Source organism: Micromonospora sp. NPDC049645 (genome assembly GCF_040675155.1).
Classification (GTDB): domain Bacteria; phylum Actinomycetota; class Actinomycetes; order Mycobacteriales; family Micromonosporaceae; genus Micromonospora.
Window position 1 is genome coordinate 115343 of record NZ_JBFAOI010000007.1, and the last position, 56693, is coordinate 172035.

Sequence of the window (56693 nt, forward strand, 5' to 3'; positions counted from 1 at the left end):
GTTCGTCGGCCAGGGCCGTCGCCAGCTCCCGGGGCGGGACGCCCACCTTCTTGCTCAACTGCAGCGCGAGCGTCGAGGCGTAGTCGCCGTGCTCGGGGTTGCGCGGTCGCTCCACCACCGTGCTCGCCGGCAGCGCGGCGCGGTCGAGCCCACGCTGCTCGAAGACGGCGTGGGCGGCGGCAAGGACGACCGAGGCTAGTTCTGCAGGAGTCACCCAACCATGTTATCGGGGGTAGACTCGGGCACTCGGCGGCTCCCCTGCGCGTCATCCGGCCCGCCACTCCCCTGACCGACCGACTTGACGAGGCACGATGAGCATCAGCACCCCGGGTGGCCCTGAGCGCCGCCCGACCGTGGTCAGCACCGGCAAGAAGCCGGCCGCGGGCCGGCCGCCGTCCGGCGCCAAGGCCGGTTCCGGAAAGCCGACGGGCTCCCCCCGGGCCGGTGGCAAGGGTCCGCGCAAGCCGGTCACCCCGGTCAAGGTGAGCCAGGGCCGCGCCTGGGGCCCGATCGCGCTCTTCGTCGCGGTGGGCGTGCTGGTCGCCGGCATCATCGGGTACGGCGCCTGGGCGTCGTTCCAGGGCTCCAAGCCGTGGGACAAGCGGGCCGACGCCATCGACGGCATCGTCAACATCCGCAAGACCGACAAGGCGAGCCTCGAGTACGAGTCGCACAAGTCGGGCCCGCTGACCTACAAGTACTCGCCGCCGGTGGGTGGGGTGCACAACGCCGCCTGGCAGAACTGCATGGGCGACGTCTACGACGCCCCGATCGCCAGCGAGCACGCGGTGCACAGCCTGGAGCACGGCGCGGTGTGGATCACCTACCGCCCGGACCTGCCGAAGGACCAGGTCGACAAGCTCGCCGGCAAGGTGCGCGGTGTCGAGAAGATGCTGATGAGCCCGTACGAGGGTCTGGACAAGCCGATCTCGCTACAGGCGTGGGGCTACCAGCTCAAGGTCGACAACGCCGACGACTCGCGGATCGACGAGTTCATCAAGGACCTGCGGGTGAACGCCTCCGTCGAGGGCCCGACGGCGCTGTGCAACACCGGCATCACCGCCACCGGCACCACGCCGCGTGAGCTCCAGCAGCAGCAGCCCACCCAGTAAGGACGGCAATGACCGCTCCGGCGACCACCGACAGCGAGTACGACGACGACATCCCGGCCGCCCCGGACGAGGGCGGCCGGGCCCCGGCGTCGCGTTACGGCGTGCTGGCGCTTGCCGTCATGCTGGTGGTGGGGCTCCTTCTCGGGTACGCGGGCGGTCTGCTCACCCCGCGGCTCACCCGTCCCGGTGACGCCTCGGTCGAGGCGGGCTTCGCCCGGGACATGACGACCCACCACGCGCAGGCGGTGGAGATGAGCCTGATCGCGTACCGGTCGGCGACCCTCCCCGAGGTGCGGCAGATCGCCGTCGACATCGCCACCGGGCAGCAGGGCGAGATCGGCGCGATGCAGACCTGGCTGCGCGAGTGGGATCTGAGCCCGACCGGGTCGAAGCCGCCGATGTCGTGGATGTCCGACGGGGCTGCCGTCAAGGACGGCCTGATGCCGGGCATGGCCACGCCGGCGCAGATGACCGCCCTGCGCAACGCACAGGGCATCGAGGTCGACCGGCAGTTCCTGACCCTGATGTACGCCCACCACCTGGGCGGCATCCACATGATCGACGCGGCCCTCGACGAGACGGACAACGCCGAGGTCGTGCGGGTGGCACAGATCATGAAGAACACCCAGCAGACCGAGCTGAACAATCTCCGGCAACTCCAGGCGCAGGCCAAGGGCTGACCGGCTCGCAGGTAGGCACCCGGCCCGCGTCACCGTCACACCTCGACGGGGGCGCGGGCCGTACCACGTCCCCACAACGCCTCCGCTGCCCGGCGCCCTGCCGATGATCGACTCAGTTTTCAGGAAACCGGGCGGTCGACGTGGCCGGGATGCCGCGACTTTCAGGAAGGCGAGTCGATCAAGGCCGCCTGAAGCGCGTCGTGCACCGAACACCCCGCGATGCGCCCTTTGGGCGTTTTGCGCGGCACAGGCGATTCCGTTGCTTAGAGAGTTTTCTCCCCACATATCGTGACCAGTTGCGATTCGGGCTCGTTGCCCAAGACGTGGGGGTTGCACTCAGAGACGCACGGCGTTCGGTCACCAGTTGGTGCCGACGCCACACCATCGGTGGTGACGGGGCGGTGGCAGCCGTCCGTCGCGGACAGCGGCAGGGCGAGCCGGGAATGCTCAGCCGCGAACAGGAACTCGAACTGATCGACACACTGCGGGGCGTCCACCCCGACGAGTTCGGCCTGGACGAGGAGTTGTGGACGCGGCAGAGCCTCACCACGCTCATCCAGCGACGATTCGACCTGCCGTTGGACGCCGGAGCGGTCGGGGCGTACCTGCGGGCCTGGGGGTTGGGTCCGCGGGAGCCGCGCGAGCGGGCCTGCGGTCTCTGCGTCAGCGCGGTCGAGCGTTGGGTCCGCAGCGAGTACCCGGCGATCACCCGGGCCGCCCAGGAGCACCTCGCCGAGGTCTACTGGATCGGTCGGGTCCGGCTGCGCGGCACGATGCCGGCCGCCGACGTGATCTCCGCCGTCTCGTCCCGTGGGCGGGTCCGCTTCATGATCACCACGCCGACGGTGGACCCGCCGCTCCCCCGCGACTTCGTGCTGCGGCTCAGCGGCGAGGAACAGCGCACCGTCCACCTGATCGTGGACGGCTCCTGGCCCCGCAACGAATGGCCGCGCCGGCTTCCCCGGCGGATCGTCCTGCACCCGCTGCCCAGCTGCGGGCGGACGGTGGCCGCCTGAGCACGGGTGAGCCGATCCGACCCGATCGGCTCACCCGATACCGATTCGGCGTACGCAGGGGAGGTTTGCTAGTCTTCTCCAGTCGCTGAGCCCCCGTAGCTCAGGGGATAGAGCACCGCCCTCCGGAGGCGGGGGCGCAGGTTCGAATCCTGCCGGGGGCACACTTGCTCAGAAAGACCACCACGAGAGGCTCCTGACCGAATCCCGGTCAGGAGCCTTCATCGTGTCGGCCGAACATCCGCCGGCAGGACGGCAGCTGGCACCAGGGGCGCGACGATCGCCGGTTGCCGGTGCCGCCCACGGCTCGGGTGCTGCCACCAGGTGCCGGAGCGCCCGTCGGCTCGTACGAGAAGCAGCAGCCCGAGCAGCAGCCACACGACCGTCGCGCAGCGGTTGGCGGTGAGCGCGGGCAACCCGGTCGACGCACCGATTAGTACCAGGATCAACGCGCCGGTGAACGGCGACTCGGGGCGGTTGTTCCGGGCGACCAGCCACCCGATCGCCAGCGCGGCCAGGACGGCGGTGTGCAGGACGACACCGATGACACCGGCGACGACGAGAGCCTCCACCCAGCCGTTGTCGTAGGCGACGCGCAACCCGCCGAAACCCATCCCGGACACCGGGGACAGCGTGGCCATCACGTCCACCGCCTGCTGCACGCTCGACTGGCCACCGATCCGACCGGCGGTGTAGAGGCCGAGTTGGTCGCCGCCGCCACCGCTGCCGGGCAACAGTCGCTGGGCGAACCCCTGCCCGTCCCACTGATCCAGGTACGCGTCGGCGGCGAACCAGGCGGCGACGCTGGCCACGGCGGCGGCCGACAGTCGTCGCCGCCGACCGGAGGCCAGGATGACGTAGGCGATCCCGATCGGCGCTCCGACCAGCAGGAAGATCTTCGAGACGGACAGGACTCCGCCGACGCTGAGCAGCAGCAGGGTGACCGCCAGCTTGCCGACCTGCCGCTGGTAGAGGTACAGGGCGGCGAGGACGGCCATCGAATACAGCAACCCCGCCTCGGCCGGCTGGTTGAAGATCCCCGAGTAGCGGCCCAGCTGCTCGGCACGGTCCGCGACGCTCTCCCCTTCGCCGAACCCTCGGAACTGGGCCAGCAGATCGCTCTCCACACCGGCCGCCGACCACACGGAGACGACGGCGTTGGCGACCATCGCCAGGACGGTCACCGTGCACACCGCACGCAGCATCCGGGCCGGGTCCGCGCCGGCCCCCACGAGCATCGCGACGACCGCGACGACCACGAGCGGCAGGACGATGTTGTCGATCCCCGCTACGACGTCGCCGGCCTCGTACAACGTGTGGTTCTGCGGCGGGATGACCACTCCGATCGTGGCGACCGCGACCAGGCTGAGGTGCGCCCCCAGGGCCCAGACAGCGGCGCCGGTGAAACGGGGGCGCAGCCACAACCCGGCCAGGCAGAGCACCGCGGCGGCACCGTAGACAGCGACCTGCTCGGTCCGCAGGCCCGGTGCCAGGTACGGGCCGAACACGGCCACGGTGAGTACGGTGACGACGCGGCGTCCCCAGGTGGTGGCGTTTGACGAGTTGACGGGGACGGCGTTCACACCCGGTTAACGAGCACCGGGCAGCCGGCGTCGCGCGTGGTCGTGGCCGACCCGATGGCGAACAGCGCTCGCCCGACCGCAGGTGGCCCGACGGTCGGCCGGCGACGTCAGCTGCCGACGTACGCCGCCAGGTGCTCGCCGGTGAGGGTGGTGCGGGCGGCGACGAGCTCCGCGGGTGTGCCCTCGAAGACGATCCGACCACCGTCGTGCCCAGCACCGGGGCCGAGGTCGATGATCCAGTCGGCATGGGCCATGACCGCCTGGTGATGCTCGATGACGATCACCGACTTGCCGGCGTCGACCAGGCGGTCGAGCAGCCCGAGCAGTTGCTCGACATCGGCCAGGTGCAGGCCGGTGGTCGGCTCGTCGAGGACGTAGACGCCGCCCTTCTCGGCCATGTGGGTGGCCAGCTTGAGTCGTTGCCGCTCCCCGCCGGAGAGGGTGGTGAGCGGTTGCCCCAGGCTGAGGTAGCCGAGCCCGACGTCGGCGAGCCGGTCGAGGATGGCGTGGGCCGCCGGGGTACGCGCCTCGCCGGCGCCGAAGAACTTCTCGGCTTCCGTCACCGACATCGCGAGCACCTCGCTGACGTCGCGACCGCCGAACCGGTATTCCAGCACCGACGCCTGGAACCGCTTGCCCTCGCAGTCCTCGCACGGGGCGGCGACGCCGGACATCATCCCCAGGTCGGTGTAGATGACACCAGCGCCGTTGCAGCTCGGGCATGCGCCCTCGGAGTTGGCGCTGAACAACGCGGGCTTCACGCCGTTGGCCTTCGCGAACGCCTTGCGGATCGGGTCGAGCAACCCGGTGTAGGTGGCCGGGTTGCTGCGCCGCGAACCCCGGATCGCGCCCTGGTCGATCGAGACCACACCAGCGCCGGCCGGGATCGAGGAGTGCACGAGCGAACTCTTGCCGGAGCCGGCCACGCCGGTCACGACGACGAGCACCCCGAGGGGTACGTCGACGTCGACGTTCTGGAGGTTGTTGGCCGTCGCGCCCCGGATCTCCAGCCTGCCGGTGGGCGTCCGTACCGTCTCCTTGAGAGCGGCCCGGTCGTCGAAGTGGCGGCCGGTGATGGTGCCGCTGGCCCGCAGGCCCGCCACGGTGCCCTGGTAGCAGACCGTGCCGCCGTCCGTGCCGGCCCCCGGCCCGAGGTCGACGACGTGGTCGGCGATGGCGATGGCCTCCGGTTTGTGCTCCACGACCAGCACGGTGTTGCCCTTGTCGCGCAGCTGGAGCAGCAGCTCGTTCATCCGCTGGATGTCGTGCGGGTGCAGCCCGATCGTCGGCTCGTCGAAGACGTAGGTGACGTCGGTGAGCGACGAGCCGAGGTGTCGGATCATCTTGGTGCGCTGCGCCTCGCCGCCGGAGAGCGTGCCCGACGGCCGGTCCAGCGAGAGGTAACCCAGCCCGATCTCCTCGAACGAGTCGAGGAGGTGTTGCAGGCCCGCCAGCAGCGGGGCCACCGACGGCTCCTCGATCCCGCGTACCCAGGCGGCCAGGTCGCTGATCTGCATCGCGCACGCGTCCGCGATGTTCTTTCCCTTGATCTTCGACGACCGGGCCTCCTTGCTGAGCCGGGTGCCGGCACAGTCGGGGCAGGTCGTGAAGGTCACCGCGCGCTCCACGAAGGCGCGGATGTGCGGCTGCAACGCGTCGATGTCCTTGGCCAGGAAGGACTTCTGGATCGACGGGATCAGGCCCGCGTACGTCAGGTTGATGCCGTCGATTTTGATCTTGGTTGGCTCCCGGTGCAGCAGGTCGTGCAGCTCCCGCTTGGTGAACTTCGCGATCGGCTTGTCCGGGTCGAAGTAGCCGCAGCCCCGGAAGATCCGGCCGTACCAGCCCTCCATGCTGTAACCCGGAATGGTGATCGCGCCCTCGTTGAGCGAGCGGCTGTCGTCGTACAGCGCCGTCAGGTCGATGTCGGTCACCGCGCCCATTCCCTCGCAGCGCGGACACATGCCACCGAGACGGTTGAAGGTCGCCCGCTCCGTCTTCGTCTTACCGGCGCCGCGGTCGACCGTGATCGCACCGGTCGCCTTCACCGACGGGACATTGAAGGAGTACGCGTTGGGCGAACCGATCTGCGGCTGCCCGAGCCTGCTGAACAGGATGCGCAGCATCGCGTTGGCGTCGGTGGCCGTGCCGACGGTGGAGCGGGAGTTGGCGCCCATCCGCTCCTGGTCCACGATGATCGCCGTGGTCAGGCCGTCCAGCAGGTCGACCTCGGGACGCGCCAGCGTCGGCATGAAACCCTGCACGAACGCGCTGTACGTCTCGTTGATCATCCGCTGCGACTCGGCCGCGATGGTGCCGAACACCAGCGAGCTCTTGCCGGAGCCGGAGACACCGGTGAACACGGTCAGCCGCCGCTTCGGGATCTCGACGGTGACGTCCCTGAGGTTGTTCACCCGCGCGCCCTGCACCCGGATCAGGTCGTGGCTGTCGGCCACGTGCGGCGCGGACGGCTGGCTGGCCGTGCTCATCGTGACTCCATCTGTCAGGCGCGCAGGACTCAGCGCACTTCCTGGATGCGGATCATATTGCCCGCGGGATCCCGGAACGCACAGTCGCGTACGCCGTACGGCTGCTCGGTCGGCTCCTGGACGACCTCGGCGTCGCTGGCCTCCAGCTTCGCGAAGGTGCCGTCCAGGTCGGTGGTGGCCAGGTTGACGCCGAAGTAGCTGCCCTTGGCCATCAGCTCGAGGATGGTCTGGCGTTCGTCGTCGGTGAGGCCGGGGTTGGCGGCCGGCGGGTGCAGGACGATGGCGGTGCTGGGCTGGCCGACCGGGCCGACCGTGATCCACCGCATCCCCTCGTACCCGACGTCGAGGCGGACCTCGAAGCCGAGGATGTCGCGGTAGAAGACGAGCGAGGCCTCCGGATCGGTGTGCGGCAGGAAACTGGAATGAATGGTGATGTCCATGCTGGTCACGCTAGTTGCGCCGCGGCGACCCGCGCTTCTCGATTCCTGACCGGTCGGGTCACCTGCTTCGCCACGCACGACGGAATCCCCGCCGTCGCCTGCGCCGCCTGCCGCCGGTAGACACTCGGCGGCACGCCGACCAGCTCGGTGAAGCGGGTGCTGAAGGTGCCCAGCGACGAACAACCGACCGCGAAACAGACGTCGGTGACGCTCAGGTCGCCACGGCGCAGCAGGGCCATCGCCCGCTCGATCCGTCGGGTCATGAGGTAGCTGTAGGGGGATTCGCCATAGGCGAGGCGGAACTCGCGGCTGAGGTGGCCGGCCGACATGTGCGCGCCACGCGCCAACGCCTCGACGTCCAGCGGAGACGCGTATTCCCGGTCGATCCGGTCGCGGACCCGGCGCAGCCGGGCCAGGTCGCCCAGCCGCTGAGTCGTGTCGGATTTGCTGCTCACCTGGGAAATCGTGCCACAACCCACCGACATTCGGCCGCTCCCCGGGCGCGGGCGGGGGCCGACGAGTCGGTCGGTCGGCTTCCCTCTCGCCGAGCGCGGGCCGGGGCCGACGAGTCGGTCAGTCGGCCTCGCGGCGGGCGCGGGCCCGACGCTTCCCCTCGTGCATGGCCTGCACCCGGGCCACCGGAATGGCCCGGCCCTCGGCGACCAGGTCGGCGGGGAGCGGTTGCGGGGACGGCATCAACGCGGCCCAGGGGTCGCCGTCGGCGAGCAGCGCCGGGGCGGTCCGGATGGTGAAGTCGGCGGGGGTCACCCCGGTCAACTCGGCCCAGTCGACCGGGAAGGAGACCGGCATCCCGGGGCGCAGCCGGGGGCTGTACGCGGCGGCCACGGTCGCCCCGCCCGCCCGGGTGGCATCCACGAAGACCCGGCCACCCCGGTCCTCCTTGATGTACGCCGTGGTGGCAAGCGCCGGGTCGAGCCGTTCGGCGCGGACGGCGAGCGCCCGGGTGGCGGCGGCCACCTCCTCGGCCGTGGGCTCGTCGGTCAGCGGAACGAAGACGTGCACGCCCTTGGCGCCGCTGGTCTTGACCGCACCGGCCAGGCCGGCGTCGGCGAGCGCCTGGCGGACCAGCAGGGCCGCGTCGACCGCCGCGCGGAACCCGTCGCCGTCGGGCGGGTCCAGGTCGAGGACCAGGTGGGTCGGGCGGTGCGGGTCCGCGACGGTGTGCAGCGTCGGGTGGTACTCCACCGCCCGCTGGTTGGCGAACCAGAGCAGGGTGCGCCGGTCGTCGCAGAGGGCGTACGAGATCTCCCGGTGCGACGCCTCCGCCCAGACCGGCGCCCGGCGAACCCAGTCCGGGGTGTAGCGGGGCAGGTTCTTCTGCATGAACGGCGGCTGGCCGGGACGGACCCTGATCACCGACAGCGGTCGGCCCCGCAACTGCGGGAGGATCCGGTCCCCGACCGCGTCGAGGTAGTCGACCAGGTCACGCTTGGTCGCGTCGTCGCGGTCGGAGAGCGGCTGGTCCAGGTTGGTCAGGGCCACGCCGTCCCGGGTCTCGTCAGCCTCGCTCACCCGACCACCCTCCCGGCCCGGCTGCCGTCGGTCAACCGGACGCGGCGCTTCGGTACGAATCAGTTCCGGCACCCACCGTGGCCGGACCGGTCGGATCGGTTGGACCGGTCGGACCGGCCGGATCGACCGGATCGGTGGCCGGCGACGGCTCGGCCGGGCGTCGGGGCAGGGCGGTCAGCGCCACCAGCCACGCGGCGACCACGAGACCGGCGGCCACGGCGAACGCGGTGCGGTAGCCGCCGGCGAGCGCGGCCGTCTCGGCCCACCCGGCGGCCCGTAGCCCGTCGCTGCGGGCGGCGGCCAGGGTGGCCAGCGCGGCCAGGCCGACCGCGCCGCCGACCTGTTGGGTGGTGTTGGCCAGGCCGGAGGCGAGCCCGGCGTCCGTGTCGGTGGCGCCGGCCATGGCCAGGGTGGTGACCGCCGGCAGGGTCAGACCACCGGCCACCCCGAAGACCAGCATCGCGGGGAGTACGTCCACGACGTAGCCGCCGTCGGCGGGCAGTCGGGCGAGCAGGAGGAAGCCGACGGTCGCCAGGGCGAGCCCGCCCAGCAGCACGGTCCGGGCGCCCCAGTGGGCGATCAGCCGACCGGCCAGGCCGAGCGAGACCATGGCGATCACGACCGGGGTAGGCAGGAAGGCCCAGCCGGTCGCGGCGGCGTCCAGCCCCAGCACCAGTTGCAGCTCCACGGCGAGCAGAAACTGGAACCCGAAGTACGCGCAGACCATGAGGAACTGCACCGCGTTCGCCGCGACCAGACCGGGCACGCGCAGCACCCGGGCCGGCACCAGCGGGGTCGCCGCCACCCGTTGGCGCAGCGCGAACCCGCCGAGCAGCAGCGCCGCGAGGGCCACCGCGCCGAGGGTCCGCACGCTGGTCCAACCGTGCTCACCCGTTCCGACGATGCCCAGCACGGCGGCCATCAGACCGGCGGTGGCGAGCAGCGCGCCGGGCAGATCCAGCCCGGCCCGCAGGCCGATCCCCCGGTCGGCCGGGAGCCGGCGCAGGGCCGCGACGAGGATGGCCACCCCGATCGGCGCGTTGACCAGGAAGATCGCCCGCCATCCGGCGGCCTGGGTGAGCACCCCGCCGGCGACCGTGCCGACCGACGCACCGGCCGCGCCGGTGAAGCTGAAGACGGCGATGGCGCGGGCCCGCTCGGCCGGGTCGGGGTAGAGCCGGACGATCATGCCGAGGCTGACCGCCATCGCCAGCGCCCCGCCGACGCCCTGCCCGAACCGCGCGGCCACCAGCAGGGCCGGCCCGGTGGCGAACGCGCAGGCCAACGAGGCCAGTGTGAACAGTGCGACGCCGGCCAGGAAGACCCGCCGCCGGCCGAGTAGGTCGCCGAGACGGCCGGCGAGCAACAGCAGCCCGCCGAACGCGACCAGGTAGGCGTTGACCACCCAGGCCAGGCCGGCGGCGGTGAAGCCCAGGTCGTTCTGCACGGCGGGCAGCGCCACCGCGACGACGGTGCCATCCAGGATGATCATCAGGCTGCCGGCGCAGAGCACCAGCAGCGCCGGCCAGCGGGACGGAACGACACGCTCCACGAGACTCCTCCTTGGTGCACGGTTTGTTACCGAGGTCATCGTCTGTGACCATGAACCGGGGCGGAAGGAGGCACTTTGATGTCCCAGAGGAACAGCGATGTGTCCGCGCTGGTCGAGGCCGAGCTGACCTGCGCGGCCGAGAACGTGCCGTTCGCCCCGGGCCAGGCTCGGGCGTGCACCGTCCGTGAGGTGCTCGACCGGGTCGGCGGCAAGTGGAGCATCGGCATCCTGGTGGCCGCCTCGAACGGGCCGGTGCGCTTCACCGAGTTGGAGCGGCACATCGAGGGCATCAGCCGACGGATGCTCACGCTGACGCTGCGCAACCTGGAACGGGACGGCCTGCTGGACCGCACGGTCTACCCGACCGTCCCGCCGAAGGTCGAATACACCGCCACCCCGATCGCGCTCGAGCTGTACGAGTCGTTGGTGGCGCTGACGAACTGGGCCGAGCGGCACCGCCGGGCCATCGCCGAGGCGCGGACCAGGTACGACACCCAGCACGCCGGGTAAACCGACCCCCGGTGTGGCGAACGCCACCGCTTCCGTCTGACCGATCGGTCAGGGTCTGACCGATCGGTCAGGCATGCTGGTTCGCGGGAGGTGGACCGGCCATGGTTCGAGCGGTACCCGACACGCACGGCGAGATCCTCGCCGCGGCGGCGCGGCGCTTCACGGTGACCGGCTACCGGGGCACCTCCCTCCAGGACATCGCCCGCGAGGTCGGCTGCTCCAAGGCCACCGTGCTCTACCACTTCGCCAACAAGGAAGCTCTGCTCGCCGAACTGATGGCGCCCGCGATCGAGATGCTGCGCGGCCTCGACGAGCAGCTCGGCGGCCTGACCGGAGCGGCCGCCCAGGAGGTCGCCGCCGCGGGCTTCGTCGACCTCGCGGTCCGGTTCCGGCGGGAGATCGCGGTGCTACGCGGCGAATTTCCCGAGCTGCTGTGCCAGCCGGCCTTCGCGCACATCCAGCAGATCTCCGATCGGCTGCGGGACGCGTTGGCCGGGCACTCCGACCGGCCGGGCGCCCGGATCGCCGCGCTGGTGCTGCTCGCCGGCATCTCCGAGGCGTGCGGTGAGTTCGCCGACATTCCCGACGAGGAACTGCGCCCCGCCCTGCTCGCCCTCGCCCGGCGGGCCGTCGAGCCCGTCGACGTACCCCTGCCCCATCCACCCACGACCGAGGACAAGGACTCCTGATGGCCACCCTGCTCTACCGGCTCGGCCGGGGCGCGTTGCGCCGGCGACGGCTCGTCGTCGCGCTCTGGCTCGTCGTACTCGTCGCCGCCGGCCTGGCCGCGGCGACCCTGCGCGGCCCGACGGCGAGCAACTTCACCATGCCCGGCACCGAGAGCCAGCGCGCGCTCGACCTGCTGGCCGACCAGTTCCCGGCGGCCAGCGGCGCCACCGGCACCATCGCGGTCAAGGCACCCGCCGACGGCCAACTGGCCACCCCGCAGGGTCAGGCCGTGGTGCAGGAGCTGGTCCAGCAGGCCTCGACGCTGCCCGGCGTGGTCGGCGCGGTCAACCCGCTCCAGGTCGGCGCGGTCTCGCCCAACGGCCGGTACGCGCTGGTCCAGGTGCAGTTCGCCACCGGCGGTGACGACGTGACCGACGCGCAGCGCACCGCGTACGAGCAGGTCGGCGCAGCGGCCAAGGCCCAGGGTTGGCAGGTCGCCCCGGGCGGTGAGGTGCTCGGCGGCGAGCCGGAGATCGGCTCCACCGAGGCGCTCGGCGTACTGGTCGCCGCGATCGTCCTGATCATCACCTTCGGTTCACTGGTCGCCGCCGGAATGACGATGCTCAACGCGCTGATCGGTGTGGGCGCCGGAATGGCCGGGTTGTTCGCGCTGAGCGGCGCCGTCCAGCTCACCAGCACCGCACCGATCCTGGCGCTGATGCTCGGTCTCGCGGTCGGCATCGACTACTCGCTGTTCATCACCTCCCGGCACCGGCAGAACCTGCTCGACGGCCTGTCCCCGGAGGAGGCGGTCGGCCGGGCCGTGGGCACCGCCGGCTCCGCCGTGGTCTTCGCCGGGGCCACCGTGGTCATCGCCCTGGCCGGGCTCGCCGTGGTGGACATCCCGTTCCTCACCGTGATGGGTCTCGCCGCCGCCGGCACGGTCACCGTCGCCGTCCTCGTGGCGATCACCCTCCAACCGGCGCTGCTCGGCTTCGCCGGCCGCCGGGTGCTCCCCCGCCGGCTGCGCGCCGTTCCCACCGGAGACACCACCGCCGATCGCGTGACTGACGACGAGGACGACACGGACATCGCGGACCGGCCCGCCAGCACGGCCACGACCGACGAGCGCAACCGGTTCGGCTTCCGCTGGGCGCGGCTGATCACCCGGTTCCGCGTACCCGTCATCCTGGTCGGCCTGCTCGGCCTGGGCCTGCTCGCGCTGCCCACGCCGGACATGCGGCTGGCCCTGCCCGGCGCCGCGACGGCCGCCGTCGGCTCACCCGCCCGGGTCGCGAACGACCTGACCGTCGAGGGCTTCGGAGCGGGCTTCACCGGCCGGCTCGCGGTCGTGGTCGCCGGCGACACCCCGGCGGCCACCTCGGCCGCCGTGCCGCAGGTGACCGCCCTGCTCCAGCGCACCGAGAACGTGCTCGCGGTGGCACCGCCCCAGCTCAGCCCGGACGGCCGGACCGCGCTGCTCGGCGTGGTGCCGAAAACCGGCCCGACCGACGAGGCCACCGAGACCCTGGTGCACGACATCCGTGGCTCGGTGAGCGGGATCCGCGACGCGGACGTGCTGCTCACCGGCGTCACGGCGATCGGCATCGACGTCTCCGAGAAGCTGTCCGACGCGCTTCCGATCTACCTGCTGCTGGTGGTCGGGCTGTCAGTGCTGCTGCTGATGCTGGTGTTCCGCTCGTTGCTCGTGCCGATCAAGGCGGCGCTGGGCTTCCTGCTCACCGTCGCCGCCACGTTCGGCATCACGGTGGCCGTCTTCCAGCAGGGACACCTCGCCGATCTCGTCGGCCTGGACACGCCGGGCCCGCTGATCAGCTTCCTGCCGATCCTGCTCATCGGCATCCTGTTCGGGCTCGCCATGGACTACGAGGTGTTCCTGGTGTCCCGGATGCGGGAGGACTTCGTCCACGGTGAGACCGCCCGACAGGCCACCATCAGCGGCATGGGGCACGGCGCACGGGTGGTCACGGCCGCCGCGCTGATCATGATCTCGGTCTTCGGGGGCTTCGTCTTCCTGGAGGACCCGGTGATCAAGTCGATGGGCTTCGCGCTCGCCATTGGCGTTGCCATCGACGCGTTCGTGGTGCGGATGACCATCGTCCCGGCGGTGATGTCGCTGCTCGGCGACCGCGCCTGGTGGCTGCCCCGCTGGCTCAACCGCGCCCTGCCCAACGTCGACATCGAAGGCGAGGGCCTACGCACCCACCTGGAAGACCGAACCCCCACCCACGTCTAACCCACCCCGACCCGCGCCGCCCCGCCCGTCCACCCGGTCGATCAAGGAGTTGTGGTGCCCGTAGTGCCCCGATCTGGGACCTTCGTCCGGCACCACAACTCCATGATCGACGGGATCGGGGCGGGGTCAGGCCGGGATCGGGGCGGGTTGGGGTCAGACTCCTGCCGGGTAGGTTTCCATCTCGCCGGGGGTTGCGGGCACCGGTAGCGGGTGCAGGGCGGTGGTGTCGTCGCACCAGATGAAGGCGTCGTACCGGTCGCCGAGCCGCGTCGGCACGTAGTTGCCCCAGGACTCGAACGACGGGTCGTAGACGACACCGATCGCCCGGTGGTCCGCGGTGTCGGTGACCCAGCCCGGCTGGTCGTCGCCACCGAAGATCAGCACCGCCCGCTCGGGCATCAGCTCGTGCAGCCGCCGCTCGATCGACCCCTCCCGAGCCGGAGGCACCACCATCGCCTCCGGGGGCGAGCCCCACCGGGGCGCCGCGATCACGGTGCCCCGGTAGCTGCCGAAGCCGATCAGGGCCACCGCGTCGTCGCCGTGCCGCTCCCGGGCCAACTGACCAATGTTGACCATCCCGTCGGCGGCCATGTCGGTGGCCCGGGCGTCGCCCACGTGCGTGTTGTGCGCCCAGACGATGCCCCGGGCCTCGGGCCCGTACCGGTCCAGCAGCCGGTCCAGGGTGTCCTGCATGTGGGTGTCGCGGATGTTCCAGGAGTCCGGCCCGCCGGCCACCATCGCCCGGTAGTAGCGCTCCGCGCCGGCCACCACCTCCGCGTTCTGCCAGGCCGAGAACCGATCCGGGCCGTCGGAGAGGGCATGTTCACGGGTTCGGGCGAGCAGCCGGACAACCTCCTCCTCGCATCGGGCGGAGACGAACCGGCTGGCCGCGCCGTACTCCTCGACCCGCTTGCCGTACGGCTCGAAACACCGGTACGCGTCCTGTGCCGCCTCCAGCGACTTCGGGTCCTCCTCCCCCAGGTAGTCGAAGATCGCCTGCATCGACTCCCAGAGGCTGTACACGTCGAGCCCGTGGAAACCGGCCCGTTGGTCCTCCGGCCGCTCCACGTTCCAGGCGCGCAGCCAGCTCGCGAACCGGGCCACCTCGGCGTTGGCCCACATCCAGGTCGGCCACCGCTCGAACTGGTCGAGCGCCAACTGCGGTTCGGGTGCGCCGCCCGGCGCGGCCGTCACCGAACGGTGCACCCGATCGCAGTCCGGCCAGTCACCCTCCACGGCGACGAAGGAGAAGCCGCACTCCGCGATCAACCGGCGGGTGAGCTGTTCGCGCAACCGGTAGTAGTCGTAACTGCCGTGGGTGGACTCGCCGATCATCACCACCCGGGCGTCCCGGACGCGCTCCAACAACGGGTCGAAATCGCTCGGCGCGCCGAGCCGCTGAACCAGCATGCCAGCGGCTACCCGGCCGCCACTGCGGCAAACCGCCGGCGCGTCGTGGGCCGACACGCCGTCCGGCGGGCGCTCGCGGGTGCCGATCAAGCCGGTGTACGGCCCCCGCGAGCGGGTAGCCGGCCGACATGACCGTCACCGGGGTGCAGTTGCAGGAGTACCTGGCCGGGCTCGACTACCCGGTCTCGCGGGAGGACCTGATCCGCTGGGGACAGGAGAACGGGGCCAGCACGGCGATGTTGCAGATGTTGCAGGCGTTGCCGCCCGAGCAGTTCGACTCACCGGACGAGCTGAACGCCGCGCTGACCACCGCCTCCTGAGTCCTCTCCTGGGTCTGCTCAGCGGGCGTGCAGGAGCCGGAACAGCACCAACCACTGCTCGGGCCAGACGTACCCGACCGGGGTGTCCGCCGCGATCCGCGTAGCTCGCAGCGCCGCCGCCACCCGGGCCGGCGGGTGATGCCGGCGCAGGGTCGCGGCGAGCGACCCGCCGACGCCCTCGAAACCCACCGCCACCAGCCGTCGGTACGCCGGCAGCGCCGTCGGAGGCAGCAGTGGCTCCGCCCGCCGCTCGATCCGCAGGATCCCGGCGTCCACCGCCGGAACCGGCCGGAACGCAGTACGCGGCACCCGCCCCACCAGTCGCCAGCCGACCTCCGGCCAGGTCGCGACGGTGAGCCGTGTCCACCGGCCGTAGTCGCCGCTGCGCCGACGGGCGTACTCCAGTTGGGTGAGCAGGGTCGCCGAGCGCAACCGTGGCGCGGCCAGGCACCACCGCACCACCGCGGACGTCAGCGACCACGGGATGTTGCCGACCACCGCGAACGGCTCGGATGGTGGCTCGGCAGCCAGGAAGTCGGCCTGCCGGTGCTCGACGGTGGGCAGGGCCGCGCAGACGGCGGCCAGTTCCCGGACAGCGACCGGATCCACCTCGTACGCGGTCAGTCGCGCGCAGCGGGCGGCGAGTGGCCGGGTCAGCTGGCCGCGGCCGGCGCCGACCTCCAGCAGGAGCCCGGCGGGATCCGGGTCGGCGGCGCGGAGCAGCCGCGCCACGGCCGCCCGGTCGACGAGGAAGTTCTGACTGAGTACGCGACGGGACCGGTCGCGTTCGGTTGATCGGAAGTTGCGGGGCGCCACGGGTCGTCGTCCTGTCTGTCGCCGTTCGGCGACGGGCTGGACAGGCAGCCGGGATTCCGGGCCTGTCCGAATGGATCGGGACTCGGACGGCCCTGGACGATGGCACGGGAACGCGGCGGTGCGGCGGCAGCGGGGCAGGTGGCCCCGGCGCGACGGCAGGGTGAGCCGATCAACGGCGACGGGGCTGAGCCCCGCTCATCCGCGAGCGCGGGAACCGATCAGCGGCGGGTCGCGTCCCGGCCCACCAGGGCCGGACGCCGGACTCGCGGGCGGGACACCAGCAAGGCATCCCAGGCGGCCGGCGTACCGACCCCCTCGATCAGGGCATGCGTGAACATGCCCGCCACCCTACCGGCCCCCCAACCCAGCCCCCACCCATTTCCCCGGCCCTACCCGTACCCCTCCCCCGCCGACCGGGACGGGCGGGCCGGGTCAGCGGCGGGCGGGGTTACGGGAGGGGGATGGTGCGGGATTCGGTGCGGGCGGTTTCGGCGGCGGCGATGATGCTGACGACCTCGCGGCCGAAGCGGACGTCGCAGCGGTGGTCCCGAGTGCCGGCCCGCACCTGCTCGATGAGCTGGTCGATCGCGACGCCGAATGCCGTGGCGGCGTCGTTCTCGCCGAACGGGACGTTCTCGATGCCGTTCTCGCCGTAGAACACGAACTCCCGCGTCATCGACTCGGTCGGGGCGTCGAGGGAAAGCGAGGCGCTGCTGGTGGCACCGCCCTCGTGGGTGAGCAGCAGGTGCACCATCCCGCTCGGTCCGTCCATCGCCGCCACCTGGGTCACCCGGCCCAGCACCGGCAGGAGAATGGAGAGCGCGTGCGGGGCGATGTCCCACAGAGCCCCGTGCTCCCGGCGCCACAACGAGCCGCCGTACGGGCTGCCCTCCTGGAAGATCGAGGCGAACGCGGTGGTCCGACCGTGCTGCCAACCCCCGGCGGCGGAGGTGGCGGCGAGGAACGCGGTCACGTTCGGCTGGAACCGCTGGGTGAAGAAGACGACCGAGGCGACCCCGGACTCCTCGGCGGCAGCCACGACGCCGTCGGCGTCGGCCACGCTGAGTGCCAGCGGCTTGTCCAGCAACAGGTGCCGACCGGCACGGGCCGCCCGGATCGCGATGTCGGCCTGGATGTCCGGCGGCAGCGCGACGGCGATCGCCTCACACTGCTCGATCAGCGCGTCGACGTCGGCGTAGGCGGGGACCCCGTACCGCTCGGCCAGCGCCGAGGCCCGCTCCGGGTTGCGACCCCACACACCGACCAGCTCGGCGTCGGGATGCGCGTGCAGCGCCTTCCCGTGCGTCTCGATCGCCCAGTGACCGGTGCCGAACAAGCCGAACCGCAGCACGTGTACCTCCGCTGTTTCCCAACACCGCGGCAACGCCACGGACCTGATCCACGCTAGTCGTCTCACCAGGGGCACCGGCGGCGGGTCGACCAACCGGAGCAGGTCACGACCCGTGCCGCCGGGGTCGAACATGGTCCGGTCAATGCCTGTGGAGCTGCCCCAGATGTGGGGCGACCCGCCCGACACCGACGCGCCCCATTCGCGGGGCAGCTCGACAGCGAACTGCGGACGTGTCCTGTCCCGCGCTGTGGGCAGCTGGTCACTCGTCGCCGCCCGCTGGCCGCCGCACGCGGCCAGGCCGGGAGCGGCCAGGCAGGGTCAACTGATTACTACGACGGTTAGTAGGCTGTGCCGGTGACCGAGGCAACGACCGGGTGGGCCCGGTGACCAGCGTGAGCGCCGACTCACCCGTGGACGGGATCGTCGCGACGGTGCCGATCGTGCTGTCGCTGCTCGTCGCGGCGTGGGCGCTGGTGGCGGCGGTACGCCAACGACCGCCGGACCGGGTGCAGTTCGTCGGTCTGGCCGTACTCGAAGTGGCGTTGCTGGTGTTGACCGTGCTGGCGCTCGTCGCGGTCGGCGGCGGGGATCGGCCCGGCGAACCCGGCGCCTTCTTCGGCTACCTGGTCACGCTGGTGTGCCTGCCGCCGCTGGCCTGGGTGCTGGCCCGGATGGAACCGACCCGCTGGGGCTCGGCGATCGTGTGCGCGGTCTGCCTGGTGGCTCCGGTGGTGGTGGTCCGGTTGCAGCAGACCTGGGAGGTGCTCGGTGGCTGAGACAGGAACGACCCCACGACGCACGAACTCCGGCCCCGGTCGGCTGCTGATCGCGGTCTACCTGCTCTTCGCCATCGCGGCGACCAGTCGGGCCGGTCTCCAGATCGCCACGAAGTTCGACGAGGCCCCGGTGGCGTACCTGCTCTCCGGGCTGGCCGCGCTGATCTACATCGTGGCGGCGGTGGGGTTGGCCCGCGCCGGGCACACCGGTCGTCGGGTCGCGCTCGCGTGCTGCTCCGTGGAGCTGGTCGGGGTGGTCGCGGTGGGCATCCTGAGCCTGGTCGACAAGGAGCTCTTTCCGGACGAGACGGTCTGGTCGCAGTTCGGCAGCGGGTACGGCTACATCCCGCTGGTGCTGCCGGTGCTCGGCCTGATCTGGCTCTGGCGCACCCGCCGCGCCCCCGCCTGACCCGTGACGAGGGCGTCCCCTCCGGGAGAGAACGCCCTCGTCGGGGATACGGGGTCAGTCCCGTGGGCCACCCGCGACGTAGATGACCTGACCGGAGACGAAGCCGGCACCCTCGCTCGCCAGGAACGAGATGGTGTGCGCGACGTCCTCCGGGCGCCCCGGGCGACGGACCGGAATCTCGGCGGCGGCGTGCTTCTGGAAGTCCTCGAAGTCGACCTTCATGCGGGCGGCGGTGGCCGCGGTCATGTCGGTGACGATGAAGCCGGGTGCGACCGCGTTCACGGTCACCCCGAACGGACCCAACTCGATGGCGAGCGTCTTGGTGAAGCCCTGTAGGCCCGCCTTGGCGGCGGCGTAGTTCGCCTGGCCCCGGTTGCCGAGGGCGGAGGTGCTGGAGAGGTTGACGATCCGTCCCCACCTACGGTCCACCATGTGCTTCTGGGCTGCCTGGCTGAACAGGAACGCACCGCGCAGGTGCACACCCATCACCGTGTCCCAGTCGGCGTTGGTCATCTTGAACAGCAGGTTGTCGCGGAGCACACCGGCGTTGTTGACCAGTACGGTGGGCGCGCCCAGCTCGGCGGCGACCCGGCTCACCGCGGCCTCGACCTGGTCCCGGTCGGACACGTCGGCGCCCACCCCGAGCGCCCGGCCGCCAGCGGCGGCGATGGCGTCCACCGTCTCCTTGGTGGTCGCCTCCTCGATGTCGACCACGGCGACGGCCATCCCGTCGGCCGCCAACCGGCGGGCAGTGGCCGCGCCGATACCGCGTGCGGCTCCGGTGACGATGGCGACGCGGGGCTCCTCCGACATGATTACCTCCGGGTAACTTGGGGTCGATCGAAGGAGCTTAGCGTCAGCAGGCCGACCCCCGGCATAGGCGAATCCACCGGTATCCGTGGCCGGAGACCTTCACGGCGCCGAGCTTGCCCAACTCGCCGTAGCCCCGGTCGGCGAGCACGTCGATCGGCAGGTCGGCCTCCGGTTCGAGGCTGCTGAGGTCCACCTCGACGTCGTCGGTGCCCAGGTTGTGCACGAAGACCATCGTCCCGGTCGGCCCGTCCGCCCGGTGCGCGAGCACTCCGGCCGGCATCGCCACGTCGATGTGCGTGGTCGAGCCGGAGCCGATCTCCGGGGCCTCCCGCAGCGTACGGATCATGCGTTCGAACCAGGCGAGCAGCGACTTCGGGTCGCCGCGCTGGGCGGTGACGTTGACGTTCTGGTAGCCGAAGTCGCCCTTGTCGATCACCGGGCGGACCAGCTTCTCCGGGTCGGCCGTGGAGAAGCCGGCATTCGGTTGGTACGACCACTGCATCGGGGTACGGATCGCCTCCCGACCGGGCAGCGACAGGTCCTCGCCCATCCCGATCTCCTCGCCGTAACGCAGCACCGGCGTGCCGCGCATCGAGAACTGCAGGGCGTACGCCAGCTCGATGCGCCGCCGGTCGTTGCCGAGCATCGAAGCGAGCCGGCGTCGGATGCCCCGGTCGTAGATGCGCATGTTCTCGTCCGGGCCGAACTGCGCGTACACCTGGTTGCGCTGTTCGGTTGTCAACCGGGACAGGTCGATCTCGTCGTGGTTGCGCAGGAAGGTGGCCCACTGCCCACCGACGGGCAGCTTCGGGGTGTCGCGCAGCGCCTCGATCAGCGACTCCGGGTCCTCCCGGGCGAGGGCGAGCATGAGTCGCCCGTTGAGCATGAAGTCGAAGAGCATGTGGATCCGGTTGCCGGAGCCGCTGGCGTCACCGAAGAACGTCGGTAGCTGGTCCGGCTCCACGTTCGCCTCGGCCAGCAGGACGGCGTCGCCGCGACGCCACTGCACGTGCTGGCGCATCTCGGTGAGGAACTCGAAGTCCTTCGGGGAGTTCGGGTTGCCCGGCTCGGTCAGCTCGATGATGAACGGCACCGCGTCCATCCGGAAACCGGAGACGCCGAGCTGGAGCCAGAACGACATGATCTTCTTGATCTCGTCGCGGACCTGCGGGTTGGCGAAGTTGAGGTCCGGCTGGAACTTGTAGAACCGGTGGTAGAACCACGCCTTGGCGGTCCGGTCGTAGCTCCAGGTCTCGTTCTGCTCGCCGGGGAAGACCATGCCCTGGTGCCGGTCGTCCGGCTCGGTGTCGGACCAGACGTACCAGTCCCGGTACGGCGAGTCCGGCGAGGAACGGGCGGACTGGAACCACGGGTGCTCGTCGGAGGTGTGGTTGACCACCAGGTCGATGATCACGCGGATGCCCCGGTTCTGCGCCTGGTGCAGCAGCTCGGCGAAGTCGCCGAGCGTGCCGAAGCGCGGGTCCACGTTGTAGAAGTCGGTGGCGTCGTAGCCGTCGTCGCGGTTGGGCGACGGGTGGATCGGGTGCAGCCACAGGCAGGTCACGCCGAGCCGGGCCAGATAGTCCAGCCTCCCGATCAACCCACGGATGTCACCGACCCCGTCTCCGTCGGAGTCGGCGTACGTGTCGATGTCGAGGCAGTAGACGACGGCTTCGGAATACCAACGGTCACCCATGCCGGAGGAACATCTCCGAACGATCACCGTGGCAAACCCGTCCGGCGGCCGTCGGGCGGCGTTGGTTACCGTGCCGGTCATGAAGAGCGACCTCGTACCGCCGAGCGAACCGATGGACTGGTCCCAGGGCACCTGGCTGTACCCGCCGGTACGCGCCGAGGAGGGCCCGGCCGGTGAGCTGATCGTCGAGCCGGCGGCGGAGAGCGACTTCTGGCGGCGGACCAGCTACGGCTTCGTCCACGACGACGGGCCGGCCCTGCTGGCGCCGCTGCCGGTCGGCACTGCCATGGAGGTGAGCTTCCGGCTCGACTTCTCGGCGCAGTTCGACCAGGCCGGTGCGCTGGTTCGGGTCGACGAGCGGACCTGGACGAAGGCCGGCGTCGAGATCAGCGACGGCGAGACGCAGCTCGGCGCGGTGGTGACCCGGGAGTTTTCCGACTGGTCGGTGGGGCCGGTGCCGCAGTGGGCGGGTCGGGAGGTGACCGTCCGGGTCAGCCGGGCCGGCGACGCGCTTACCGTCCGTGCGCGGGTCGACCAGGAGCCGTGGCGACTGGTCCGGCTCGCCCCGCTGGACCCGGCGGCCGAGGCCGTCGCCGGTCCGTTCTGCTGCGCTCCGTCCCGCGCCGGCCTGACCGTGGTGTTCACTGGCTGGCGGCGGGGGCCGGCGGACACCGCGCTGCACCCGGAGCACTGAGCTCAGGTGTAGCTCGGGCACGGCTGGGTATGACCCTCCGATCCCCGAAAGCCGACCGGAAGGACGACCATGGCGTACGCCCAGACTGGCGACCCGTCCGAGTTCACCGGGTTGACCGGTTGGGTGGCCTCGGTGATCGAGGTGATGGGCCCGGTCGGCGTGGCGCTGCTGGTGGCGCTGGAGAGCATCGTTCCGCCGATCCCCAGCGAGATCGTGTTGGCGCTCGCCGGCTTCCTGGCCCACGAGGGCAAGTTCAACGTCTTCGTCGTGGTGCTGGCCGCGACTGTCGGTTCGTTGGTCGGCGCGCTGGTGCTCTACTGGCTCGGCGCGGCGCTCGGCGAGGAACGGCTCAAGCGCTGGCTGGACCGCATTCCGTTGGTGGACCGCGACGATCTGGAGAAGGCCGACCGCTGGTTCGAGCGGCACGGCCGGTGGGCGGTGCTGATCGGCCGGGTGGTGCCGGTGGTCCGCAGCCTGGTCTCCGTACCGGCCGGGGCCAACCGGATGCCGCTGGGTGAGTTCATCCTGTTGACCACCATCGGCAGCGGGGTGTGGAACGGCCTCCTCGTGGGGGCCGGTTACGCGCTCGGGAGTCGCTGGCAGGACGTCGCGCGCTACAGCGACTGGTTCAACTACGCGATCATCGCGGTCTTCGTCGTGATGGTGGTGGGCTGGGTGATTCGTAAGCTTCGTCGGCGTCGGGACCGCGACGACCGGCGGTCGGTGACCGCCGGTCGCTGATCCGCGTCGCCAGTTGTCCGGCTGGCGCTCGGCACGCCGCCGGGGCACGGTCAGGGCAGGGTGTCCAGGTGCGGGGCCACCGTGCGGGCGAAGCCGTTGCCGTTGCTGACGTCCCAGTTCACCGACCAGGTCATCGCGCCACGGATGCCGGGGTAGGTGCGCGGCGGACGGAAGCTGCCGCAGTTGGTGCCCCGGGCCAGGCAGTCCAGGGCGGCGTTAACCACGCTGGGCGCGACGATGCCGCCGCCGGCCGCCCCAGCTCCGGCGGGCAGACCGAGACCGACCTGGTCGGGGCGGAGCCCGGCCTCCAACTGGATGCAGGCCAACGCGACGATGAAGTTCACCGAGCCCTGGGAGTACGCGGCGTTCTGGTCGCAGCCGAGCATCGCCCCGGAGTTGTAGAACTGGGTGTTGACGACGGTCAGGATGTCCTTGATGTCGAGCGCCAGCTTGAAGTAGCCGCCGGCCGGGTTCTGCATGTCGATGGTCTGCGGTGCCATCGCGATGATCAGGCCCGACCCGACCTTGGCCCGCAGCGCGCGCAGGGCCTGCGCCATGTACGTGGGGTTGAGCCCGTTCTCCAGGTCGATGTCGATGCCGTCGAAGCCATAGCGGGCGATCAGCGCGGCGGCGGTGTCGGCGAACGCGGTGGCCGAGACGGCGTCGTTCACGGTGACCCGACCGGTTTCGCCGCCGACCGAGAGGATCACCCGCTTACCCCGGCTGTGCAGGGTACGCACGTCGGCGGTGAAGTCCGCGTCGGTGTAGCCGCCGAGCGCGGCGGCCAGCCCGGGGTCGACGCCGAAGGTGAGCGCGCCGGGCGTCGAGGTGGCCTCGGCGAAGGCGACCGCCACCAGGTCGTACTCGGCCGGGACGTCACGCAGCCGCAGCTCGACGGCCGGGTTGTCGAAGTTGTGCCAGTACCCGGTGAGCAGGTGCTTCGGCAACCCGCCGGTGGGCGGGTCCGTGGGCGGTGGCGTGGTGGGCGGCGGGGTCGTCGGCGGGGGCGGGGGCGTGGTGGGCGGGGTGCCGCCGCCGCAGGACGCGCCGTTGAGCTGGCAGCCGCTCGGCGCGCCGGAGCCGCTGGCCAGGAAGCCGAAGGAGACCGACCCGCCGGGGGCGATGGTGCCGTTCCAGGACCGGTTGGTGAAGGTGTGCCGCTGGCCGGCGGAGCTGAGCAGCGCGTCCCAGTAGCTGCCGAGGGTGGTGCCGGAGGGCAGGTCGAAGGTGAGGCTCCAGCCGTTGATGGTCGAGCTGCCGCCGTTGGTGATGGTGTACTTCCCCTCCCAGCCGGAGCCCCAGTCGGAGGTCTTGACGAAGCTGGCGGTGGGTCCGGCCGCGTACGCGGGCAGCGCCACCCAGGCCGCGCCGAGTGTCGCGGCGAGGGCGGCGACGAGGGACAGGACAAGGGATCTGGAGCGTTTCATGCGACCCTCCGCGCCCGGACGGGCATCCATGGACGTCAACGTTGCCGCTTATTATTAAGTTAGTTAACTGTTTCTGTCCAGAGGTCGACACGACGGCAGGGGCCGCCCGTCGCGACACCAGTGCGACGGGCGACCCCGGACGATCCGCTCAACGGCGGAAGGTGAACCAGTTGACGTTGACGAAGTCGTTCGGCTGACCACTGGTGAACGTCAGGTACACGGAGTGCCGGCCGGTCACCGCGCCCACGTTGCCGGGCACCGAGCGCCAGCTCTGCCAGCCTCCGGTGTTGCCGATCGCGAAGCTGCCGATCGGTGAGGCTGTCGGGCTGTCCAACCGCACCTCGACCAGACCACTCGCACCGCCACCCGCGCCGGAGGCGACCCGGGCCACGAAGTCCCGGGGCGCGGCGGAGCCGAACTCGACATTGTCGTAGCGCGCCCAGTCGCCGTTGCGCAGCGCGGCGATGTTCTGCCCGCCCTCCGCGCACGCCTCGACGAGCACCCCGTTCTGCCCGTTGAACGACTCTGCCTCGACCTGTGCGTACGCGTCCCTCGTGCCGCCGGGCGGCGGCGTGGTGGGTGGCGGGGTGGTACCCCCGCCGCGCTGGTACACCGCCACGTAGTCGACGAGCATCGGCCGACCGGGGACGGTGGCCGCGGTCGGCGTGCCGCTGCCGGCCACGCCGTTCGGGAAGGCCCCGCCCATCGCGACGTTGAGCAGCAGGAAGTAGCCCGCGTGCGAGGTCATCTGCGACCAGGCGGACGCGCCGACCTGACTCTGCGTGACGGTGTGGTAGAGCTGCCCGTCGACGTACCAGCGCAGTTGTTGCGGACTGATCGAGGCGTCCCACTCGAACCGGTACGTGTGGAACGCGGACTGGCAGCTCGACCCCGGACAGGCCCGGGACGCGCCGAGGCCGTTGGACTCGTTGCACGGCCCGCCCGGCGCGACGCCGCAGTGCAGCACACCCCAGACCGAGTTGATGCCGTTGACGTTCTCCATCACGTCGAACTCACCGATGCCCGGCCAGTTCTGGTAGTTGCCCCGGTAGGGCGCGCCGAGCGCCCAGAACGCCGGCCAGTAGCCGGCGGCTGCCGCGCCGGTGACGTTCGGCATCTGGATCCGGCCCTCGATGGCGAGCACGCCGCCGGACGGGGCTTTGAAGTTGCTGCGCACCGTCTCGATCCGGGCCGAGGTCCAGCCGCCACCGCTGTCGCGCAGCGGTGTGATCCGCAGGTTGCCGCCACCGTCGTGACTGACGTTGGCGGTGCTGGCGGTGTAGTTCTGGATCTCGCCGGTACCCCAGTTGCCCGGACCACCGGGATAACTGTGACCGGTGTCGATGATCCAGTTGGCGGCCGAGGGCAGGGTGCCGGCGGCGCCGGTGAAATCGTCGCTCCAGACCGTGCTCCAGCCGGTCGGGGGTGGCGGCACCGCCGCCTGTGCGGTGACGGTGACGCCGGCCAGGATGGTGGTGGTGCCGACGAGCAGGGCGCAGGCCAGCCGCAGCCGGCGTCGGACGAGCGGGACGGCGGGGGCCGCCGAAGGAGGTGACATGGACGTGCCTCTCTGCGGGGACGGTTCGAGAGAGCGCTCTCTCGAAGTTGTACGTCCCGTCAAGACAGTTGTCAACGTCGATCTCTCTCGACGCTCGCCGGAACCGCCTGCGGGCGGCGGAGCACCGCCTGCTCAAGGGCCGACCACACGCTCGTGGTCACCAGGTAGATCACCGCGGCGAGCGGCAGCACCAGCGCCACCAGCACGGTCGTGAACGGCAGCAGGGGCAGCAGCCGGCCGAGGGTGGCCGCACCCGGCCCCTCGGTCGGCGTACCGGCCACCGTGCCGACCGCCGCCGACGCCCGGCGGGCCCGCCGCGACGACCACCAGGCCACCGCCAGCAACACCACCAGCAGTACACCGAACAGCGGCCCGGCCGCGCCGGCCAGCCCGTCGCTGAGATGGTGACCCAGTGGCACCCCGGCCAACCGCTCGTCGAGCAACCCGGTGCCACCCTCGCTGGTGCTGAACAACCGGTACAGCACCAGCAGGAACGGCGCCTGGATGAGCAACGGCAGGCAGCCGGCGATCGGGTTCGCGCCGGCCTCGCGGTACAACGTGAACACCTCGCGCTGAAGCGTCGCCGGGTCGTCGGCGTACCGCTGCTGAAGGTCACGCACCTGCGGGGCGAGCGCCGCGCGGCGCCGCTCGCCGCGGACCTGCGCGACGGTCAGCGGCGAGATCAGCAGCCGGACGGCGATGGTGAAGAGCACGATGGCGGCGGCGGTCGCCGCACCGCCGGCCAGTGGTTCGAGCAGTTCGGTGAGCCAGGACAGCGCGCTGCCGGCAGCGCCGACGGCGTCGTGCAGTGGTGCGAAGGCAAGCATGGGAAACCCCTCGGTCCGATTCCGGTGAGGCCCTCCCCCGGGCGGCATTCGCTCGACAAGGGGGCCGGTGACGGCGGGATCGGCCGCGCGGCGGCGAGGCGCTACGCGGCCGAGGGGTGCCCAGGGGCACGGGGACGAGGCCGACCGGCGGCGTCCGGGTCGAGCTGGCGGGGCATTCGGCGACTTCGGGAGCGGGCCCGCAGACCGGCCCACCGGGGCCCGCCGCCGGGGACGCCCGCCCAGGCGTGCAGCCGCGCCGCCAGCACCACCGCGAGCAGCACCAGAGCGGTCAACGCGGCGCCGGCGAGCAGGTCGACCGGCCGGCCCGCGAGCAGGGTGAGCTGGGCGAACGCGGACATCCACGCGACCCCGACGTAGCCCAGCAGCACCGGCACGGGCTCAGCATAGGAGGCGCTGTCACGTCACCCAGCCGAATCGGCGTCCCGCCACGAGTACGACGTGCCGCCGCCACGTTTCCCGGCATCGCCACGTTGGGTAACCAACGACGGACCGACGCGGACGGGCCGCGAACGGAAGAAACGGACGGGTGATGTCGATGACCGGTCAGGTGGCAGAGGCGCCCAGCGACACGGCTGCGGCGACCGGGTTGCTCACCGTGGGTGTCGAGGAGGAGTTCCTCCTCGTCGACCCGCACACCGGGGCCGCGGTCCCGGCCGTGGACCTGGTCATGGAGCAGGTGCCGGCCGAACTTCGCGGGCAGGTGGAGCGGGAGTTCCAGACCAGTCAGATCGAGATCGGCAGCCCGCCCGGCCTGGAACTCTCGTCGATCCGGCACTCCCTCGGCGTACTGCGTCGGGAGCTTTCCGACGCCGCCGAGCGGGCCGGCGTACGCCTGCTCGCCATCGGCACCGGCCCGGTGGACGGCCCGGTGCCGCCGGTGGTGGACAAGCCCCGCTTCGACCGGATGATCGAGCGGTTCCGGCTGCTCGTTCCCGGTCCCGGCAACAACGGCATGCACGTGCACGTGGGGGTGCCGGACCCGGACACCGGCGTGCAGGTGCTCAACCACGTGCGGCCGTGGCTGCCGATGCTGCACGCGGTGACCACCAACTCGCCGTTCTCCCGGGGCGAGGACACCGGCTATGCCAGTTGGCGCTCGGTGGAGTGGGAGCGCTGGCCGTCGGTCGCCCCGACGCCGTTCCTGGAGTCGCACGAGCACTACCAGCGGCTGATCCGTCAGTTGATCTCGAGCGGGGTGATGCTCGACGAGGGAATGCTCTACTGGTACGCCCGCCTGTCCGCCAAGTACCCGACGGTGGAGCTGCGGATCGGCGACGTCTGCCCGTCCGTGGACGACGCGGTGCTGGTCGCCGCGCTGGTCCGGGCAGTGGTCGCGACCGCCATGGCGGATGTCGAGGCCGGCCGGCCGGCGTTGCAGACCGACCACCACCTGCTGGTCGGGGCGCACTGGCGGGCCGCCCACGACGGCCTGGAGGGCGAGGCGGTCGACGTCACCACCGGTGAACTACGTCCGGCCTGGGAACTGTTGGACCGGTTCGTGGAGCGGATGCGGCCGGCGCTGGAGCAGCACGGCGACTGGGCCGAGGTGACCGACCTGCTGGGCGGGCTGCGCCGGCACGGCAGCGGCGCGGCGCGGCAGCGCGCGGTGTTCGAGCGCACCGGCCGGCTCACCGACGTGGTGCAGGACGTCGCACGGCAGACCCGCGGCTGATCACCACGTGACAGGATGAACCCGTGGCGCAACGGCTGATCGTCATCGGCGGGGACGCCGCCGGAATGTCGGCGGCGTCCCAGGCTCGACGCCGCCGTGGGCGCCTCGAACTGGAGATCGTCGTCTTCGAGCGGGGTCACTTCACCTCCTACTCGGCATGCGGCATCCCGTACTGGATCAGTGGCCTGGTGCCCGGCCCGGAGGCGTTGATCGCCCGAGACCCGCAGACGTTCCGCACGGAGTACGCGATGGACGTCCGGATGCGCCACGAGGTCACCTCCATCGACCTGGAACGCCGCGAGGTGGTGGCCCGGGACCTCGACGGCGGCGGCGAGGTCCGCGAGCGCTTCGACGACCTGGTGTACGCCACCGGCGCGGTACCGGTGAAGCCGCCGTGGGCGGTCACCGACGCCGGCGGTGTGTTCGGCATACAGACCCTCGACGACGGCGCGGCCCTGCGCGAGTGGCTCGACGCCGAGCCGCAGCCGCGCCGGGCCGTGGTGGTCGGCGGCGGATACATCGGCGTCGAGATGGCCGAGGCCCTCATCCAACGCGGCCTCTCGGTGACCCTGGTGGAGGCGGGCGACCAGCCCATGTCGACGGTCGACGGCGACATGGGCGAGCTGGTCGCCGACTCCATGCGCGGCCTCGGCATCACGATCCGCGGCGGTCTGCCCGTGACCGGGCTGGAGGAGCAGGACGGCCGGGTGTCCGCCGTGGTCACCGCCGAGGGGCCCATCCCGACCGACGTCGTGGTCCTGGGCCTCGGCGTACGCCCCAACACCGCGCTCGCCGAGGCGGCCGGGCTGCCCCTCGGACCGACCGGCGCGGTCCGGGTGGACCGCCGGATGCGCGTGCCTGGGCACCCCGGGATCTGGGCGGCCGGTGACTGCGTGGAGACGCTGCACCGGATCAGCGGGCTACCGGTGCACGTGCCGCTCGGCACGCACGCCAACAAGCAGGGCCGGGTCGCCGGGATCAACATCGGGGGTGGGTACGCCACCTTCATGGGCGTCATCGGCACCGCCGTGACCAAGGTCTGCGACCTGGAGGTGGGTCGGACGGGCCTGCGCGAGCGCGACGCGAGGGCGGCCGGCTTCGAGTTCGTCTCGGTGATCGCCGAATCGACCAACCGGGCCGGCTACTACCCCGGCGCCCGGCCGATGACGGTCAAGCTGATCGCCGAATGCCCCAGCGGTCGGTTGCTCGGCGCGCAGATCGTCGGTTGGTCCGAGGCGGCCAAACGGATCGACACGCTGGCCGTGGCGCTGTGGAACGGCATGACGGTGGACGATATGACGGCACTGGACCTGGGCTACGCTCCGCCGTACGCGCCGGTGTGGGATCCGGTGCTCATCGCCGCCCGAAAAGCGGTCGACGCGCTCGCCGCGCTCAACCGCTGACCCGCGCCCGCCGTGGAGGACCACCCCGTGACCCAAACCCCGACCCGGCCGACCGTGCGTCGGCGTCCCACGATGGTCGACGTGGCCCGACGCGCCGACGTCAGCCTGAAGACGGTCTCCCGGGTCGTCAATGACGAGCCGGTGGGGCAGGAGCTGGTCGGCCGGGTGCTGGCCGCCATCGCCGAGCTGGGCTTCCGGCGCAACGACATCGCCCGTAACCTGCGCTCCCGGCAGCTCAACGCCACCGTCGGGCTGCTGATCGAGGAGATCGCCAACCCGTTCTACGCGACCATCGCCAGCGTCGCCGCCGAGATCGCCGCCGCGCACGGCACGATGCTGATCACCGCGTCGTCGGAGGAGGACCCGGAGCGCGAACGCGCCCTGCTCCAGGACTTCACCCAGCGTCGGGTCGACGGCCTGCTGGTGGTGCCGGCGGGCCTCGACCACTCGTTCCTGCGTCGTGAGGTCGAGCTGGGCATGCCGGTGGTGTTCCTGGACCGGCCGCCGCAGGGGCTGCAAGCCGACGCCGTGCTGCTGGACAACCGGGGCGGCAGCCACGCCGGGGTCGGCGCTCTGCTCGACGAGGGACACCGACGGGTGGGTCTGCTGCTCGGCGCGCCGAGCGTGCCCACCATGCGTGAACGGCTCGCCGGGGCGCGGGCGGCGCTGGACGCCGCCGGGGTCGAGCCGGACGAGTCGCTGATCCGGGAGCGGCTCATCGCGCCCGAGGAGGCCGGCCGGGCCGTGGCCGCGCTGCTCGACCTGGCGGACCCGCCCACCGCCTTCTTCTGCGCCAACAACCGGCTCACCGTCGGCGCGCTCCAGGAGCTGCACCGGCGGGGCAGTGCCGCGGCGCTGGTCGGCTTCGACGACTTCGAGCTGGCCCACCTGATGCCCCGACCGCTGACCGTCGTCGCCTACGACACCCGGGAGCTGGCGCGGGTAGCCACCGAGCGACTGTTCCAACGAATCGCCGGCGACGACACCCCACCCCGCACCACAGTCCTCCCCACCAAACTCCTCACCAGAGGTCTAACCCCCTAACCCCACCCCCACCCGGCCCCACCCGGCCCCACCCGGTCCCGCCCCACCCCCGCCACCCCCGGCCACCCCCGCCACCCCCGCCGATCTTGGAGTTGTGGTGGGCAATCCGTGGTGCTTCGCGAGGTATGCGGGGCACCACAACTCCATGATCGACCCGGGTGCGGGGGCGGGGGGTGGGGTGGGGGGGGTGGGGGGTGGGGTCTAGGGCGTGGGGGTGAGGAGGGCTTCGAGCTCGGCGCGGGTTGGTGGGTTGGCGCCGCGGCGGGCGCAGGTCAACGCGGCCACCGTGGCGGCCTGGCGGAGCACCTCACCCCACTGTTGCGGGGTCACCGCGGCGAGCCTTTCGGCTGGCCGGTCGCCGAGCGCGTCGAGGTCGGCCAGCGCGGCCAACAGGCCACCGGTGAACGAGTCGCCGGCACCGACGGTGTCGACCACGGTGGTGGGTACCGCCGGCGCTTCGTGCAGCGCGCCGTCCGGCGCGAGCAACCAGACGCCCTCGCCACCACGGGTCACCACCGCGCAGGACACCCCGGCCGTCCGCCACTCGGTCATCACGTCGGCCACCGAACGGTCCGGGTAGAGCCAGGCCAGGTCCTCGTCGCTGGCCTTGACCAGGTGCGCGAGGCGTACCTGCCGGCGTACCCGTTGTTGCTCCGCCGCCCGGTCCGTGACGATGCTCGGCCGCAGGTTGAGATCGATGGAGACGGTGAGCCCGTCCCGCTGGTGTTCCCGGGCGAGCAGACCCTCCAGCACCTCCCCGCCGGGGGCCAGCGCGAGCGCCAGGGAGCCGGTGTGCAACGCGATCGCCGGCGAGCCGGCCAGTTCCGGTAGCTCCTGCGGCGTCCACTGCCAGTCCGCCGCACCGGCCAGCCGGAACTCGTAGCTGGCCTGCCCGGTGGCGTCCAGGGTGGCCACCGCCACCGACGTGGGTTCCTCGGCGTGCACCGCCCACCCCAGGTCCACCCGGTTGGCGCTGAGGTGTTCGACGAGTTGGCGGCCGTACTCGTCGCTGCCGAGCCGGGCCAGCAGCCGGACCGGCTGGTCGAGCCGGGCCAGGGTGACCGCGACGTTCGCCGGGGACCCGCCCGGCACGGCCCGCTGCCCCTCGGCGGTGACGACCAGGTCGATCAGCGCTTCGCCCGCGACGACGATCACGCGGTCACCTCCCCGGGTGCGAGCGGGCCGGGGCCACCGAGACCGTCGGCCGCGCGGGACAACAACACCGCCTGGTACGCGTGGTAGACGTCCGGCCGCCCGTGCCAGACCGTGTCGGCGGGGAGGTTCTGCGCGTCCAACTCGTGCCGCCATCCGGTACGGTCGATGAGACTGCGGCGGGCGTACGCCCAGAAGACCTGGTACCAGTCGAGGTAGACGGCGTCCCCGGTGCGCCGGTGCAGGGTGATCGTCGCACCAATGGCCTCGGCGAGAACCCAGTGCATCCGGGAGCGCACCACCGGCCGGTCGTCCCAGTCGATGGTGTAGACGAAGCCGTCCGCACCGTCGACCGCCCAACCACGGCGCACCGCGGCGGCGAACAGGGCACGGGCGTCGGCGAGTAACCAGTGGGGTGGCTGCGGCAGCACCGCCTCCAGTTCCAGCAGCAGGCGGGCCCACTCCAGCCAGTGCCCGATGGTGGAGCCGTACGGCCGGAACGGGTCGGCGGGCCGGTCTCGGTTGTAGTCGGGCAGCGGCGTCCAGTCGGCGGTGAAGTGCTCGGGGAGCCGCCAGTCGTGCCGGGCGGCTTCGCCGTGCACGAGGTGCTCGGCGATGCGTAGCGCCCGGTCGGCCCAGCTGGCGTCGCCGGTGGCGGCGGCAGCGGCGAGGAACGCCTCGACCATGTGCATGCTGCTGTTGGCGCCTCGGTAGTCCTCGGTGACCGTCCAGTCCCGGTTCCATGACTCGCGGACCGCGCCGGCGTCGTCGTCCCAGAATCGGTCCCGCACCACGTTCAGCACGTCGGCGAGCAACCGGTCCGCGCCGGGTCGTCCGGCGCGCACGGCGCTGGAGGCGGCGAGCAGCACGAACGCGTGGTCGTAGCCGGCCTTGCGATCGTTGACGGGTACGCCGTGCTGGTCCACCGCGCCGAACCAGCCGCCGTACTCGTCGTCGCGCAGCAGCGTGTCGAGCGCGGCGATCCCGTGGTCGACGAGGGCTGCGGCGTCGGGGTCGCCGTTGCGGTGGGCGAGGGCGGCCACGTGGGTCATCCGGCAGGTGATCCAGGTGTGGATGGGTTCGCCGCGATCCGGGGTGCGGTCGTCGGTGAGCCACCAGAACCCGCCCTCGGTCCGCACCGCGCGGCGGGCGGTGTCGAGCAGCGTCCGGGTCTGGTCGGCGAGGAAGTCGTCCAGATCGGGCAGGTCGGGCGACCCGGCCGGAGCGGGGGTCGTTTCGGTATCGGATCGAGGCACGTCGGTCATCTCAGCTGGTCACCGTCGGGTAGGGAAGGGGCATACGGCCAGGATCGGCGGACGGACCGGGTCCGCGCCGGGAAACCGTCAACGGAACACCAGGCACCGGTTGGCCCACCGGGTGCGTTCGCGGGAGAACCATGGTGAAGTTCATCCGCTTTTGTCCGTTGACATCGTTGTCACTCGTCAACCCTGCTCTGGCAGCCGGTCGACTGTCAATTCCGGTTGCGTCACACCGCGCAGCCCTGGGTGACGGTCGGGTTCGCCGTCCGCTGGGCGCCTCCGGGCGTCGATCAGTAGTAGTTGTCGATCGGCTGACGCGCCTCGTCGAACAGCGCCGGCCCCTCGTAGCGGACCGGAGGCAGCGGCGGGGTGGCCGGCTTGACCTCCTCGAACTGCTCGGTCGACAGGGCGTACACCACTCGGCCGAGGCCGGAGCGGTCGATCGCCGTCGCGCACATCGGGCAGGGCTGGCAGCTGGTGAACATGGTGGTGCCGCCGGCCACCTCGGGGGTGAGCTCCCGAGCCGCCCAGCGGGCCAACTTCAACTCGGGGTGGGCGCTGATGTCCGAGTCGGAGACCACGGTGTTGTGGTCCTCGATCAGGACGACGCCGTCCGCGCTGACCAGCAACGATCCGAACGGGCGTTCGCCGGAAGCCCCGGCCCGACTCGCGATTTGCACGGCGTGGCGGAGAAACTTCTCGTCGTCTAGGGTCATCGGTCCTCCTGGGATTTGTGGTACGCGGCCACGGCCGCAAGTGTCCGCCAGGCCCGTTCAGGCTGGCGGATCTCGGTCAGGTCCCCGTTGAACGGATCCAACACCACCGTCTCCGCGCCGAGCAGTCGGATCTGGTCGATGTCGGCGTTGATCTGATCGACGGTGCCGACACCGGCGAGCCGGTCCGGGGTGGTGATCGGTTCGCCGGTGCCCTGAAGCGCGATGCGGGGTATCACCGCAGGCATCGGGCGACCCAGGTCATCGGCGATGGCCTTCAGTCGTCCGACCGCCTCGGCCAGCCATCCCGGCGTGACGCGCAGCGGATGCCAGGCGTCACCGAGCAGCACCGCGCGGCGCATGCCAGCTTCGCTGTTGCCGCCGACCCAGAGCGGGATCGGATCCGTGTCGTAGTCGTCGGTGTTCTGCCAGGCCTCGCGCATGGCGCGCAGGTATTCGTCGGTCAGCGCACCGCGCCGCCCAAACGGCACACCGAGCGCCTCGAACTCCTGCCGGGCCCACCCGACGCCGACGCCGAGGACGAGCCGACCGCCGCTGAGCCGGTTGAGGTTCGCCGCCATCCGGGCGGTGAGCAGCGGGTGGCGGTACGGAACGATGAGCACCGTGGTGCCCAGCCGGACCCGGCTGGTCACCCCGGCCAGCCAGGACAGCGTGGTGAACGGCTCGTAGAACGGCGCCGGATACTGCTCGGCCACGTCCGGGGTCACCGCGATGTGATCGGAGACCATGAGCAGGTCGAAGCCGAGACCCTCGACCGTCTGCGCCCACTGCCGCAGCACGTCGGGGTCCGTACCCGGGGCAAAGTTCGGTACGTTCACGCCAATCTGCACCCGCCCACGCTAGCCACTGTGGACCGGCGTGGGAACGCCGTGATCCGGTTGGTCACCGGTCGGTTACGCCTGGAGCTGGACCGGGATCGGGTCCGGGAGGTGGACGATCGGGCACACGCTGGCCTGGAGCGTCGCTGCGGACATCATCGCCCGCAGAAGACCGAGGTGGTCCGCTGGCCGCTCGGCGAGCGATGACCGAACACCACCTGTCGAACTGCCCCATCTACGGGGCAACTCGACAGGGCACCGGATCAACGCCCGTGATCGTGCTCGATCCAGGACGTAGTGGTCATCCCAGCCCCGGAGGCCACTCTTTCCTGGTTGCAGTGCGATCAAGGGCGCGCGGCGCGGGGCGCAAGGCACCAGGGCGGGGCGACCGGTTCAGCCGGCCTGGCAGGTGCGGCACCAGTAGAGGTTGCGGCCGGCCAACTCGCCACGGCTGACCTCGGTGCCGCAGACGTGGCAGGGCGCACCCGGCCGACGGTAGACGTACACCTCGCCACCGTGCCGGTCCACCCGGGCCGGCCGGCCCATCGCCTCTGGCAGGTGCGCGTCGTGGACCGTGTCGATCCGGCCGTGTGCGACCGCGAGCCGCATCAACCCGACCAGGTCGGCCCAGAGCAGGTCCCAGACGGCTCTGGTCACCTGCCGGCCCGGCATGGTCGGTGGCAGCCCTGCCCGGAACAGCGCCTCCGTCACGAAGATCAAGCCGGTGCCGGCGACCACGCTCTGGTCCAGCAGCAGTGCGGCGAGGGGTGTCGGGCTGCGCGAGATCCGGGCGTACGCCCGGTCCGGGTCGGCGTCGGCGCGCAGCGGGTCCGGCCCGAGACGGTCTTGTAGCGCGGCCACCTCGGCTGGCGTGAACAGCTCGCAGGCCGTGGGTCCGCGCAGGTCGAGCCAGTGCCGGTCGCTGGCCAGCCGCAGCCGCAGCTGACCGACCGGCTCCGGCGGCTCCCCCGGCCCGTCGGTGAACTTGCCGTACAACCCGAGGTGTACGTGCAGGGTCAGCTCGCCGGCGTAGTGGTGCAGCAGGTGCTTGCCGTACGCCTCGGTGCCTTCGAGCACGGTCCCGGAGAGCCGGGCGGCGCCCTCGGCGAATCGGCCCTGCGGGCTCGCGGCGTGCAGCTTGTCCCCGGCGAACAGCTCGGCGTGCCGGGCCGCCAGGCGGTGGATCGTGTGTCCCTCTGGCACGGGTGCCAAGGATAGCCAGCTCGCCGACCGGGCCGCGCAACGATCGCTCGGGCTCGCCGCGCCGATCCACCCGGGCCCCGCTTGATCGACTCGGGTTTCAGGAAATCGGGGTGTTCCGGTGAGCGGGACACCCCGGCTTCCAGGAAGGCGAGTCGATCGAGGGTGGGTGGGACGATCAGCGCTGGCGCTGCTCCCTGATGCCGCCCACGAACGCGGCCCAAGTGGCCGGGGCGAACGTCAGCGCGGGCCCGGCGGGGTCCTTGCTGTCCCGTACGCCCACGACGCCGGGCAGGTTGTCGGCCACCTCGACGCAGTTGCCGCCGCTCCCGCCGCTGCGGGTGCTCTTGCGCCAGGTGGCACCGGCAAGGTCAGTCATGATGCTCCTCGATGATCGAAGTGATCATTTTCTCTGATTCTGCCTCACCCGACGCGAGCGCCTCCAGGTCCGACCAGACATGCTCGAAGGCGGCGACCTCGGTTGGCTTGTCCAGATAGAGCGCTCCGGTGATGTTCTCCAGATAGACGGTGGTCGGCTCGGTCGACGCCCTGCCGAACGCCTGCGGGAAATCCAACAGGACGAAGGTGCCGGTCTCGCTGGCCAGCGGCGGACCGGCGGCGAGCGGCAGCACCCGCAGACTCACGTTGGGCAGCGCCGCCACGTCGAGCAGGTGTCGCAACTGCTGTGCCATCGCCCGGGAGTCGGGGATCGTGCGCCGCAGCACGGCCTCGCTCAGGACGACCCGCAGGGTGGGCGCGGCGGGCAGCCGGCGAACGAGGATGCCCTGCCGTTGCAGCCGTACCTCCACCAGCTTTTCCCGATCCTCAGCACGCATCGTCGGATTCTTCCGGCGGAACAGCTCGCTGGCGTACTCGCGGGTTTGCAGAAGCCCGGGGATCAGCTCCGCGTCATATTGACGCAGCCCCGAGGCAGACGATTCCAGGCCGACGTATAGCGAGAACCACGACGGGACGACATCACCGTACGAATGCCACCAGCCCCTGGCGCGAGTCTCCTTCGCGAGGCCGGCGACGATCTCCCCCATGGCGTCGTTCACCCGATAGAGGGCGCACATCGCGCGAGCGTCCACCACGCGCACCGGAACCAACCCCTTCTCGATGCGCCACACCTTCTGCCGCGAGCAGTCCAGTGCTTCGGCTGCCGCGTCCAGCGTCACCGAGGCATCCTCCCGAAGCTGCGTGAGCAGCCGCCCGAGCTGCCGCCGAGGCACCGTGGACCCGTTTGTTTCATCCGCCATGCAACATCACCGCTCTCCTCCTGCAACACCGAATGTTTTACCCCGCACGCATTTCTTTTCCATTCCTCGTGCGACGATCTGGCCTGAGGTTAGGGCGGGTGTGGGCGTTGCACAAGGTGGCCAGCGTGGAACATGCTGTCACGCATCAGGAAATCCCAGAAACGGCGTCGGGAATGGCGTCGACAATAGCCCTCTGCCTAACGCGCGCATTAGCCGTGGGCCGGCGAGACGCTATTCTTCGGGAAGGACGCCACCGTGCGCGTGTCGTACAACGAATACGTCTTGGTCACCGCGCTGACCCTCGCCCGTCGACACCGGCCCGTCTGGAGTTGGACGCGCTGGCGCACGGTGTGCCGCTGCGGCGCGGACCTGCCCTGCCGGGCCCGCCACCGCATCCCGATCAACCGTGGGCACTGGCCGACATGACCGAACTGAACCCCGGCGACCTTCTGCTGATCGGCGAGGCGTGCTCGGTGCAGTTCGCCGGTGACCGGGCGCTACGCCTTCGACTGGTGAGCGTGGACCCGCGCCCGACCTACCACGGGTGGGTCTGGCTGACGGCTTACGTACTGAACGACAAGGGCCTGGCCGTCGACAAGCGGGAAGTGTTCGTGCAGCAGGCCGGCGTGCGGGTGCTCCGTGCCGCGCCCGCGCTCACGCCCGCACCTCGCGCGCGTGCCCCGCGCCCCGCACCAGACAGGTCGGCACCACGCAGCGCGCCCGCACCGGGCAAGTCCAACGCGATCCGCGGCTGATCGACTCGGGTTCAAGGAAACCGGGGCGTCCGCGTAGGCGGGACACCGCGACTTCCAAAAAACCGAGTCGATCAAAACAGGGCCGGGCCAAGGCCACGCCGGCCAAGGCCAAGCCGGCCAAGGCCGAGGCGGCCGGGGCCCGAGCGGGGCCGGGTCTCGGGGGCCGTACCCAGGATTGGTGTCAAGAAACGCCCAGGTGGGTATTCGATGGGCGACACCGCGTGGGTGCCACCCTTTCCGTCGGCCACCACGCATTCATCAGGAGGTGTGTAGTGGTCAGGATTCCTTCGCTGTCCCGCCGGTCCGAGCCGGCGCCGACGCGGGACGAGAACCTCGACGGCCGCGTGGACGGCCGCGACACCCCGGTCGCCGAGACCGGTCAGTCCGACGACGGCCTCGGCCGCCCGGTGGCCACCGACCGGGAGGCCAACCAGACGGTGTACGGCAGCGCCGGCGCGACCGGTGGCCAGATCAGCGAGGCCGAACGGCGGGCCAACGAGCGGGCGGCGGTGGCCCGAGCCGCCACCAAGCGACCGACGGAGGCTGACCCCCGGGCCGCCCGCCCGGTCGCGCCCGAGCCGTCGAACGGCGCCGCCCGCCCCGTCGCGCCCGAGCCCACCCGCCCGGTCGCACCCCAGTCCCGCACCGGCACCGCCGACAGGTCGGAGACCGAATCCCGGCTCGCCGCCGCGACCACCGCGGGCACCGTCGAGCGGGACGCCGACCTCGACCGCACCACCCGTCGACCCAACCCCACCGACCGGGTCACCACGGACCGCCCGGTCGACCCGACCCCCGACGTGACCACGCCGGAGCCGCCGGTGACGCGTGGCCCCAAGCCTCGGGCCAGCCTGCTCGCCACCCTCGGCCTGATCGTGTCGGTCGCTGGTGCGATGTTCGTGCTGACCGGGACCCTGGCCGGGTACGGCATCGGGCTCGGCGCGTTCGGCGCGGTGCTCTCGGTCCTCGGCCTGATGGCCACCCGCCGCCGGCACGTCGCGGGCAAGACCGACGCGCTCTTCGGCGTGCTGATCGGGCTGGCCGCAGTCGTGATCGGGGTGCTGGCGATGACCGGCCAGTTCGACTGGCCGACCACCGACGGCGACTGGGTGCCGCGCTTCCGCGAGTGGCTTGACTCACAGTTTGTCGATCGTTTCTAGCGGGCACTGTTCCGCTCGCCGGTGGTTCACCGGCGAACAGCCGGCGGTTCGCCGGCAGCCCGAACTCATCCGGTGGTTCACCGGCCGGGCGACACCCTTTCAGGGGCGGCGATTCGCCGCCCCTGAAGTGTTTCCGGGATACGTCGAGCGCCGACGCAACGAATCGCAGCCGAGCGTCAGCCACACGCAACGAATCTTCGGCCTGCGCAACTCTCAGTGGTGGATCCTGCCGCTGACGCCGCCTAACGTTGAGCCACGGCGCCAGCCCGTGGGCCACGGTGGCCGGGCGCGCCCGACCCCTGGGAGCAGGACAATGACGATGGACGCCACCAGCCAGCGCCTGTTGATGTGCCGGCCGACGTACTTCGCCGTCGACTACGCCATCAACCCCTGGATGGACCCGAGCGCGCCGGTCGACACGGCGCTGGCGATCCGGCAGTGGGAGCAGCTGCGCCAGACGTACCGCGACCTGGGCCACACCGTCGAGGAGATCACTCCGGTGCCCGGCCTGCCCGACATGGTCTTCGCCGCCAACGGTGGCACCGTGATCGACGGCAAGGCGATGGCCGTGCAGTTCCGCGACCCGCAGCGCGCCGACGAGGCACCGGCGTACCGGGCCTGGTTCGAGGCCGCCGGCTTCGAGATGTACGACCCGAAGCACGTCAACGAGGGCGAGGGCGACGTCCTGCTGGCCGGTGACCACCTGCTGGCCGGCACCGGCTTCCGCACGGCGCACGCCGCACACGCCCAGTTGCAGGAGGTATTCGGCTACCCGGTGATCACCATGCAACTGGTCGACCCGCGCTTCTACCACCTGGACACCGCGCTGACCGTGCTCGACGAGCGGACCGTGGCGTACCTGCCCGAGGCGTTCTCCCCCGGCAGTCAGGCCGTGCTGCGCCGGCTCTTCCCCGACGCGGTGCACGCCACCACGGCCGACGCAGAAGTGCTGGGGCTGAACGCGGTCAGCGACGGGCGGCACGTGGTGCTGCCCGCGCAGGCCACCGACCTGGCCGCGAAGCTGCGCGACCGGGGCTACGAAACCATCGGTGTCGACCTGTCCGAGCTGCGTAAGGCCGGCGGCGGACCGAAGTGCTGCACGCTGCGACTCCGTCAGGGAAAGGCAAGCAAGTGATCGTGGATGACATCCTGCGGACGCCGGGAGCGGTCCGGGACGCCGAGCGCTGGACAGCGCACAACTACCACCCGCTGCCGGTGGTGATCTCGTCCGCCGAGGGCGCCTGGCTCACCGACGTGGACGGCCGCCGTTACCTGGACTGCCTGGCCGGCTACTCGGCGCTGAACTTCGGTCACCGGCACCCGCAGCTGATCGCCGCCGCGCACGCGCAGCTGGACCGGCTGACGTTGACCAGCCGGGCGTTCATCCACGACCAGTTCGCCGACTTCTGCCGGGAGCTGGCCGAGCTGTGCGGCAAGGACCTGGTGCTGCCGATGAACACCGGCGCCGAGGCGGTGGAGACCGGGATCAAGGTGGCCCGCAAGTGGGGCTACCAGGTCAAGGGCGTGCCCGCCGGGCAGGCCAACATCGTGGTCGCCGAGGGCAACTTCCACGGGCGGACCACCACCATCGTGAGCTTCTCCACCGACGAGGACGCCCGCGCCGACTTCGGGCCGTACACCCCGGGGTTCACGGTCGTGCCGTACGGCGACCTGGAGGCGCTGACCGCCGCGATCGACGAGAACACCGTGGCCGTGCTGCTGGAGCCGATCCAGGGCGAGCAGGGCGTCGTGGTGCCGCCTGCGGGCTACCTGCCGGGCGTACGCCAGGTCTGCACCGAGCGCAACGTGCTGTTCATCGCCGACGAGATCCAGTCGGGTCTGGGTCGTACCGGCGCGACGTTCGCCTGCGACCACGAGGGTGTCGTGCCCGACATGTACCTGCTCGGCAAGGCGCTCGGCGGCGGCATCGTGCCGGTGTCCGCGGTGGCCGCGAACGCCGACGTGCTCGGTGTGCTCAAGCCCGGCCAGCACGGCTCCACGTTCGGCGGCAACCCGCTCGCCTGCGCGGTGGCGATCGAGGTGGTCCGACTGCTGGCCACCGGCGAGTTCCAGCGCCGGTCGGCGGAGCTGGGTGAGCGACTGCGGGCCGGCCTGGAAGGGCTGGTCGGCAAGGGTCTCGTCGGGGTACGCGTCCGCGGCCTGTGGGCCGGCCTGGACATCGACCCGGCGCTGATGAGCGGTCGGGAGGCGTGTGAGCGGCTCGCCGAGCGCGGCGTGCTCGCCAAGGACACCCACGGCTCCACCATCCGGCTCGCCCCGCCGCTGGTCATCACCGAGGAGGAGATCGACCTCGCGGTGACCGCGCTCGCCGAGGTCCTGAACGCCTGACCCAGGAACGTGGTGCAGGGCGGGCGTCGGGGTTCCGGCGCCCGCCCTGCGCGTCAGGGGACATCGCCCCTGACCGCCCAGCCGGGTGGGGGGTGTCAGGGGCGGGGTAGGCGCATCGCCATCGTCGGGGCCTCGGCCATCACCGAGGTGGGGGTGAACGGGGCACCGGCGGGCAACTCCTCGGCCCGGCCGATCTGCACGCCGGGGTACAGCTCGATCATGTCGTTCTCGCCCAGCACCCGGGACTGCTGTGGTGCCAGCGGGATGCGGTCCGCCTCCGCCATCGAGCCGGCCGGGCGGATGCCGGAGCCGTTGGTGCTGACGTCGGTCACGATGACCTCGCCGACCCGCAGCTCGAAGCGGACGTGACCACGGCTGATCCAGCGCCGGGCCTCGTCGTTGAGCCACTGCCCGAGCATGATCCCGCCGTCCTGCTCCGGGGCCCGGCCGGCCACGATCGGCTGCTCCTCGCTGAGCACGAACCGCCGCCGGACCAGGCCACCGACGCGCACCGCGAGCACCTCCGTACGCGGACGCGGGCCCCCGTCACCGAGACGCGCGCCGTGCCGGGGGCAGGTCGGCACACCGTTGCGCAGCGCGGGCGGCGGCTGCGCGGCGGGGCTGCGGTCGGCACCCCCGGCCAGGTCGGCGAATGCGCCACCCCCACCACCACCGCCGAACAGCGCGCAGCCCGACTCCGGGCAGCGCCACTGGCGGGCCAGCAGCTTCACGCCGGTCTGCGAACGCTTGCCGGCCACCGGCGAGTGCCCACCGCCGACGTGTGCGATGAACACCGGCCCGCCGGCCCCGGGCACCGGGGCGACCACCCGACCGGGCTGCTCGACCAACCACGGGAACCGACCGCGCAACCCGTCGAAACGGACCCGGCTGAGCACCGGCAGACCGAGCAGGTCGGCGACCTCCAACATCCGGTCACCCGGGTTGTCGAGCACCTCGACGAGCCCGTCGTCGGCCCAACGGCGCACGACCATCCGCTCGTTGGAGGTGAGGTCGGCATCGGAGAGCAACGCCCGGTGCACCACCGCGTAGACCTGGACGCTGTCTTCCTCCAGCTCGCGGGAGAGCGCGTCGATGACCATGCCGAGGCGCAGCAGGCTGGCCGGCCGGCCGCCGTCGATGTCCTGGTAGCGGATCACCTCGGCCAGGTCGACCACGGCTCGGGCCAGCGACGGGTCGGTGCAGACCCGCCCCTCGATGGCGTCCAGCACCTTGCTGATCTCGAATCTCATGCCGCGCTCCGGACGATGTCGTCGATCCGCCCGGCCAGCTCGACGTCACGGTGGGTGACCCCACCGGCCGAGTGCGTGACGCAGCGGAAGGTCAGGGTCCGCCATCGGATGTCGATGTCGGGATGGTGGTCGAGCTCCTCAGCGACCGTCGCCACCCGGTCCACCACCGCGATGGCGTCCGGGAAACTGCCGAGCTGAACAGTGCGGCCGATGCCGGTCGGGTCGCCCGACCAGTCGGTCAACCCGGCCAGCTCTTCTCGCACCGCGTCCGCGGTGAGCAGGTCTGCCATGGGCCGACCCTACCGGGGACGACGGCCGGCGTGGACCAGTGGTAGCGGGGTGTTGATCGGCCCGATACGCGCAGGCGGGGGCGGTGCCGTTTGGCATCACCCCCGCCTTCCCCCTGGTGTGTTCAGCCGCGCAGCGGCCGCCCCACCTCGTGCAGGTGTCCGAGTGCCTGCCGGTACGACTCGACCAGCCCGGTCTCGGCGTACGGGATGCCCTGCTCGACGCAGTAGGCACGAACGATCGGCTGGGCCCGGCGCAGGTTGGCGCGGGGCATGTTCGGGAACAGGTGGTGCTCGATCTGGTAGTTGAGGCCGCCGAGCGTGGTGTCCACCAGCCGGCTGCCCCGCACGTTGCGGGAGGTCAGCACCTGCTTACGCAGGAAGTCCAACTCGTCCTCGGCGGTCGGCATCGGCATGCCCTTGTGGTTCGGCGCGAACGCGCAGCCCATGTAGAGGCCCCACAGCGCCTGGTGCACCACGGCGAACAGCAGCGCCTTGACCGGGGACATGACCGCCAACAGCAGCGCCACGTAAGCGGCGGTGTGCGCGACGAGCAGCGCCGCCTCGACCGCCCGGTGGCGCATCGGGACGGTGTACCCGCCGTTCGGCTCCCGGCCGATGATCGCCCGGATGCTCGCCACGTGCAGGTTCAGACCCTCCAGCAGGAGCATCGGGAAGAAGAGGTACGCCTGCCGCTTGGCCATCCAGCGACCGATCCCCCGGGTCTCCAGCGCCTGCTCGGGCGTCCACACCAGGGCGCCGGCCCCGACGTCCGGATCTTCGTCCTCGTGGTTCGGGTTCGCGTGGTGCCGGTTGTGCTTGTCGACCCACCAGCCGTAGCTGATTCCCACCGCCACGTTGCCGGCGAGCAGCCCCACCAACTCGCTGGGACCACGCCGACGGAACATCTGGCGGTGCCCGGCGTCGTGGCCGAGGAACGCGACCTGGGTGGTGGCCACCGCCATCAGGGCCGCGAGCGGAAGCTGCCACCAGGAGTCGCCGAGCAGGAACACGGCCACCCAGCCGGCCACGAAGGCGCCGAGGGTGAGCACGATGCGGGTGACATACCAGCCGGGGCGTCGCTCCAGCAGGCCCGCCTCGCTGATCCGCCGGGACAACTGTGCGTAGTCACTACCTCGCCGTCGTACCGGCGGTTCCGCCACCGCTCCGAGCGCCATCGCTGCTCCCGTTCCGCTTGCGCCCGTACCGGAGTGGTTCGGGCCTATTGTCGAGTCTCCCGGTCGCGGTAGCGCTGAGTAACCCCGACAGCCCCCGAATGGGGGGTAGGGCAGGCCCTACCCCTACTGGTTCGCTCAGCCCAGCCGGCCCACGACGGCGCGTAGTCGAGCGAGGTCACGCCGCCGCCGCTCGTAGGTGGCGGCGAGCCCGACCAGCGCCAACCCGCCGACTCCCAGGTAGATCCACCGGGGCAGCAGATCCCAACCTCGGGCCAGCTCGTGCAGCGCCAACAGCGTCAGCACTCCGCCACCGAGCAGCACCGGCGCCTGCCAGCGGCGGCTCGCGCCGGCCAGCACCGCGCCCAACGCCGCCGCGCCGAGGAGCAGCCGCCGCCACGGCTGCGGGTCCGGCCCGACCAGCACCGACACCAGGCTGGGCAGCATCGCCGCGACCAGTCCCGGGCCGAGCGCCGGCCAGCTGGTCAACCCGGGCCGGCTGCGTAGCGCCAGCAGACCAGCGCCGAGGGCGAGCGCCGCGGCCGGCAGGGTGTACGCCTCCAGCACCGTCACCCCACCGGCGGCCAGCAGCACCCAGGCACCGAGCAGTTCGCTGCCGGCGGCGATACCGGCGAACGCCCAACGCCGAGCGGCCGACTCGTTCCGGCGCAGCAGTCGCAGCGCGACGGCGACACCCCAGAGCACGCAGACGGTGGCGAGGTGCCGCGCCACCTCGACGGTGAGCACCGCCGCCACCAGCGCGACGGCCTGCGCGCAGGCGTCCAGCACCCGGCGCAGCCGGGCCCGCGTCGGGGCGACCACGGCAGCGGCCAACACCGACGCGGCCACCGCCAGCAGTGGGTACGCGGCAGCCCGCAACGGCAGCCCACCGGCGAGCGGGGCGGTCACCGCCAACGCGGACGCCGCGCCGACGGCGGCGAGGCAACCGGCGACCCGTACCCCGAATCGGCGCGCCCCGGCGGCGACGGCGACCGCCGCCACCAACAGCACCCCTTCGGCCGCGAGCGTCCCGGGGCGGGTGGCCAGCAGACCCACCGCCCCGGAGGCCGCCAGCACCGCCCCCACCGGTACGGCGATCGGTGCCAGCGCCGGACGGGGCTCGGCGAGCGCGGCGAACAGCAGCACGGCCACGCCGACGAGCAGGACGGCGGCCGGCAGCACCGGCCACGGCGCGCCGACCGCGCTGAGCAGCACCGGCAGCGCCGCCGCGACGAACGGCAGCGCGGGCAGCACCGGCAGGTGGACCCGCCGACCGGCCACCGCGGCGGCCACGGCCAGCACGACCAGCGCGAGCCCGACCGGGAGCACCGTCGGGTCGGCAGCCACGGCGGGCGCCCCCGACCACACCCGGTCCCGGCTGCCGTAGGGCGACACGAGCGCGGTCAGCACCGTCGGCAGGGCCGCCAGGACGGCGACCGCCGCCAGGGTTCCACCCGCCGCCAGCAACACCATCGACCGGTCCCGCTGGTCGGCCCTCGGCCGGTCTCCGAGAGCGACGAGCGCGACGCCCAACGTCGCCAGCGCGAGGTACAGGGCGAGCGGCTCGTCACCCGCCACCACCAGCGGCGCGAGACCGGGCACGGTCACCGCGACGACGGCGCCGGTCACCGCGTACCCGATCAGCTCCGCCCGGTGGCGACGCACCGCGAGCACCGCGACGAGCGGCAGCCCCGCGGCGGCCAACGCGAGCCGGGCCTGCCACCAGGGCGGCGCGCCGGCGGCGAACAGCGCCACCGCCGCGACTGCGGGCAGCGCGAGCTGCGCGACCAGCAGACCCGCGCCGGCCACCTCCCGGTACGCCCCGGCCCCCCGGCGGAGCGCAAGTGCCAGCCCGGCCACGGCGAGGAGGCCGAGCGTCACCAGGACACCGGCCGGCGCGGCCAGAGCGACCAGCAACCCGTGCCCGAGCAGGACGGCCCCGCCGACCGCACGGGAGAACAGGGCGGCCGGTCCGGTCGTCGGGCGGGCCAGCACGGCGAGCAGCAGCGCGGCCCCGCCGATCAGGTCGACGGCCACCACCTGCGACCAGGAGGTTGCCCACCCGGCGGGCACGGCGAACAGCACCACCACCGCGCCCGCCGTGGCGAGCACCGGCCGCGCCTCCCGGGGCAGCAGGAGGATCGTCGCGCCGACCGCCAGCACCACGGCGGGCGCCAACTGCCAGCCCCAGTCCAGGTCCGGACCCGTCCCGGCCCCGCCCCACGGCGGCAACGACCGACCGGCGGCGGCGACCGCCAGCCCGACGGTGATCACCACGGCCACCTGCGCCGTAGCGGCCGCGACGAACAACGCCCCGGCGCGCGGACCGGTCCGCCAACCGCCGTCACCGGCCACCGCCGCCGCGACCGCCCCGGGAAGGAGCCGCACCGCGGCGGCCAGCCCGAGCGCCACCGTCGTCGCGGCGAGCAGCGACAGTGACGGCCGCAGCTCGGCCACCGGGCGCAGCAGGGCGGCGGCGAGCACCGGCACCAGCACCCCGGCCGCCGCCGCCCGCAACGCCCGCCCCCCGACGAGCCAGGCCGCACCGAGCCCGGTCAGCGCGACCAGCACCAGCGGCAGCCCGGCCAGCAGAGGCGAGCCCCCTGCCCGCCCGCCGAGCAACGGCATCATCGCGCACCCGGCGGCACCCACCAGCGCGGCGACCTGGCCGGTGCCGGCCAACACCCGGCCGACGAGCTGCGCGGCCCCCTCCCGTCCGCGCAGCACGGCCAGCACGGCCAGGTTCAGCACCGCCAACCCGAGCAGGACCAACGCCCACCCGGTCGCACCCCACCCGGCCTCGGCGGCCAGCAACGGCAACACCGGCTGGGCGGCCAGCAGGGCGGCGAACCAGGGCCCCGTCAACCTGCTCCACCGGCCGTACGCCACGGCGACCGCCGCGCTGGCCCCCCCGACCAGCGCGGCGTACCGGCTGCCCGGCCAACTTGCCACGCCGCCCAGGTCCACCGACCAGGCCGCGTAGCCGTCAAGCACCACCAGCAGCAACCCCACCGCCGCGAACGTCTCCGCCGTGCCGCGCAGCCCCCGGCGGACCGCCAGCAGCGGCACGCCCAGCATGAGCGCGGTGAACGCCGCGAGGATCAACGCACGCCCGCCAACCCCCACCGCCGCCCAGGCCACCGCGGTGAACACCACCGCCGCGGTCCCCAGCAGCAGTCCACCGAGGACGAAGAGCAGCCCCTGGACGGTTCGGGTCGACGTCTCCGCCGCACCCGGCGTCGAATCCCCGGCACCCCCCGCGCCGATGGACGGCGCCGCCCCGACCAGAGACGGCGGGCGCGCCGCGACCGCGGCGGCCAACCCGGCCCGCACGACCGCCGCCAACTCGGCCCGCCGACGGGACGCCACCGCGAGGCGTCCGGCCAGCTCGGTGTACGTGCGGCGGGCACGCTCCACCTCAGGCTCAAGCTCGGCGACCTCCCGGCTCAGCCGAACCACCTCGGCGGCGATCGGGTCGGGCGCACGCCCGCAGCCGGCACAACCAGCGTTCAGGTCGGCCGGCGCACCGCAGGCGGGGCAGGGGTAACGGGTGTCATCCACCCGGTCATCATCGACAACCGAGCGGGACACGACCCAGAGTCCGCGTACTCAGGAGCGGGTGTGCTCGTACACCCAGGTCGCGTAGTCGGGGTTGCCGCTCTCCACCCTGGACACCAGGATCTCCGGCACCTCGTACGGATGGCTGACCCGGATCTGGTCCAGCAACGCGGTGAGCCGATCAGGCACGGTCTTGAACTGCACCGACCACTCGGTGCTCGTCTCCACACCGGACCGCCACCAGTAGGTGCTGTCCACCTGACCACCCACCTGGGCGCAGGCGGCGAGCCTGCCCGCGACGGCCGCAGCCGCCAACACGTCGGCGACCGAACGCGCATCCACCACCGTCGTCACCACGCAGATCTCGTCCACGACCGAACCCTACGCGGCCATACGCCGCTGAGCCGCCTTTCGCTCGCGACTGCGGGGCTCCGCTTCGCTGCACTCCTCGCGCTCACCGAAGCCCGCCTTTCGCTCGCGACTGCGGGGCTCCGCTTCGCTGCACTCCTCGCGCTCACCGGTTAGCGGCGATCCAGGCGTCTATCTGCGCCCACCAGTCGAAGAGCCAGTCGATGCGCTGCTGCCGTCCGGTCGGTACGTCCTCCGGCGGCACCGACCAGAACCGCATCACGATCCGCTTGTCCATCGGCAGTTCCCGCCACACGTCGGCGACGGTGAGCATCCGGTCCAGCCCGGTGTGCGCGACGAAGATGACCCCCGCGTCCGGGGCGGCGTCCAGCGCCGCGAGCATCCCGCCCGGCTGCGGCGCGAGCACGTGGCGCATCCGCTCGGCGCGCAGGGCCATCCGTTCCAGGCCGAGGGAACGCAACCGGGCGATGGCGCGCAGTCGCCGCTTGGGGGTGAAGTTGCCGCCCTCGGGGAAGATCACGAACGCGTCGTTGTCGTCCAGGCCGGTGGCCAGGTGCCCGACCTGGTGCACCGTCTCCTCGCCGCGCTCCGGGGTGGGCGCGATGAACCGATTGGGCAGCCGGTTGAGCAGCACGTCGATCGCCGGATCCCACTGGAGGCTGTCCTTCAGGACGATCCGTGGCTCCCGGTGGAACCAGTTGACCAACCCGTGGATCAGGATGAACGAGTCACCCGGCCCGGCGTGCCGGCAGAGCACCAGCTCGGGCCGGCCGGGCAGCGCGGTGTCCGGGTCGGTGCCGACCACGTCGATACGCAACCGCAGTGTCCAACGTGCCTGCCAGAACAGCACCCGCAGGAACCAGCCGGCCAGCACGTAGTGCGCGCGTTGGAAGGCCGGGGACCGGGTCCGCCAGCCGAACCCGGAGACGACCCAGAGCACGAAGAGCGCGAGCAGCGCGGCGGCGTCCCAGACCAGGTAGAAGCAGCCGATCCAGAGCAGTCGCAGCGGACGCAACCGGCCCGGCACCAGCGGGGAAGCAGCCGCGGCGAGCAACGCCCAGACCGGCAACGTGGTCACCACGAAGAAGGCGAGCAGCACGACGGCGGGGGCGAGCAGCAACCGACGCAGCCACCGGGGAGGCAGCGGCATCACGCCTCCCGGTGGGTGGCGAGGTACCGCCGGGAGGCGGTGTACGCGCGGCTGATCCGCCGCCCCACCGCCGCCATGTCCCGGTACGCCCACGGCGTGTCGTCGCGCGGGTTGAGCCCGCCGGTCGGCAGGACGTGCACCTCCACCCCCTCGGGCAGCGCCGCCAACTCACGGAAGAAGCGGTGCCGACGGGATATCTCGAACGCGACCTGTGCGATCTCCCACGGCCGGCGGGGCGGGCTCAACTCCCGTTCGATCCGACCCACCTGCAGGACGTAGATCCGGCGGGCACCGACGGCCACCGCCTCGCCGATCGGGATGGAGTTGACGATCCCGCCGTCCACGTAGTGCGCGCCGTCGATCTCCATCGGTGGGAGCAGGCCCGGCACCGAGGCCGACGCCATGACCGCCGGCACCACCGGACCGGTGTCGAACCAGTGCTCGGCGGCCCGCTCGATGTGGGCGGCGCAGCAGCGGAACGGCACCCGCAGATCCGCGAAGGTGGTGTCCACCCCCAGCTCGTTCTCGAGCAGGCGGCGCAGCGGCCGGGGCGAGTGCAGGTGGGTGCGGGCCGCGAAGCGGCGCAGCTGTCGGGCGACCGAGTCGCCGTACACCTCGCTCGCCTCGGGTGAGGCCCAGAGCCGCACCAGCCGGTCGGTCACCGCCTCGGACGGGTCGGCGGCGACCAGCGCGCCGTTCACCGCGCCGATCGAGGTGCCGAGCACCATGTCGGGTTGGATGCCGGCACGGAACAACGCCCGCAACATGCCCACCTCGACCGCGCCGAGCACACCCCCGCCGCCGAGCACGAACGCCACCGGTCCCCCCGCCATGCCTCACATCCTGGCACGGGCCCGCCGCCGACCGGTCGGCCGCTGTCGACCGGCGGTCGGCGCACGGCAGACACCGTCCGTCGACGGTGGGCCGCGACGGCGTTGACAGGCAGGACACATTCGCGCAACCTGATACCGCTCCCACCCCTGAGGCAGGTGCGATCCGTGAAGGCAGCACTGCATCCGGGCCGACTGTTGGCTCGCAGATACCGACTTCTGGACCAGATCGGCGCCGGCGGCATGTCGGTCATCTGGCGTGCCCGGGACGAGGTGCTGGACCGGGTCGTGGCGCTCAAGGTGCTGGCCCCGTCGCTGGCCGCCGACGCGCGGTTTCGCGGCATGGTGCGGGAGGAGGCGCGGGCCGCCGCCCAGTTGGTGCACCCGCACCTGACCTCCGTGCACGACTACGGCGAGACGGTCGACCCGGACGGCTCGATCACCTCGTTCGTGGTGATGGAGCTGCTCAGCGGCGAGGAGTTGAAGCTGCGGCTCACCGAGGGGCCGCTGCCGTGGACCGAGGCGGTCCGGGTGGGCGCGCAGGTCGCGGAGGCGCTGGCCGCCGCGCACCGGCTCGGCATCGTGCACCGCGACATCACCCCGGCCAACGTGATGATGACGCAGACGGGCGTCAAGGTGCTCGACTTCGGCATCGCCACCCGGATCGGCGCGCCCGACGAGGACGAGGACGGCGAGACCTTCGGCACCCCGGCGTACGTGGCCCCGGAACGCCTCGACGGCGCGCCGGCCCAGCCGTCCACCGACGTGTACTCGCTCGGCGTGTTGCTGCACGAGGCGCTCACCGGCCGGGTCCCGTATCCGGCGGACACCTGGGAGCAGCTCAGCGCCGCGCTGGCCAGCGGGCCGGCGCCGACGCTGGCCGAGCTACCGGACCTGCCCCCACCGGTGGCCCAGATCTGCCTGCGCAGCCTCGCCAGGAACCCGGCCGATCGGCCGACCGCCCGGCAGGTCGCCACCGCCCTGCGCGACCACTCGCTTCCGGCCGATCCCCCGACCGCGACCATCCGGGTGCCCACCCAACCTCTGCCACCGCAGTCGCCCGCGATCGCGACCGCAAGCGTTCCGACGGCCGCCCCGGCGACAGCGGACGCGGCCACCCCGGCGACAGCGAAAGGCGCGCCGGCAGCGGACGGCGGGGCGTCCTCCGCCCCGGGCGGGCCGGCGACCAGGTCGGGGTGGTCCCGACGGCGGCTGGTGTTGCTGCTGGTGCTGGCCGTCGGGGTGACGCTGGCCGGGGTGGCCCTGCTGCCCGAAGAGCCGACACGCCGGGCGCAGCCCTCCACCGCTCCGGTGACGACACCGCCGAGCGACCCGCCGGCCCCCCAGTCGTCCGCGCCGGCCGCGCCGGCCGCGCCGACCACGGCACCACCGACGAAGCCGACCACCGGCGCGCCCACCTCGAACGCGGGCACCCTGACCGAGGCCGCCAACCGGGTCGACGGGCTGATCGGCGCCGGGCTGAGCGCCGGGGAGATCCGGAACGACGTGGCCCTCGACCTGCGCAACGAGCTGCGCAACCTGACCGTGGCGGTCAGCTCCGGCCGCGAGGAGCTGGCGCCACCGGTGGCCCGGCTGCGCGAGAAGGTCTCCGTCCGCCTCGGTGAGGGCGGCATCAGTCCGGCGTACGCGTCTGAGCTGGACGCCGCCATCGCCGAGCTGGGCGCGGCGCGGGTCTGACGCGGTGAGGCCCGAGGACCGGGTCAGCGCACCGGTACCCGGGTCGATTCGCGGATGTCGTGCCGTTCGAGGGCGAAGCGCCGGTAGACGTCGGCATAGCCGTGCGCCATCCGGTTGACGGAGAAGTTCTGCGCGACGTGCGCCACGCAGTCCTCCGGGTCGAGTCGCTCCGCCTCGAGCAACGCCGCGGGCAGTTCCTCCGGCCGCTGAACGACGATCCCGGTCAGCCCCGGCCGGACCAGCTCCGGCACCGCACCCCGATCGAGCGCCACCACCGGTGTCCCGGTCGCCATCGCCTCCAACATCACCATGCCGAACGGCTCGTCCCACTGGATCGGCATGATCAGACAACGGGCGTCGACCAGCATCCGCAGCGTCGTCGCGCGGTCCGCGTTGAGCACGACTGTCACGTCGTCGTCGACCATCGGCGCGACGACCTGCTCGTAGTACCGGCGTTCGGCCGGCTCGTTGCACTTGCCGGCCAGCAGCAGGGGCAACCCGGCCGCCCGGCACGCCCGGATGGCGGTGTCCGGGCCCTTGTCCGGGCTGAACCGGGCCAGCCACAGCACCGGCCCCGCGCCGGGCGTGTGCTTGCGCGGAAAGCCACGGATGTCCAGGGCGTTGTGCACCGTGCCGGCCCAGGGCAGGTTCGTGTTCAGTCGGCGCTGGGTGTGCGAGATCGCCACCAGGGCGACGCCCGAGTCGATGTCGCCGAGCACATCGCCGTACTCCCCCACCGGGTTTCCGTGCACGGTCGCGACGGTCGGCACGGCCCGGCGGCCGGCGACCAGCGGGCCGATCGTGGTGTGGTCGTGGATCACGTCGAAGTCGGCCGCCGTGATCAGCCGATTCACCCGGGCCAGGTGGGCCAGCTCGGGCAGTGACTCGCCGAGCCGCTCGTACTGCACCTCGGCGACCGTGGAGACGAAGCCGTCGGCGGCCGTGCCATGGTCACCGCCGGCGCCGAACAGGGTCACCGCGTGGCCCTGCAAGGTGAGCGCGTCCACCAGGGCGGCGACGACCTGCTCAAGGCCGCCGTAGCCGGGCGGCGGTACGGACAGCCAGGGTGGAACCACCATCGCGATGCGCAGCGACCGCTCCTCAGGGCGGCCCGCAGGCGGGTGGTTCACGGCCACGAGTCCTCCCCGTTGCTGCCCGGTGCGGCGTCATCGCCGGTCGGGACGGTCGGCGGCGGTTTCCCAGTGGCGCCACCGGTAAACCGGACACGGCGGACGATCACCCGCCCACCAGGAGTTGGTCGTGGACCACTCGCACCCCGGGCGCGGACCAGGCCACCCGCTCGACCTGGTCGCGTTCCCACCAGGACCGGACCACTCCGGCGAGGACCAGCGTGTCGCCGTCCACCTCGACGGTCACCCGCTCGGCGCCGAGCGTGCGCAGCAGCGCCCGCTGGACGTCCCGACGCAGCCGCTCGGCGACCGGTGGCGCCGACGGTCGTACCTCGATCAGGTTCGTGATCCCCCGCACGCCGTCGAGCCGGCGCACCTCCCCCTCGGCGGCGCGCCGCTGCCACCCGAACTCCACCTCGCCGCGCAGCATCAGCCAGCCGTTGGCCACGGTCACGTCCAGCCGCTCGGCGGGCACGAAGCTGTCCCACTCCAACGCCCTGGTGGCGGCGATGGCGACCTCGGCGTCGGTACGCCCCGGAGTGCCCGGCAGCCGCACCTCGATCTCGTCGGCCACCGCCCGAACACCCCGCACCCGCTGGGCGCAGCGCGTCGCGGCCCAACCGCGCGCGGCACCGTCCACGAACCCGGTCAGGGTGACCACGCCCTGGTCGACGGTCACCCCGATCTCGTTCGGTTGCAGCTGGGCGTCCCAGGCCAACTCCGCCAGGACGTCGCGTTGGATCCGCTGGTCGTCGCGGACACCCACCACCTCGGTCATGGCAATCCCCCCGGTTCCGGTCGCCCAGACTCGCCTACCCGAACGTGCCGGGCAGACGGGTGACGGCGGTTCACCCGATCCGGGTGAACCGCCGTCCGGGCGGAAAAAGCGGCGGGTGACGGAGCCGACCCCCTCGGCCCCGCCACCCGCCGCCGGAGGGAGGAGGCAGGTTCAGATAGTGGTCAGGACGTCTCAGCGAGCGTCACGGTTGCCGTCTTGTCGACACCGTTGCGCTTGAACTGCACCTCGACCCGGTCGCCGACCTTGCCGGCCTGCACCGCGCCGACCAGGTCGTCCGAGTCGTTGACCGGCTTGTCGCCGAACCGGGTGACGACGTCGCCCTGCTGGAGGCCGGCCTTCTCGGCCGGGCTGCCCGGGGTGATCGACGCGACGAGCGCGCCGCCGCCCTCGGCCTCGTTGACGCCGACGCCGAGCGACGGGTGGCTCACCTTCTCGTGGCGCTGGAGCTTGCCCGCGACGTCCTTGGCCTTGTTGCTGGGGATGGCGAACCCGACGCCGATGTTGCCGGTGCTCTGCCCGGAGGTCGCGATGGCGGTGTTGACGCCGATCACCTCGCCCCGGGTGTTGACAAGCGCGCCACCGGAGTTACCGGGGTTGATCGGCGCGTCGGTCTGGAGCAGGCCGGAGATCGAGCTGACCGGCTGGCTCTGCCGGGTCGGGTCCTGCTGCTGGCCCTCGCCGGCCCGGATGGTGCGGTCCCGCGCGCTGAGGATGCCCGAGGTCACCGACCCTTGCAGGCCAAGCGGGCTGCCCAGGGCGAGCACCTGGTCGCCGACCTGCATGGCGTCGCTGTCGCCGAACTTGGCCGGCTTGAGGTCGCTCACCCCGTCGGCCTTCACCACTGCCAGGTCGGTCTTCGGATCGGTACCGATGATCTTCGCGTTGACCTTCTTGCCGTCGGCGAACACGACCTGAACGGCATCGCCGGCGGCGGAGGCGACCACGTGGTTGTTGGTCAGCACGTACCCGTCGGCGCTGAGCACCACCCCCGAACCCTCGCCACTACCGGTGGTGATCGAGACGACGCTGTCCTGCACCGACGCGGCGATCTTCGGCAGGTCGGCACCGTTGATCACCGGGGCCGCGGAGTAGGTACGGGTGATACCGCCGCCGTCACCGTCGAGGGCGAGCGCGAGCGCTCCACCGGCCACGCCGGAGCCGAGCATCAGGGCGAACACCGCGACACCGGCACCGGCGAACTTGGCGATCCGACCCGGCCGGGGACCGCTGCCGGGCGGCGCGACCTGCGGACCCCACGGCGGGACCGGCTGTCCCGGGTGCTGCGGGTGCTGTCCAGGGTGCTGGGCGTGCTGCCCGGGGTGCTGGGCGTGCTGCCCGGGGTGCTGGGCGTGCTGCCCGGGGTGCTGGGGGTACGCCCCGCCCGGCTGGCCCCCGCCGGCCCAGCCGGACTGCTGGCCCGCGTACCAGGGGGCACCCGGGTACTGGCCGGCGGCCGGCTGTGGGTAGCCGGGCTGCCCGGGTGCCGGGTGACCGGAGACCGGGTACGGGGGTGCGGACGCGGTGGCGGCCGGCGGCTGATAGCCGGTCGGCGGCTCGTACCCGGTCGGCTGGGCGCCGGTCGGCTGGGCCGGGTACCCGGCGGGCGCGGCGACCGGAGTGGCAGCCGTGGTCTCCGTGTCAGGTGTGGTCGACACGACCGTCGGGTCACCCGTGGTCGACACGACCGTCGGGTCACCGTCGGTCGACACGGCCTGCACGGGGGTGGTCGGGGAGTCGGACTGCACGCGCTCGTCGCGCGGCAGCTCGGCGGTGGGGTGCGACGGCTCGGCGTCGGTGGGGGCCGGCCGGCGCTGCGGGTCGGACTCGAACTCGGTCATGGCACTACCTTCTCCCCCAGCACTGCAATCAAGCTGGAACCGTCCTGGAAGTTGGCTGAAAGTCACTCGCCGACTCCGTCGACCTGTGGCAGCAACGGCAGCCGGACCCGGAAGGTGGCCCCGCCGCCGGGTGTCTCGGCCACCTCGACCGAACCGTGGTGGGCGGCGACCAGCGCCGCCACGATGGCCAGGCCGAGGCCGGTGCCGGTGTTGCCGTCGGCCCGCCGGGTACGCGCTGCGTCGGCCCGGTAGAACCGCTCGAAGACCCGTTCCGCCTGCTCCGCCGAGAGCCCTGGACCGGTGTCGGCCACCTCCACGACGGCGAACCCGCCCGGTTCGGCACGCAGGCGTACCCGGATCTCGGCCTCCGGCGGGGTGTGGGTCAGCGCGTTGGTGACCAGGTTGCCGATCACCTGCCGCAGCCGCGCGTCGTCGGCGGAGACGACGAGCGGACCCGATTCGGGCGCGATCTCCAGCTCGATCCGCCGATCCGGTGCCATCGCCCGAGCGGCCTGCACGGCGTCCGAGGCGAGCACCGGCAGCTCCACCGGAGTCAGCGACAGCGGCCGTTCCATGTCCAGCCGGGCGAGCAGCAGCAGGTCCTCCACCAGCAGCCCCATCCGGGCCGCCTCGTCCTCGATCCGGCGCAGCAGGCCGGCGGTCTGCTCCGGCGCGCGGGCCGCGCCCTGCCGGTACAGCTCGGCGAAGCCGCGAATGGTGGTCAGCGGAGTACGCAGCTCGTGCGAGGCGTCGGCGACGAACTGCCGCATCCGCTCCTCGGAGCGGATGGCCCGCGCCTCGGACGCCTGAGCGGCGGCGGCGGCATCCCGGGCGGCGCTCTCCGCCCACCGGGCCGAGGTCTCCGACGCGGCTCGGGCGGTGAACGCCGCCTCGATCTGGGTGAGCATCGCGTTCAGCGCACGGGAGAGCCGGCCCAGCTCCGAGGTTGGCTCGGGCTGACCCTCCTCCGGGTCGGGCACCCGGCGGGTCAGATCACCTCCGGCGATCGCGGCGGCGGTGCGTTCGATCTCCACCAATGGTTTGAGGCTGGTCCGGACGATCGCCGCGCCGACCGAGGCCAGCATGATCAGCACCGACCCCCCGACC

At 72.1% G+C, this 56693-nt stretch carries 54 protein-coding genes and 1 tRNA gene (2 of these 55 running past the window's edge); 21 read left to right on the forward strand and 34 right to left on the reverse strand.

Features of this window, described 5'->3' with window-relative positions:
• Window positions 1–214, reverse strand: the 5' portion of a protein-coding gene (gene argS, locus AB0J33_RS17870) for an arginine--tRNA ligase (protein ID WP_363614802.1). Its footprint begins 1454 nt before the window's first position; only the first 214 of its 1668 coding nucleotides appear in the window; it begins with the start codon at window positions 212–214; the stop codon falls past the left edge of the window.
• A gap of 97 nt (window positions 215–311) precedes the next feature.
• Between argS and AB0J33_RS17875 the strand changes: the two genes are divergently transcribed.
• The 4 genes from AB0J33_RS17875 to AB0J33_RS17890 all read left to right on the forward strand — a co-directional run bounded on the left by AB0J33_RS17875 (window position 312) and on the right by AB0J33_RS17890 (window position 2969).
• Window positions 312–1112: a DUF3105 domain-containing protein gene (locus AB0J33_RS17875; protein WP_363614804.1), complete on the forward strand. Its 801-nt coding sequence runs from the start codon at window positions 312–314 to the stop codon at window positions 1110–1112.
• A gap of 8 nt (window positions 1113–1120) precedes the next feature.
• Window positions 1121–1792 carry a DUF305 domain-containing protein gene (locus tag AB0J33_RS17880; protein ID WP_363614806.1) on the forward strand — a complete coding sequence of 224 codons (672 nt, stop codon included), beginning with the start codon at window positions 1121–1123 and terminating at the stop codon, window positions 1790–1792.
• Window positions 1793–2115: 323 nt separating this feature from the next.
• Window positions 2116–2808, forward strand: a complete 693-nt coding sequence (locus AB0J33_RS17885; protein WP_363614808.1) for a winged helix-turn-helix domain-containing protein — start codon at window positions 2116–2118, stop codon at window positions 2806–2808.
• A gap of 89 nt (window positions 2809–2897) precedes the next feature.
• Window positions 2898–2969, forward strand: a tRNA-Arg gene (locus AB0J33_RS17890).
• A gap of 57 nt (window positions 2970–3026) precedes the next feature.
• Here AB0J33_RS17890 and AB0J33_RS17895 read toward each other — a convergent pair.
• The 6 genes from AB0J33_RS17895 to AB0J33_RS17920 all read right to left on the reverse strand — a co-directional run bounded on the left by AB0J33_RS17895 (window position 3027) and on the right by AB0J33_RS17920 (window position 10402).
• Window positions 3027–4388, reverse strand: a complete 1362-nt coding sequence (locus tag AB0J33_RS17895) for a hypothetical protein (protein WP_363614810.1) — start codon at window positions 4386–4388, stop codon at window positions 3027–3029.
• A gap of 107 nt (window positions 4389–4495) precedes the next feature.
• Complete coding sequence (locus AB0J33_RS17900) at window positions 4496–6877, reverse strand: excinuclease ABC subunit UvrA (protein WP_363614812.1); 2382 nt, start codon at window positions 6875–6877, stop codon at window positions 4496–4498.
• A 29-nt stretch (window positions 6878–6906) separates the two neighbouring features.
• Window positions 6907–7317 (reverse strand): VOC family protein, encoded by a 411-nt coding sequence (locus AB0J33_RS17905; protein WP_363614814.1) that lies wholly within the window; start codon window positions 7315–7317, stop codon window positions 6907–6909.
• Between the two features lie 5 nt (window positions 7318–7322).
• Window positions 7323–7772, reverse strand: a complete 450-nt coding sequence (locus AB0J33_RS17910) for a helix-turn-helix transcriptional regulator (RefSeq protein ID WP_363614816.1) — start codon at window positions 7770–7772, stop codon at window positions 7323–7325.
• Between the two features lie 118 nt (window positions 7773–7890).
• On the reverse strand, window positions 7891–8850 hold the full coding sequence (gene ligD, locus AB0J33_RS17915) for a non-homologous end-joining DNA ligase (protein WP_363614818.1): 960 nt from the start codon (window positions 8848–8850) through the stop codon (window positions 7891–7893).
• A gap of 31 nt (window positions 8851–8881) precedes the next feature.
• Window positions 8882–10402, reverse strand: coding sequence for an MFS transporter (locus AB0J33_RS17920; RefSeq protein WP_363614820.1), 1521 nt, complete (start codon window positions 10400–10402; stop codon window positions 8882–8884).
• Between the two features lie 75 nt (window positions 10403–10477).
• On the opposite strand from AB0J33_RS17920, the gene AB0J33_RS17925 reads away from it, so the two are divergent.
• From AB0J33_RS17925 to AB0J33_RS17935, 3 genes are all read left to right on the forward strand, one after another.
• A complete protein-coding gene (locus tag AB0J33_RS17925; protein ID WP_363614822.1) occupies window positions 10478–10912 on the forward strand; it encodes a helix-turn-helix domain-containing protein in 435 nt (144 codons plus the stop codon).
• A gap of 101 nt (window positions 10913–11013) precedes the next feature.
• Window positions 11014–11601, forward strand: coding sequence for a helix-turn-helix domain-containing protein (locus AB0J33_RS17930; protein WP_363614824.1), 588 nt, complete (start codon window positions 11014–11016; stop codon window positions 11599–11601).
• Complete coding sequence (locus AB0J33_RS17935; RefSeq protein ID WP_363614826.1) at window positions 11601–13838, forward strand: MMPL family transporter; 2238 nt, start codon at window positions 11601–11603, stop codon at window positions 13836–13838. Before AB0J33_RS17930 ends, AB0J33_RS17935 begins: the two co-directional genes overlap by 1 nt.
• 153 nt (window positions 13839–13991) lie before the next feature.
• On the opposite strand, the gene AB0J33_RS17940 is transcribed toward AB0J33_RS17935, so the two are convergent.
• Window positions 13992–15248, reverse strand: a complete 1257-nt coding sequence (locus AB0J33_RS17940) for an erythromycin esterase family protein (RefSeq protein WP_363614828.1) — start codon at window positions 15246–15248, stop codon at window positions 13992–13994.
• Between the two features lie 128 nt (window positions 15249–15376).
• Between AB0J33_RS17940 and AB0J33_RS17945 the strand changes: the two genes are divergently transcribed.
• A complete protein-coding gene (locus AB0J33_RS17945) occupies window positions 15377–15568 on the forward strand; it encodes a DUF2795 domain-containing protein (RefSeq protein WP_363614830.1) in 192 nt (63 codons plus the stop codon).
• Window positions 15569–15586: 18 nt separating this feature from the next.
• Here the strand turns inward: AB0J33_RS17945 and erm are convergent, their stop codons facing one another.
• Window positions 15587–16384 carry an ErmE/ErmH/ErmO/ErmR family 23S rRNA (adenine(2058)-N(6))-methyltransferase gene (erm, locus tag AB0J33_RS17950; protein ID WP_363614832.1) on the reverse strand — a complete coding sequence of 266 codons (798 nt, stop codon included), beginning with the start codon at window positions 16382–16384 and terminating at the stop codon, window positions 15587–15589.
• Between the two features lie 448 nt (window positions 16385–16832).
• Entirely contained in the window at window positions 16833–17735 is a 903-nt protein-coding gene (locus AB0J33_RS17955; protein ID WP_363614834.1) for a Gfo/Idh/MocA family oxidoreductase, read from the reverse strand.
• A 383-nt stretch (window positions 17736–18118) separates the two neighbouring features.
• Between AB0J33_RS17955 and AB0J33_RS17960 the strand changes: the two genes are divergently transcribed.
• Both AB0J33_RS17960 and AB0J33_RS17965 read left to right on the forward strand, forming a co-directional pair.
• A complete protein-coding gene (locus AB0J33_RS17960; protein WP_363614836.1) occupies window positions 18119–18511 on the forward strand; it encodes a hypothetical protein in 393 nt (130 codons plus the stop codon).
• On the forward strand, window positions 18504–18920 hold the full coding sequence (locus tag AB0J33_RS17965; RefSeq protein WP_363614838.1) for a hypothetical protein: 417 nt from the start codon (window positions 18504–18506) through the stop codon (window positions 18918–18920). The genes AB0J33_RS17960 and AB0J33_RS17965 overlap by 8 nt, the downstream gene beginning before the upstream one ends.
• Before the next feature lie 54 nt (window positions 18921–18974).
• Here the strand turns inward: AB0J33_RS17965 and fabG are convergent, their stop codons facing one another.
• Window positions 18975–19733 carry a 3-oxoacyl-ACP reductase FabG gene (gene fabG / locus AB0J33_RS17970; RefSeq protein ID WP_363614840.1) on the reverse strand — a complete coding sequence of 253 codons (759 nt, stop codon included), beginning with the start codon at window positions 19731–19733 and terminating at the stop codon, window positions 18975–18977.
• A 43-nt stretch (window positions 19734–19776) separates the two neighbouring features.
• On the reverse strand, window positions 19777–21429 hold the full coding sequence (locus AB0J33_RS17975) for an alpha-amylase family protein (RefSeq protein ID WP_363615194.1): 1653 nt from the start codon (window positions 21427–21429) through the stop codon (window positions 19777–19779).
• 79 nt (window positions 21430–21508) lie between these two features.
• On the opposite strand from AB0J33_RS17975, the gene AB0J33_RS17980 reads away from it, so the two are divergent.
• Window positions 21509–22123, forward strand: a complete 615-nt coding sequence (locus AB0J33_RS17980; protein WP_363614842.1) for a DUF1349 domain-containing protein — start codon at window positions 21509–21511, stop codon at window positions 22121–22123.
• A 69-nt stretch (window positions 22124–22192) separates the two neighbouring features.
• Complete coding sequence (locus tag AB0J33_RS17985; protein ID WP_363614844.1) at window positions 22193–22864, forward strand: DedA family protein; 672 nt, start codon at window positions 22193–22195, stop codon at window positions 22862–22864.
• A 50-nt stretch (window positions 22865–22914) separates the two neighbouring features.
• Here AB0J33_RS17985 and AB0J33_RS17990 read toward each other — a convergent pair whose 3' ends face one another.
• The 4 genes from AB0J33_RS17990 to AB0J33_RS18005 all read right to left on the reverse strand — a co-directional run bounded on the left by AB0J33_RS17990 (window position 22915) and on the right by AB0J33_RS18005 (window position 27071).
• Entirely contained in the window at window positions 22915–24291 is a 1377-nt protein-coding gene (locus tag AB0J33_RS17990) for a cellulose binding domain-containing protein (protein WP_363614846.1), read from the reverse strand.
• Window positions 24292–24439: 148 nt separating this feature from the next.
• Complete coding sequence (locus AB0J33_RS17995) at window positions 24440–25849, reverse strand: carbohydrate-binding protein (protein ID WP_363614848.1); 1410 nt, start codon at window positions 25847–25849, stop codon at window positions 24440–24442.
• A 71-nt stretch (window positions 25850–25920) separates the two neighbouring features.
• On the reverse strand, window positions 25921–26676 hold the full coding sequence (yidC, locus tag AB0J33_RS18000) for a membrane protein insertase YidC (RefSeq protein ID WP_363614850.1): 756 nt from the start codon (window positions 26674–26676) through the stop codon (window positions 25921–25923).
• A 101-nt stretch (window positions 26677–26777) separates the two neighbouring features.
• Window positions 26778–27071: a DUF6412 domain-containing protein gene (locus AB0J33_RS18005; RefSeq protein ID WP_363614852.1), complete on the reverse strand. Its 294-nt coding sequence runs from the start codon at window positions 27069–27071 to the stop codon at window positions 26778–26780.
• Window positions 27072–27232: 161 nt separating this feature from the next.
• Here AB0J33_RS18005 and AB0J33_RS18010 point away from each other — a divergent pair, with 161 nt between their 5' ends.
• The 3 genes from AB0J33_RS18010 to AB0J33_RS18020 all read left to right on the forward strand — a co-directional run bounded on the left by AB0J33_RS18010 (window position 27233) and on the right by AB0J33_RS18020 (window position 30816).
• Window positions 27233–28369, forward strand: coding sequence for a glutamate--cysteine ligase (locus AB0J33_RS18010; protein ID WP_363614854.1), 1137 nt, complete (start codon window positions 27233–27235; stop codon window positions 28367–28369).
• 23 nt (window positions 28370–28392) lie between these two features.
• On the forward strand, window positions 28393–29772 hold the full coding sequence (locus AB0J33_RS18015; protein ID WP_363614856.1) for an FAD-dependent oxidoreductase: 1380 nt from the start codon (window positions 28393–28395) through the stop codon (window positions 29770–29772).
• Window positions 29773–29844: 72 nt separating this feature from the next.
• A complete protein-coding gene (locus AB0J33_RS18020; RefSeq protein ID WP_363615196.1) occupies window positions 29845–30816 on the forward strand; it encodes a LacI family DNA-binding transcriptional regulator in 972 nt (323 codons plus the stop codon).
• Between the two features lie 201 nt (window positions 30817–31017).
• Here the strand turns inward: AB0J33_RS18020 and AB0J33_RS18025 are convergent, their stop codons facing one another.
• From AB0J33_RS18025 to AB0J33_RS18040, 4 genes are all read right to left on the reverse strand, one after another.
• On the reverse strand, window positions 31018–31971 hold the full coding sequence (locus AB0J33_RS18025; RefSeq protein WP_363614858.1) for a carbohydrate kinase: 954 nt from the start codon (window positions 31969–31971) through the stop codon (window positions 31018–31020).
• A complete protein-coding gene (locus tag AB0J33_RS18030; protein WP_363614860.1) occupies window positions 31968–33233 on the reverse strand; it encodes an AGE family epimerase/isomerase in 1266 nt (421 codons plus the stop codon). The genes AB0J33_RS18025 and AB0J33_RS18030 overlap by 4 nt, the downstream gene beginning before the upstream one ends.
• 284 nt (window positions 33234–33517) lie before the next feature.
• Window positions 33518–33943 (reverse strand): nucleoside deaminase, encoded by a 426-nt coding sequence (locus AB0J33_RS18035; RefSeq protein ID WP_363614862.1) that lies wholly within the window; start codon window positions 33941–33943, stop codon window positions 33518–33520.
• The gene (locus tag AB0J33_RS18040) at window positions 33940–34791 is read right to left on the reverse strand and encodes an LLM class flavin-dependent oxidoreductase (protein ID WP_363614864.1); all 852 of its coding nucleotides are present in this window, start codon (window positions 34789–34791) and stop codon (window positions 33940–33942) included. The genes AB0J33_RS18035 and AB0J33_RS18040 overlap by 4 nt, the downstream gene beginning before the upstream one ends.
• An 18-nt stretch (window positions 34792–34809) precedes the next feature.
• Between AB0J33_RS18040 and AB0J33_RS18045 the strand changes: the two genes are divergently transcribed.
• On the forward strand, window positions 34810–34986 hold the full coding sequence (locus tag AB0J33_RS18045) for a hypothetical protein (protein ID WP_363614866.1): 177 nt from the start codon (window positions 34810–34812) through the stop codon (window positions 34984–34986).
• A gap of 186 nt (window positions 34987–35172) precedes the next feature.
• Here the strand turns inward: AB0J33_RS18045 and AB0J33_RS18050 are convergent, their stop codons facing one another.
• From AB0J33_RS18050 to AB0J33_RS18060, 3 genes are all read right to left on the reverse strand, one after another.
• Window positions 35173–35982: a DNA-formamidopyrimidine glycosylase family protein gene (locus AB0J33_RS18050; RefSeq protein ID WP_363614868.1), complete on the reverse strand. Its 810-nt coding sequence runs from the start codon at window positions 35980–35982 to the stop codon at window positions 35173–35175.
• Window positions 35983–36157: 175 nt separating this feature from the next.
• Complete coding sequence (locus AB0J33_RS18055) at window positions 36158–36358, reverse strand: DUF397 domain-containing protein (protein WP_363614870.1); 201 nt, start codon at window positions 36356–36358, stop codon at window positions 36158–36160.
• Window positions 36351–37238, reverse strand: coding sequence for a helix-turn-helix transcriptional regulator (locus AB0J33_RS18060; RefSeq protein ID WP_363614872.1), 888 nt, complete (start codon window positions 37236–37238; stop codon window positions 36351–36353). Before AB0J33_RS18060 ends, AB0J33_RS18055 begins: the two co-directional genes overlap by 8 nt.
• Window positions 37239–37660: 422 nt before the next feature.
• Between AB0J33_RS18060 and AB0J33_RS18065 the strand changes: the two genes are divergently transcribed.
• From AB0J33_RS18065 to rocD, 4 genes are all read left to right on the forward strand, one after another.
• A complete protein-coding gene (locus AB0J33_RS18065; RefSeq protein WP_363614874.1) occupies window positions 37661–37993 on the forward strand; it encodes a hypothetical protein in 333 nt (110 codons plus the stop codon).
• A 272-nt stretch (window positions 37994–38265) separates the two neighbouring features.
• Window positions 38266–39153 carry a thrombospondin gene (locus tag AB0J33_RS18070; protein WP_363614876.1) on the forward strand — a complete coding sequence of 296 codons (888 nt, stop codon included), beginning with the start codon at window positions 38266–38268 and terminating at the stop codon, window positions 39151–39153.
• A gap of 319 nt (window positions 39154–39472) precedes the next feature.
• A complete protein-coding gene (gene ddaH, locus AB0J33_RS18075) occupies window positions 39473–40288 on the forward strand; it encodes a dimethylargininase (protein ID WP_363615198.1) in 816 nt (271 codons plus the stop codon).
• Window positions 40288–41502: an ornithine--oxo-acid transaminase gene (gene rocD, locus AB0J33_RS18080; RefSeq protein WP_363615200.1), complete on the forward strand. Its 1215-nt coding sequence runs from the start codon at window positions 40288–40290 to the stop codon at window positions 41500–41502. The genes ddaH and rocD overlap by 1 nt, the downstream gene beginning before the upstream one ends.
• A 95-nt stretch (window positions 41503–41597) precedes the next feature.
• Here the strand turns inward: rocD and AB0J33_RS18085 are convergent, their stop codons facing one another.
• The 7 genes from AB0J33_RS18085 to AB0J33_RS18115 all read right to left on the reverse strand — a co-directional run bounded on the left by AB0J33_RS18085 (window position 41598) and on the right by AB0J33_RS18115 (window position 50124).
• Entirely contained in the window at window positions 41598–42752 is a 1155-nt protein-coding gene (locus tag AB0J33_RS18085) for an FHA domain-containing protein (RefSeq protein WP_363614878.1), read from the reverse strand.
• Window positions 42749–43042, reverse strand: coding sequence for a 4a-hydroxytetrahydrobiopterin dehydratase (locus AB0J33_RS18090; protein WP_363614880.1), 294 nt, complete (start codon window positions 43040–43042; stop codon window positions 42749–42751). The genes AB0J33_RS18085 and AB0J33_RS18090 overlap by 4 nt, the downstream gene beginning before the upstream one ends.
• 122 nt (window positions 43043–43164) lie before the next feature.
• Window positions 43165–44217, reverse strand: coding sequence for an acyl-CoA desaturase (locus AB0J33_RS18095; protein ID WP_363614882.1), 1053 nt, complete (start codon window positions 44215–44217; stop codon window positions 43165–43167).
• Between the two features lie 135 nt (window positions 44218–44352).
• Entirely contained in the window at window positions 44353–47775 is a 3423-nt protein-coding gene (locus AB0J33_RS18100) for a hypothetical protein (protein ID WP_363614884.1), read from the reverse strand.
• Window positions 47776–47823: 48 nt separating this feature from the next.
• Window positions 47824–48144, reverse strand: coding sequence for a divalent-cation tolerance protein CutA (gene cutA / locus AB0J33_RS18105; RefSeq protein ID WP_363614886.1), 321 nt, complete (start codon window positions 48142–48144; stop codon window positions 47824–47826).
• Between the two features lie 142 nt (window positions 48145–48286).
• A complete protein-coding gene (locus tag AB0J33_RS18110) occupies window positions 48287–49291 on the reverse strand; it encodes a 1-acyl-sn-glycerol-3-phosphate acyltransferase (RefSeq protein ID WP_363614888.1) in 1005 nt (334 codons plus the stop codon).
• Complete coding sequence (locus tag AB0J33_RS18115; protein WP_363614890.1) at window positions 49291–50124, reverse strand: patatin-like phospholipase family protein; 834 nt, start codon at window positions 50122–50124, stop codon at window positions 49291–49293. The genes AB0J33_RS18110 and AB0J33_RS18115 overlap by 1 nt, the downstream gene beginning before the upstream one ends.
• 165 nt (window positions 50125–50289) lie before the next feature.
• Here AB0J33_RS18115 and AB0J33_RS18120 point away from each other — a divergent pair, with 165 nt between their 5' ends.
• A complete protein-coding gene (locus AB0J33_RS18120; protein ID WP_363614892.1) occupies window positions 50290–51819 on the forward strand; it encodes a serine/threonine-protein kinase in 1530 nt (509 codons plus the stop codon).
• A gap of 23 nt (window positions 51820–51842) precedes the next feature.
• Here AB0J33_RS18120 and AB0J33_RS18125 read toward each other — a convergent pair whose 3' ends face one another.
• The 4 genes from AB0J33_RS18125 to AB0J33_RS18140 form a co-directional block, all read right to left on the reverse strand.
• Window positions 51843–52898 (reverse strand): glycosyltransferase family 4 protein, encoded by a 1056-nt coding sequence (locus AB0J33_RS18125; protein WP_363615202.1) that lies wholly within the window; start codon window positions 52896–52898, stop codon window positions 51843–51845.
• A 157-nt stretch (window positions 52899–53055) separates the two neighbouring features.
• Complete coding sequence (locus AB0J33_RS18130; protein WP_363614894.1) at window positions 53056–53727, reverse strand: BON domain-containing protein; 672 nt, start codon at window positions 53725–53727, stop codon at window positions 53056–53058.
• 182 nt (window positions 53728–53909) lie between these two features.
• Window positions 53910–55586 carry a trypsin-like peptidase domain-containing protein gene (locus AB0J33_RS18135; RefSeq protein ID WP_363614896.1) on the reverse strand — a complete coding sequence of 559 codons (1677 nt, stop codon included), beginning with the start codon at window positions 55584–55586 and terminating at the stop codon, window positions 53910–53912.
• Window positions 55587–55648: 62 nt separating this feature from the next.
• Window positions 55649–56693, reverse strand: partial view of an ATP-binding protein gene (locus AB0J33_RS18140; protein ID WP_363614898.1) — the 3' portion only. It continues 518 nt past the right edge of the window; the window shows 1045 of its 1563 coding nt (coding positions 519–1563); its start codon lies off the right edge, out of view; it ends in the stop codon at window positions 55649–55651.

Excerpts from the sequence above, each read along its gene's own strand:
- AB0J33_RS17905 (WP_363614814.1), bottom strand. The coding sequence starts at position 7,317 with ATGGACATCACCATTCATTCCAGTTTCCTGCCGCACACCGATCCGGAG.
- AB0J33_RS17940 (WP_363614828.1), bottom strand. The coding sequence starts at position 15,248 with ATGCTGGTTCAGCGGCTCGGCGCGCCGAGCGATTTCGACCCGTTGTTG.
- AB0J33_RS17875 (WP_363614804.1), top strand. The coding sequence starts at position 312 with ATGAGCATCAGCACCCCGGGTGGCCCTGAGCGCCGCCCGACCGTGGTC.
- AB0J33_RS18010 (WP_363614854.1), top strand. The coding sequence starts at position 27,233 with ATGACCGGTCAGGTGGCAGAGGCGCCCAGCGACACGGCTGCGGCGACC.
- AB0J33_RS17980 (WP_363614842.1), top strand. The coding sequence starts at position 21,509 with ATGAAGAGCGACCTCGTACCGCCGAGCGAACCGATGGACTGGTCCCAG.
- AB0J33_RS18130 (WP_363614894.1), bottom strand. The coding sequence starts at position 53,727 with ATGACCGAGGTGGTGGGTGTCCGCGACGACCAGCGGATCCAACGCGAC.
- AB0J33_RS18135 (WP_363614896.1), bottom strand. The coding sequence starts at position 55,586 with ATGACCGAGTTCGAGTCCGACCCGCAGCGCCGGCCGGCCCCCACCGAC.
- AB0J33_RS17990 (WP_363614846.1), bottom strand. The coding sequence starts at position 24,291 with ATGAAACGCTCCAGATCCCTTGTCCTGTCCCTCGTCGCCGCCCTCGCC.
- AB0J33_RS18030 (WP_363614860.1), bottom strand. The coding sequence starts at position 33,233 with ATGACCGACGTGCCTCGATCCGATACCGAAACGACCCCCGCTCCGGCC.
- AB0J33_RS18065 (WP_363614874.1), top strand. The coding sequence starts at position 37,661 with ATGACCGAACTGAACCCCGGCGACCTTCTGCTGATCGGCGAGGCGTGC.
- AB0J33_RS18020 (WP_363615196.1), top strand. The coding sequence starts at position 29,845 with ATGGTCGACGTGGCCCGACGCGCCGACGTCAGCCTGAAGACGGTCTCC.
- AB0J33_RS17935 (WP_363614826.1), top strand. The coding sequence starts at position 11,601 with ATGGCCACCCTGCTCTACCGGCTCGGCCGGGGCGCGTTGCGCCGGCGA.
- AB0J33_RS18090 (WP_363614880.1), bottom strand. The coding sequence starts at position 43,042 with ATGGCAGACCTGCTCACCGCGGACGCGGTGCGAGAAGAGCTGGCCGGG.
- AB0J33_RS17985 (WP_363614844.1), top strand. The coding sequence starts at position 22,193 with ATGGCGTACGCCCAGACTGGCGACCCGTCCGAGTTCACCGGGTTGACC.
- AB0J33_RS18035 (WP_363614862.1), bottom strand. The coding sequence starts at position 33,943 with ATGACCCTAGACGACGAGAAGTTTCTCCGCCACGCCGTGCAAATCGCG.
- ddaH (WP_363615198.1), top strand. The coding sequence starts at position 39,473 with ATGGACGCCACCAGCCAGCGCCTGTTGATGTGCCGGCCGACGTACTTC.
- AB0J33_RS18095 (WP_363614882.1), bottom strand. The coding sequence starts at position 44,217 with ATGGCGCTCGGAGCGGTGGCGGAACCGCCGGTACGACGGCGAGGTAGT.
- AB0J33_RS17945 (WP_363614830.1), top strand. The coding sequence starts at position 15,377 with ATGACCGTCACCGGGGTGCAGTTGCAGGAGTACCTGGCCGGGCTCGAC.
- AB0J33_RS17975 (WP_363615194.1), bottom strand. The coding sequence starts at position 21,429 with ATGGGTGACCGTTGGTATTCCGAAGCCGTCGTCTACTGCCTCGACATC.
- AB0J33_RS18110 (WP_363614888.1), bottom strand. The coding sequence starts at position 49,291 with ATGCCGCTGCCTCCCCGGTGGCTGCGTCGGTTGCTGCTCGCCCCCGCC.
- AB0J33_RS18060 (WP_363614872.1), bottom strand. The coding sequence starts at position 37,238 with ATGGCGGATGAAACAAACGGGTCCACGGTGCCTCGGCGGCAGCTCGGG.
- AB0J33_RS18115 (WP_363614890.1), bottom strand. The coding sequence starts at position 50,124 with ATGGCGGGGGGACCGGTGGCGTTCGTGCTCGGCGGCGGGGGTGTGCTC.
- yidC (WP_363614850.1), bottom strand. The coding sequence starts at position 26,676 with ATGCTTGCCTTCGCACCACTGCACGACGCCGTCGGCGCTGCCGGCAGC.
- AB0J33_RS18085 (WP_363614878.1), bottom strand. The coding sequence starts at position 42,752 with ATGAGATTCGAGATCAGCAAGGTGCTGGACGCCATCGAGGGGCGGGTC.
- AB0J33_RS18055 (WP_363614870.1), bottom strand. The coding sequence starts at position 36,358 with ATGACTGACCTTGCCGGTGCCACCTGGCGCAAGAGCACCCGCAGCGGC.
- AB0J33_RS17995 (WP_363614848.1), bottom strand. The coding sequence starts at position 25,849 with ATGTCACCTCCTTCGGCGGCCCCCGCCGTCCCGCTCGTCCGACGCCGG.
- AB0J33_RS17900 (WP_363614812.1), bottom strand. The coding sequence starts at position 6,877 with ATGAGCACGGCCAGCCAGCCGTCCGCGCCGCACGTGGCCGACAGCCAC.
- AB0J33_RS17930 (WP_363614824.1), top strand. The coding sequence starts at position 11,014 with ATGGTTCGAGCGGTACCCGACACGCACGGCGAGATCCTCGCCGCGGCG.
- fabG (WP_363614840.1), bottom strand. The coding sequence starts at position 19,733 with ATGTCGGAGGAGCCCCGCGTCGCCATCGTCACCGGAGCCGCACGCGGT.
- AB0J33_RS17880 (WP_363614806.1), top strand. The coding sequence starts at position 1,121 with ATGACCGCTCCGGCGACCACCGACAGCGAGTACGACGACGACATCCCG.
- AB0J33_RS18125 (WP_363615202.1), bottom strand. The coding sequence starts at position 52,898 with ATGGTGGTTCCACCCTGGCTGTCCGTACCGCCGCCCGGCTACGGCGGC.